Annotated in this window: 54 protein-coding genes and 4 tRNA genes; 22 read left to right on the forward strand and 36 right to left on the reverse strand. The window is 71.0% G+C overall.

The window, feature by feature from the left end:
• Positions 1-145: 145 nt before the first annotated feature.
• The 5 genes from FFT09_RS20630 to FFT09_RS20650 form a co-directional block, all read right to left on the reverse strand.
• The gene (locus tag FFT09_RS20630; protein WP_024877921.1) at positions 146-658 is read right to left on the reverse strand and encodes a LemA family protein; all 513 of its coding nucleotides are present in this window, start codon (positions 656-658) and stop codon (positions 146-148) included.
• Positions 655-1800 (reverse strand): glycosyltransferase family 4 protein, encoded by a 1146-nt coding sequence (locus FFT09_RS20635; RefSeq protein ID WP_138383726.1) that lies wholly within the window; start codon positions 1798-1800, stop codon positions 655-657. Before FFT09_RS20635 ends, FFT09_RS20630 begins: the two co-directional genes overlap by 4 nt.
• Positions 1797-2720, reverse strand: coding sequence for a phosphatidylinositol mannoside acyltransferase (locus FFT09_RS20640; protein ID WP_138383727.1), 924 nt, complete (start codon positions 2718-2720; stop codon positions 1797-1799). Before FFT09_RS20640 ends, FFT09_RS20635 begins: the two co-directional genes overlap by 4 nt.
• Positions 2717-3331, reverse strand: coding sequence for a phosphatidylinositol phosphate synthase (gene pgsA, locus FFT09_RS20645; RefSeq protein WP_024877924.1), 615 nt, complete (start codon positions 3329-3331; stop codon positions 2717-2719). The genes FFT09_RS20640 and pgsA overlap by 4 nt, the downstream gene beginning before the upstream one ends.
• A gap of 110 nt (positions 3332-3441) precedes the next feature.
• Positions 3442-3948, reverse strand: a complete 507-nt coding sequence (locus FFT09_RS20650) for a MarR family winged helix-turn-helix transcriptional regulator (protein WP_081190553.1) — start codon at positions 3946-3948, stop codon at positions 3442-3444.
• 156 nt (positions 3949-4104) lie between these two features.
• Between FFT09_RS20650 and FFT09_RS20655 the strand changes: the two genes are divergently transcribed.
• Positions 4105-4650, forward strand: a complete 546-nt coding sequence (locus FFT09_RS20655) for a YceI family protein (protein ID WP_081190349.1) — start codon at positions 4105-4107, stop codon at positions 4648-4650.
• Positions 4651-4657: 7 nt separating this feature from the next.
• On the opposite strand, the gene FFT09_RS20660 is transcribed toward FFT09_RS20655, so the two are convergent.
• The 3 genes from FFT09_RS20660 to FFT09_RS20670 all read right to left on the reverse strand — a co-directional run bounded on the left by FFT09_RS20660 (position 4658) and on the right by FFT09_RS20670 (position 7873).
• A complete protein-coding gene (locus tag FFT09_RS20660; RefSeq protein ID WP_138383728.1) occupies positions 4658-5212 on the reverse strand; it encodes an HIT family protein in 555 nt (184 codons plus the stop codon).
• The gene (thrS, locus tag FFT09_RS20665) at positions 5202-7280 is read right to left on the reverse strand and encodes a threonine--tRNA ligase (protein ID WP_138383729.1); all 2079 of its coding nucleotides are present in this window, start codon (positions 7278-7280) and stop codon (positions 5202-5204) included. The genes FFT09_RS20660 and thrS overlap by 11 nt, the downstream gene beginning before the upstream one ends.
• 518 nt (positions 7281-7798) lie before the next feature.
• Positions 7799-7873, reverse strand: a tRNA-Val gene (locus FFT09_RS20670).
• A gap of 335 nt (positions 7874-8208) precedes the next feature.
• Between FFT09_RS20670 and FFT09_RS20675 the strand changes: the two genes are divergently transcribed.
• The 4 genes from FFT09_RS20675 to FFT09_RS20690 all read left to right on the forward strand — a co-directional run bounded on the left by FFT09_RS20675 (position 8209) and on the right by FFT09_RS20690 (position 9033).
• Positions 8209-8634, forward strand: a complete 426-nt coding sequence (locus FFT09_RS20675) for an SsgA family sporulation/cell division regulator (protein ID WP_024877929.1) — start codon at positions 8209-8211, stop codon at positions 8632-8634.
• Positions 8635-8758: 124 nt separating this feature from the next.
• Positions 8759-8831 (forward strand) — tRNA-Gly (locus tag FFT09_RS20680).
• Positions 8832-8885: 54 nt separating this feature from the next.
• A tRNA-Cys gene (locus tag FFT09_RS20685) sits at positions 8886-8957 on the forward strand.
• A 1-nt stretch (position 8958) separates the two neighbouring features.
• Positions 8959-9033, forward strand: a tRNA-Val gene (locus FFT09_RS20690).
• Positions 9034-9196: 163 nt separating this feature from the next.
• Here the strand turns inward: FFT09_RS20690 and FFT09_RS20695 are convergent.
• Positions 9197-9820: a TetR/AcrR family transcriptional regulator gene (locus tag FFT09_RS20695; RefSeq protein WP_081190351.1), complete on the reverse strand. Its 624-nt coding sequence runs from the start codon at positions 9818-9820 to the stop codon at positions 9197-9199.
• A 137-nt stretch (positions 9821-9957) separates the two neighbouring features.
• On the opposite strand from FFT09_RS20695, the gene FFT09_RS20700 reads away from it, so the two are divergent.
• Positions 9958-10857, forward strand: a complete 900-nt coding sequence (locus tag FFT09_RS20700) for an NmrA/HSCARG family protein (protein WP_482822432.1) — start codon at positions 9958-9960, stop codon at positions 10855-10857.
• 62 nt (positions 10858-10919) lie between these two features.
• Here FFT09_RS20700 and FFT09_RS20705 read toward each other — a convergent pair whose 3' ends face one another.
• Complete coding sequence (locus FFT09_RS20705; protein ID WP_081190353.1) at positions 10920-11384, reverse strand: MarR family winged helix-turn-helix transcriptional regulator; 465 nt, start codon at positions 11382-11384, stop codon at positions 10920-10922.
• 294 nt (positions 11385-11678) lie between these two features.
• Here FFT09_RS20705 and FFT09_RS20710 point away from each other — a divergent pair, with 294 nt between their 5' ends.
• Positions 11679-12398, forward strand: a complete 720-nt coding sequence (locus FFT09_RS20710) for a flavodoxin family protein (RefSeq protein WP_024877933.1) — start codon at positions 11679-11681, stop codon at positions 12396-12398.
• A gap of 119 nt (positions 12399-12517) precedes the next feature.
• The gene (locus FFT09_RS20715; protein ID WP_081190354.1) at positions 12518-13477 is read left to right on the forward strand and encodes a DUF5996 family protein; all 960 of its coding nucleotides are present in this window, start codon (positions 12518-12520) and stop codon (positions 13475-13477) included.
• A 79-nt stretch (positions 13478-13556) separates the two neighbouring features.
• Here FFT09_RS20715 and FFT09_RS20720 read toward each other — a convergent pair whose 3' ends face one another.
• From FFT09_RS20720 to FFT09_RS20740, 5 genes are read right to left on the reverse strand one after another with little or no spacing between them, the layout of a single operon-like run.
• The gene (locus FFT09_RS20720; protein ID WP_081190355.1) at positions 13557-14594 is read right to left on the reverse strand and encodes an ABC transporter substrate-binding protein; all 1038 of its coding nucleotides are present in this window, start codon (positions 14592-14594) and stop codon (positions 13557-13559) included.
• Positions 14591-15427 (reverse strand): ABC transporter ATP-binding protein, encoded by an 837-nt coding sequence (locus FFT09_RS20725; protein WP_138383731.1) that lies wholly within the window; start codon positions 15425-15427, stop codon positions 14591-14593. The genes FFT09_RS20720 and FFT09_RS20725 overlap by 4 nt, the downstream gene beginning before the upstream one ends.
• Positions 15424-16533, reverse strand: coding sequence for a FecCD family ABC transporter permease (locus FFT09_RS20730; RefSeq protein ID WP_176218201.1), 1110 nt, complete (start codon positions 16531-16533; stop codon positions 15424-15426). The genes FFT09_RS20725 and FFT09_RS20730 overlap by 4 nt, the downstream gene beginning before the upstream one ends.
• Entirely contained in the window at positions 16530-18302 is a 1773-nt protein-coding gene (locus FFT09_RS20735; protein WP_138383732.1) for a prolyl oligopeptidase family serine peptidase, read from the reverse strand. The genes FFT09_RS20730 and FFT09_RS20735 overlap by 4 nt, the downstream gene beginning before the upstream one ends.
• A gap of 4 nt (positions 18303-18306) precedes the next feature.
• On the reverse strand, positions 18307-19497 hold the full coding sequence (locus FFT09_RS20740; protein WP_138383733.1) for a hypothetical protein: 1191 nt from the start codon (positions 19495-19497) through the stop codon (positions 18307-18309).
• Between the two features lie 115 nt (positions 19498-19612).
• Between FFT09_RS20740 and amiA the strand changes: the two genes are divergently transcribed.
• From amiA to FFT09_RS20770, 7 genes are all read left to right on the forward strand, one after another.
• Positions 19613-19711, forward strand: a complete 99-nt coding sequence (gene amiA / locus FFT09_RS23395) for a streptamidine family RiPP (RefSeq protein ID WP_244231444.1) — start codon at positions 19613-19615, stop codon at positions 19709-19711.
• A gap of 87 nt (positions 19712-19798) precedes the next feature.
• Positions 19799-20644 carry a hypothetical protein gene (locus FFT09_RS20745; RefSeq protein WP_138383734.1) on the forward strand — a complete coding sequence of 282 codons (846 nt, stop codon included), beginning with the start codon at positions 19799-19801 and terminating at the stop codon, positions 20642-20644.
• Positions 20641-21636 (forward strand): CocE/NonD family hydrolase, encoded by a 996-nt coding sequence (locus FFT09_RS20750; protein ID WP_138383735.1) that lies wholly within the window; start codon positions 20641-20643, stop codon positions 21634-21636. The genes FFT09_RS20745 and FFT09_RS20750 overlap by 4 nt, the downstream gene beginning before the upstream one ends.
• Positions 21633-23063 carry a YcaO-like family protein gene (locus tag FFT09_RS20755; RefSeq protein ID WP_208544482.1) on the forward strand — a complete coding sequence of 477 codons (1431 nt, stop codon included), beginning with the start codon at positions 21633-21635 and terminating at the stop codon, positions 23061-23063. The genes FFT09_RS20750 and FFT09_RS20755 overlap by 4 nt, the downstream gene beginning before the upstream one ends.
• 9 nt (positions 23064-23072) lie before the next feature.
• On the forward strand, positions 23073-24140 hold the full coding sequence (locus tag FFT09_RS20760) for a nitroreductase family protein (RefSeq protein ID WP_138383737.1): 1068 nt from the start codon (positions 23073-23075) through the stop codon (positions 24138-24140).
• Positions 24137-25783, forward strand: a complete 1647-nt coding sequence (locus tag FFT09_RS20765) for an ABC transporter ATP-binding protein/permease (protein ID WP_138383738.1) — start codon at positions 24137-24139, stop codon at positions 25781-25783. Before FFT09_RS20760 ends, FFT09_RS20765 begins: the two co-directional genes overlap by 4 nt.
• Entirely contained in the window at positions 25780-27471 is a 1692-nt protein-coding gene (locus FFT09_RS20770; RefSeq protein ID WP_208544483.1) for an ABC transporter ATP-binding protein, read from the forward strand. The genes FFT09_RS20765 and FFT09_RS20770 overlap by 4 nt, the downstream gene beginning before the upstream one ends.
• A 15-nt stretch (positions 27472-27486) precedes the next feature.
• On the opposite strand, the gene FFT09_RS20775 is transcribed toward FFT09_RS20770, so the two are convergent.
• Positions 27487-28482 (reverse strand): helix-turn-helix domain-containing protein, encoded by a 996-nt coding sequence (locus FFT09_RS20775; protein WP_138383739.1) that lies wholly within the window; start codon positions 28480-28482, stop codon positions 27487-27489.
• A 106-nt stretch (positions 28483-28588) separates the two neighbouring features.
• Here FFT09_RS20775 and FFT09_RS20780 point away from each other — a divergent pair, with 106 nt between their 5' ends.
• On the forward strand, positions 28589-29536 hold the full coding sequence (locus FFT09_RS20780; RefSeq protein ID WP_138383740.1) for an MBL fold metallo-hydrolase: 948 nt from the start codon (positions 28589-28591) through the stop codon (positions 29534-29536).
• A 9-nt stretch (positions 29537-29545) separates the two neighbouring features.
• Here the strand turns inward: FFT09_RS20780 and FFT09_RS20785 are convergent, their stop codons facing one another.
• Together FFT09_RS20785 and FFT09_RS20790 are read right to left on the reverse strand one after the other, a co-directional pair.
• Positions 29546-30412 (reverse strand): GNAT family N-acetyltransferase, encoded by an 867-nt coding sequence (locus tag FFT09_RS20785; RefSeq protein ID WP_138383741.1) that lies wholly within the window; start codon positions 30410-30412, stop codon positions 29546-29548.
• 44 nt (positions 30413-30456) lie between these two features.
• On the reverse strand, positions 30457-31377 hold the full coding sequence (locus tag FFT09_RS20790) for a proteasome assembly chaperone family protein (protein ID WP_081190366.1): 921 nt from the start codon (positions 31375-31377) through the stop codon (positions 30457-30459).
• A gap of 114 nt (positions 31378-31491) precedes the next feature.
• Between FFT09_RS20790 and FFT09_RS20795 the strand changes: the two genes are divergently transcribed.
• Complete coding sequence (locus tag FFT09_RS20795; RefSeq protein WP_138383742.1) at positions 31492-32832, forward strand: ROK family protein; 1341 nt, start codon at positions 31492-31494, stop codon at positions 32830-32832.
• 49 nt (positions 32833-32881) lie between these two features.
• Here the strand turns inward: FFT09_RS20795 and FFT09_RS20800 are convergent, their stop codons facing one another.
• Positions 32882-33451: a DUF3558 domain-containing protein gene (locus FFT09_RS20800; protein WP_138383743.1), complete on the reverse strand. Its 570-nt coding sequence runs from the start codon at positions 33449-33451 to the stop codon at positions 32882-32884.
• Between the two features lie 637 nt (positions 33452-34088).
• On the opposite strand from FFT09_RS20800, the gene FFT09_RS20805 reads away from it, so the two are divergent.
• Entirely contained in the window at positions 34089-35501 is a 1413-nt protein-coding gene (locus tag FFT09_RS20805; RefSeq protein ID WP_081190369.1) for a family 2B encapsulin nanocompartment shell protein, read from the forward strand.
• 18 nt (positions 35502-35519) lie between these two features.
• Positions 35520-37697 carry a terpene synthase family protein gene (locus tag FFT09_RS20810; protein WP_138383744.1) on the forward strand — a complete coding sequence of 726 codons (2178 nt, stop codon included), beginning with the start codon at positions 35520-35522 and terminating at the stop codon, positions 37695-37697.
• Between the two features lie 203 nt (positions 37698-37900).
• Here the strand turns inward: FFT09_RS20810 and der are convergent, their stop codons facing one another.
• The 10 genes from der to mbhE form a co-directional block, all read right to left on the reverse strand.
• On the reverse strand, positions 37901-39319 hold the full coding sequence (der, locus tag FFT09_RS20815; RefSeq protein ID WP_081190371.1) for a ribosome biogenesis GTPase Der: 1419 nt from the start codon (positions 39317-39319) through the stop codon (positions 37901-37903).
• A gap of 63 nt (positions 39320-39382) precedes the next feature.
• The gene (locus FFT09_RS20820; RefSeq protein WP_081190372.1) at positions 39383-40051 is read right to left on the reverse strand and encodes a lysophospholipid acyltransferase family protein; all 669 of its coding nucleotides are present in this window, start codon (positions 40049-40051) and stop codon (positions 39383-39385) included.
• Positions 40048-40773, reverse strand: a complete 726-nt coding sequence (gene cmk, locus FFT09_RS20825; RefSeq protein WP_138383745.1) for a (d)CMP kinase — start codon at positions 40771-40773, stop codon at positions 40048-40050. Before cmk ends, FFT09_RS20820 begins: the two co-directional genes overlap by 4 nt.
• 91 nt (positions 40774-40864) lie before the next feature.
• Positions 40865-41233 carry a monovalent cation/H(+) antiporter subunit G gene (gene mnhG, locus FFT09_RS20830; protein ID WP_081190374.1) on the reverse strand — a complete coding sequence of 123 codons (369 nt, stop codon included), beginning with the start codon at positions 41231-41233 and terminating at the stop codon, positions 40865-40867.
• Positions 41233-41499 (reverse strand): MrpF/PhaF family protein, encoded by a 267-nt coding sequence (locus FFT09_RS20835; protein ID WP_024877483.1) that lies wholly within the window; start codon positions 41497-41499, stop codon positions 41233-41235. Before FFT09_RS20835 ends, mnhG begins: the two co-directional genes overlap by 1 nt.
• Positions 41496-42068, reverse strand: coding sequence for a Na+/H+ antiporter subunit E (locus tag FFT09_RS20840; RefSeq protein ID WP_081190375.1), 573 nt, complete (start codon positions 42066-42068; stop codon positions 41496-41498). Before FFT09_RS20840 ends, FFT09_RS20835 begins: the two co-directional genes overlap by 4 nt.
• Entirely contained in the window at positions 42065-43600 is a 1536-nt protein-coding gene (locus FFT09_RS20845; protein ID WP_138383746.1) for a Na+/H+ antiporter subunit D, read from the reverse strand. Before FFT09_RS20845 ends, FFT09_RS20840 begins: the two co-directional genes overlap by 4 nt.
• Positions 43597-44064: a Na(+)/H(+) antiporter subunit C gene (locus tag FFT09_RS20850; protein ID WP_024877480.1), complete on the reverse strand. Its 468-nt coding sequence runs from the start codon at positions 44062-44064 to the stop codon at positions 43597-43599. The genes FFT09_RS20845 and FFT09_RS20850 overlap by 4 nt, the downstream gene beginning before the upstream one ends.
• The gene (locus FFT09_RS20855) at positions 44061-44627 is read right to left on the reverse strand and encodes an MnhB domain-containing protein (RefSeq protein WP_081190377.1); all 567 of its coding nucleotides are present in this window, start codon (positions 44625-44627) and stop codon (positions 44061-44063) included. Before FFT09_RS20855 ends, FFT09_RS20850 begins: the two co-directional genes overlap by 4 nt.
• Entirely contained in the window at positions 44624-47029 is a 2406-nt protein-coding gene (mbhE, locus tag FFT09_RS20860) for a hydrogen gas-evolving membrane-bound hydrogenase subunit E (protein WP_138383747.1), read from the reverse strand. Before mbhE ends, FFT09_RS20855 begins: the two co-directional genes overlap by 4 nt.
• 281 nt (positions 47030-47310) lie before the next feature.
• Here mbhE and FFT09_RS20865 point away from each other — a divergent pair, with 281 nt between their 5' ends.
• The 3 genes from FFT09_RS20865 (at position 47311) to FFT09_RS20875 (ending at position 49612) form a co-directional block, all read left to right on the forward strand.
• Positions 47311-47793, forward strand: coding sequence for a cation:proton antiporter regulatory subunit (locus tag FFT09_RS20865; RefSeq protein ID WP_024877477.1), 483 nt, complete (start codon positions 47311-47313; stop codon positions 47791-47793).
• 9 nt (positions 47794-47802) lie between these two features.
• Entirely contained in the window at positions 47803-48996 is a 1194-nt protein-coding gene (locus tag FFT09_RS20870; protein ID WP_138383749.1) for a cation:proton antiporter, read from the forward strand.
• An 85-nt stretch (positions 48997-49081) separates the two neighbouring features.
• Entirely contained in the window at positions 49082-49612 is a 531-nt protein-coding gene (locus FFT09_RS20875; RefSeq protein WP_081190380.1) for a hypothetical protein, read from the forward strand.
• 12 nt (positions 49613-49624) lie between these two features.
• On the opposite strand, the gene FFT09_RS20880 is transcribed toward FFT09_RS20875, so the two are convergent.
• The 7 genes from FFT09_RS20880 to FFT09_RS20910 form a co-directional block, all read right to left on the reverse strand.
• Entirely contained in the window at positions 49625-50086 is a 462-nt protein-coding gene (locus tag FFT09_RS20880) for a tetratricopeptide repeat protein (RefSeq protein ID WP_081190381.1), read from the reverse strand.
• Complete coding sequence (gene dapB / locus FFT09_RS20885) at positions 50083-50850, reverse strand: 4-hydroxy-tetrahydrodipicolinate reductase (protein WP_138383750.1); 768 nt, start codon at positions 50848-50850, stop codon at positions 50083-50085. Before dapB ends, FFT09_RS20880 begins: the two co-directional genes overlap by 4 nt.
• A complete protein-coding gene (locus FFT09_RS20890) occupies positions 50847-52208 on the reverse strand; it encodes a M16 family metallopeptidase (RefSeq protein ID WP_024877472.1) in 1362 nt (453 codons plus the stop codon). The genes dapB and FFT09_RS20890 overlap by 4 nt, the downstream gene beginning before the upstream one ends.
• A gap of 100 nt (positions 52209-52308) precedes the next feature.
• Complete coding sequence (locus FFT09_RS20895; RefSeq protein WP_138383751.1) at positions 52309-54750, reverse strand: polyribonucleotide nucleotidyltransferase; 2442 nt, start codon at positions 54748-54750, stop codon at positions 52309-52311.
• 225 nt (positions 54751-54975) lie between these two features.
• Positions 54976-55245, reverse strand: a complete 270-nt coding sequence (gene rpsO / locus FFT09_RS20900; protein WP_081190383.1) for a 30S ribosomal protein S15 — start codon at positions 55243-55245, stop codon at positions 54976-54978.
• Between the two features lie 119 nt (positions 55246-55364).
• Entirely contained in the window at positions 55365-55922 is a 558-nt protein-coding gene (locus FFT09_RS20905) for a 2'-5' RNA ligase family protein (RefSeq protein ID WP_081190384.1), read from the reverse strand.
• Positions 55923-55947: 25 nt separating this feature from the next.
• On the reverse strand, positions 55948-56427 hold the full coding sequence (locus FFT09_RS20910) for a helix-turn-helix domain-containing protein (RefSeq protein WP_081190385.1): 480 nt from the start codon (positions 56425-56427) through the stop codon (positions 55948-55950).
• Positions 56428-56535 lie beyond the last annotated feature (108 nt).

Consider the following 56535-nt stretch of genomic DNA (forward strand, 5'->3'; position numbering starts at 1 on the left):
CCGGGACCGCCCACCCCACGCCCGCCGCGATGAAGCGCCTCGGAATCGGCATGACCCCGGAGGACCGCAAGGACGAGCCGCACCGTGCGGTGCGGACACGACTACACAGCCCGCGGACACGGCTACGCAGGCTGCGGACACGGCGTCAGGTTCCGGACGGCGTCGCCAGATCGGGCTCGGCGATCTCGAAGTACTCCGGGCGACGCGCCGTGCCCGCCAGGCGGAAGTACCGCACCCGGCGGCGTTCGCGCAGGGCGAGCGCGTCGCGCACGGCGTCGTTGTACACGCGGCGGGCGATCACGACGCGCTGTTCGGCGTCGGACAGCTCGTCGGCCAGCGGCGGGGGCAACCGGGCGCGGTCGACCCGCGCGAGAGTGCGGGTCAGCTCGTTCTCGGCCGGTTCGCGCTCCGCCCGGGGAGCGGACTCGGCACCGTCGGCGGCGGCTCGCACCGTCGCCGACTCCTCCGGCGCCAGCACGCTCACCGCCACCGTCCTCGCGACCACCGCCCGCCGCGCCAGCGCGGCGTCGAGCGCGGCCCAGCTCGCGTCCCCGCGCACGTGCAGCCGGTCGAGGCGATTCGCCGTGGCCACCAGCCACAACGATCCCGCGACGAGCAGCGCCACGACGAGCGCCAGCAGCACAACGAGCGTAGTCATCGCACCGCGCTGGCGTCGGTACCGACCGTGCGGGGGTTCGCCGCGATCGCCGCCTCGTAGACCCGCAGCACCTGCCGGACCACGGTGCCCCAGTCGTAGCCCGCGACCCTGCGGGTGGCGGCCTCGGCGAGCCGGGCCCGCCGCGCGGGGTCGCCGAGCAGGTCCGCGAGGGCCGCCGCGAGTGCGCTGGCGTCCCCGGTGGGCACGAGCACCCCGGCCCTGCCATCGTCGAGAACGCGGCGGAACGAGTCGAGCGCGCTTGCCACCACCGGAGTACCCGCGGCCATCGCCTCGGTGAGGATCATCCCGAAGCTCTCGCCCCCCGTGTTCGGTGCGCAGTACACGTCCACGCTGCGCAACGCCCGTGCCTTGGTCTCGTCGTCGACCTGCCCGAGCAGGTCGAGGCGCGACGCGAGTGCGGGCCCGGCCTGCCGGTGCAGCAGTTCGGCCTCTCCCCTGCCGACGACCAGCAGGCGCAACGACGGCAGTGCGGGGGCCAGCTCCCGCAGCGCGTCCAGCAGCACTCCCATGCCCTTCCGTGGCTCGGTGAAGCGCCCCACGAAGCCGATCGTGCCGCCCTCACGCGGGTAACCGCCCAGCGGCTGGGCGCCCGAGAAGAACGTCGTGTCCACGCCGTTGGGAATCTCCACGGCGTCGCCGCCGAGGTGTTCGACCTGCACCCGCCGCGCGAGCGCGGACACGGCGATCCGGGCGGTCACCTTCTCCAGCAGCGGGCGCAGCACCGGCTCGAACGCGGCGAGTGTGCGGGAGCGGGGGGTGGAGGTGTGAAACGTCGCGACGATGGGGCCCTCGGCCACGATCAGCGCCAGCAGCGACAGGCTCGGCGCGGTGGGCTCGTGCAGGTGCAGCACGTCGAAGTCGTGATCACGCAGCCACCGGCGCACCCGCGCGTAGGACACCGGGCCGAACTGCAGGCGCGCCACCGAGCCGTTGTACGGAATGCCGAGTGACCGGCCCGCGGGCTGGACGAAGTCGGGCAGGTGCCCCGACTCCTCGTCGCCGGGCGCGAGCACCGACACCGTGTGCCCGAGCGAGCGAAGTGCCTTGGCGAGGTCGACCACGTGCCCCTGCACACCGCCGGGCACGTCGAAGGAGTACGGGCACACGATCCCGACCTTCACGACGCTCTCCGTTCACCCTGCTGCCCGCTCTCGCCCTCATGCTCGGCGCCGGGTTCCGCGTCGGCGCGCCAGAACGGCTGCAGCATGTGCCAGTCGGTGGGGTGGGCGGCGATGTCGCCCGCGAAGACGTCGGCGAGTGCCTGCGTGGCGGCGGGCACTTCCTCCCTGCTGCTTACCCGAACTCGCGGGTGAATGCGCACGGCCCAGCCACCGTCGGTGAACCAGCAGCCGACCGGCAACAGCGCCGCCCCCGTGGCCAGCGCCAGCCTCGCGGGCCCCGCCGGGAACCGCGCCGGTTCCCCGAAGAACGTCACCGGCAGTCCCGAGCCGGTGATGTCGCGGTCGCCGACGAGGCACACCGTCCGATTATCCCGCAGGCGGCGCAACAGGGTGCGAAACGATGCACTGCCGTCGGCGGGGATGATCTCGAACCCGAGCGACTTCCGGTACGCGACGAACCGCTCGTACAGCGACTCGGGCCGCAACCGCTCGACGACCGTGGTGAAGTTTCCCGCGTGCCCGACGAGCCACACGCCGGCGATGTCCCAGTTCCCGGTGTGCGGCAGCGCCAGGACCGCGCCGTTGCCCTCGGCCAGCGCGGCGTCGAGATACTCGGCGCCGGTGACGTCGACGCTGCGGCCCACCTGAGGCAGGTCCATCGACGGCAGGCAGAACGCCTCCTGCCAGTACCGCGCGTAGGAGCGCAGCGCACGGCGGGTGAGATCGTCCAGCTCGACGGGCCCTGCCTGGGGCACCACGCGCGCGAGATTGCGCCGGAGCTGGGCGACGCCGGTTCCGCCCCGGCGGGCGGCGAGATCGGCTCCGCCGGCGAACACGGCGCCGACCAGCCTGCGGGGCAGCTTCGGCACGATCCCCCACCCGGCGGCGTAGGCCCACTCCACCAGTCGCTGCCCGCTCACAACCGCGCCTTTCCCGCAGCCTGGGCGACCCCGGCCATGCGCTGCACCAGCGTGATGACCGACAGCACCGCCAGCAGCCACTGCGTGACCTCGACCGAATGCGGCAGGCCCAGCCCCTGAAGCCCGGTACCGACCAGGGCGATGATGAGTCGTTCCGCGCGCTCGATGAGCCCGCCGTTCGCGGCGTCGCCGAAGCCGGAAGCCTCGGCCCGCGCCTTGACGTAGGAGATCACCTGCGCCAGCACGAGGCACAGCAGCGCGGCCGCGGCCACGCGCGGGTTGTCGGCGACGGAGAAGGCCCACCAGGCGATGGCGGCGAACAGCGCACCGTCCACGAGCCGGTCGCAGGTGGCGTCGAGCACGGCTCCGAACGGCGTCGAGCCCTTCGCCCGCGCCATCGCGCCGTCGAGCAGGTCCAGCATCACGAAGCCCCACACCACGAGCGTGCCCGCGAACAGCATGCCCTGGGGCAGCAGCGCGAGAGCTCCCGCGACGGCGCCCGCCGTGCCGATGAGGGTCATCGCGTTCGGGGTCAGACCGGCGCGCACGAGCGCGGCACCGAGCGGATCGGTGACGCGGGACACGGACGCGCGGGCGAAGATGTTGAGCATCTCATCCTACGGGTGCTGGCTGGCGAGTTCGGATCAACTCGGCAAGCAAACCCTATCGAGCCGACACGACGACGGCGTGCCGTGCCCCTGGCCGCCGTCACCGGGACGGGTCAGGCGGACTCCTCGCGTTCGGACTCGGCGTCGGCCACGGCTCGGGCGCATTCCGGGGACAACCGGTCGACGATCGCGGCGCTGATGGTTCCGAGTGCCTCGACCTGCTCGGGGGTGAGCGCGTCGAACAGCCCGTCCCGGACGGCGTCGACGTGCCCCGGGGCGGCGGAGCGGATGGCGTCGAGACCGCGGTCGGTGAGGTGGGCGAAGGCCCCCCGCTTGTCGGTGGGGCACGCCTGCCTGCGAATCCAGCCCTGGGCCTCCATGCGGGCGACGGCGTGGGAGAGCCTGCTGCGCGACGACCGCGTGGCCTCGGCGAGTTCGCTCATGCGCAGGACGTGGTCCGGTGCCTCCGAGAGCGCGACCAGGACGGCGTAGTAGGTCGTGGGCATGCCCGCGTCGCGCTGGAGCTGGGATTCCAGGTGCGCACGAAGCATGTCGATGGCCGCCGAGAAGTCGCGCCACACGCGCTGCTCGGAATCGGTGAGCCATCGGGGTGTTGACATGGGACCCATACTAGCCCTGCCCGCCATCTGATTGAACGCTCAATCAGATGTTACGCACCTCTCACCGAGACTAGTTGAGCCCTCAACCATATGTCGGTAGGGTTGCTGGCGAGTAGGACGATCCACTCACTTCCACCCGTCTTTCGAGGAGAACCCATGACCGCCACCACCGAGATCCCCGGCTACCTGACCGGCACCTGGACCATCGACGCCGTCCACTCCAACGTCAGCTTCATCGTCCGCCACCTGGGCGTCACCAAGGTGCGCGGCCGGTTCACCGAGCTCGAGGGCACGCTCACCACGGCGGACAACGTGCTCGACTCCTCCGTCACCGCCACGATGACGGCGTCGAGCGTCGACACCACCAACAGCCAGCGTGACGAGCACGTGCGCAGCGCCGACTTCCTCGACGTCGACAACCACCCGACGCTGACCTTCCGGTCCACCGGCGTGCGCACCGACGGCGCGGACTACCTGATCGACGGCGAGCTGACCCTGCGGGGCGTCACCAAGGCCGTCACCCTCACCGCCGAACTGGGCGGCTTCGGCGACGGCATGACCGAGGGCAGCAAGGTCATCGGGGTGTCGGCCCGCACCGAGATCCGGCGCGCGGACTTCGGCATCGGCGCGAACATCCCGGCCGCCGTCGTCAGCGACAAGGTCGTCATCGAGCTGGACATCGAGGCCATCCGCGAGGACTGAGCAGAGTTCACCAGGCGTCGGCCAACAGCTGCCGGGTCTGCCCGAGCAGCTGCGGCAGCACCTTCGTGTGGCCGACGACGGGCATGAAGTTGGAGTCGCCGCCCCACCGCGGTACCACGTGCTGGTGCAGGTGGGCGGCGATTCCCGCCCCCGCGGCGACCCCCTGGTTCAGCCCGATGTTGAACCCGTGGGCGTCGGAGACGGTACGGATCACGCGCATCGCGTGCTGCGTGACGCGCGCCAGCTCCACCGTCTCCTCGTCCGTGAGGTCCGGGTAGTCCGCCACGTGCCGATACGGCACCACCATCAGATGGCCGGGGTTGTACGGATACAGATTCAGCACCGCGTACACCGTCTCGCCCCGGGCCAGGATCAGCGCCTGTTCGTCCGGCAGGGCCGCCAGGCGGCAGAACGGGCAGCCGCCCTCGCCGTCACCGTCCGGCTTGTTCTCGCCCTTGATGTAGGCCAGCCGGTGCGGGGTCCACAACCGCTGGAGCTGGTCGGGAACCCCGGCGCCGTCCTGTTCGACGAACTCGTCGCCCGCCTCGCCGCTAGTGGTCAACGAGCGCCCCCAGCGCGTCCGCCGTGGGCGAGGCGTTCTCCCGGCGCGCGACCCAGTCCGCGACGGCCGCCACGGCCGTGGCCACCGGAACGCCGTTGATCTGACTGCCGTCCCGGAACCGGAACGACACGGCTCCGGCCTCCACGTCCTTGGCGCCGGCCAGCAGCAGGAACGGCACCTTGTGGGTGGTGTGCGTGCGGATCTTCTTCTGCATCCGGTCGTCGCTCGTGTCCACCTCGACCCGCAGCCCCCGGTCGCGCAACGCCTTCTCCACGCCCCTGAGGTGCTCGACGTGGGCGTCGGCGATCGGGATACCCACCACCTGCACCGGGGCGAGCCACGCGGGGAAAGCGCCGGCGTAGTGCTCGGTGAGCACACCGAAGAACCGCTCGATCGAACCGAACAGTGCCCGGTGGATCATCACCGGCTCCTGCCGCGAGCCGTCACCCGCCTGGTACTCCAGGCCGAACAGCTCGGGCTCCATGAGGTCGACCTGGATCGTCGACATCTGCCAGCTGCGCCCGATGGCGTCCTTGACCTGCACGCTGATCTTCGGCGCGTAGAACGCGGCCCCACCGGGATCGAGGACGAGGTCCAGGCCACTCGACTCGGCGGCGCTGCGCAGCGCGGCGGTCGCCCGCTCCCAGCCCTCGTCACTGCCGATCGACTTCTCGGGATCGCGAGTGGACAGTTCGAGGTAGAAGTCGTCGAGCCCGTAGTCGCGCAGCAGGTCGAGCACGAACCGCAGCAGCGACTTGATCTCGTCGTGCATCTGGTCGACGGTGCAGTAGATGTGCGCGTCGTCCTGGGTGAAACCACGGGCCCGCGTCAGGCCGTGGACGACTCCCGACTTCTCGTAGCGGTAGACCGTGCCGAACTCGAACAACCGCAGCGGCAACTCACGGTAGCTGCGCCCGCGCGAGCGGTAGATGAGGTTGTGCATGGGGCAGTTCATCGGCTTCAGGAAGTAGTCCTGCCCCGGCTTGCGCACGGTGCCGTCGTCGTCGACCTCGGCGTCCAGATGCATCCCCGGATACATGCCCTCGCGGTACCAGTGCAGGTGACCCGACGTCTCGAACAGCTGCCCCTTGGTGATGTGGGGCGTGTTGACGAACTCGTAACCCGCCTCCTCGTGGCGCCGCCGGGAGTAGTCCTCCAGCTCCTTGCGCACCACACCACCCTTGGGGTGGAAGACGGGCAGGCCGGAGCCGATCTCCTCGGGGAACGAGAACAGGTCCAGCTCGGCACCCAGCCTGCGGTGGTCGCGCCGCTCGGCCTCGGCCAGCATCTCCAGGTGCTGCTCCTGCGCCTCCTGCGACTCCCACGCGGTGCCGTAGATGCGCTGGAGCTGCGGGTTCTTCTCGTCACCTCGCCAGTAAGCCGCCGCCACCCTCGTGAGCTTGAAGGCGGGGATGTACTTGGTCGTGGGCACGTGCGGGCCTCGGCAGAGGTCACCCCACACCCGCTCCTTCGTGCGCGGATCGAGGTTGTCGTAGATGGTCAGCTCCCCCGCGCCGACCTCCATCACCTCGGAGGTGTCGACAGAGTCCTCGGCGTCGGCGGATTTGAGGTCGACCAGTTCGAGTTTGAACGGCTCGTCGGCCAGCTCGTCCCGCGCCGCGGCCACCGACTCGACGGTCCGCCGGGAGAACTGCTGGGCCCCCTTGACGATCTGCTTCATGCGCTTTTCCAGCGCCTGCAGGTCCTCGGGGGTGAACGGGCGCTCGACGGCGAAGTCGTAGTAGAAGCCGTCGCGGATCGGCGGCCCGATGCCGAGCTTCGCCTCGGGGAACTGCTGCTGAACGGCCTGCGCCAGCACGTGGGCTGCGGAGTGACGGATCACACTGCGGCCGTCCTCTGAGGCGGCCAGCACGGGCTCCACCTCGACGTCGGCGTCGGGCTGCCACGAGAGGTCGCGCAGCGCACCGTCGGGATCGCGCACGACGACGACCGCTTCGGGGCCCTTGTTCGGATGGCCGGCCTCCCGCACCGCGGCACCCGCCGTAGTGCCTGCTCGCACCACCACGCGCGGGGCGGACGGGGCTGCGGCGGACGGCGACTGTGACACGGGCGCTCCCTCGGGGAACTCGGCTGGGCATGGACTCGGAATGTGCAGCCCCGATGCTAATCGCCGGGCCACTCGTGCCTGCTGCGGGGCACGGGCAGCAGTCCAGAACACCACAACCCGCCCCTCACACGCTGTGACGCCGGACACATCGTGGGCGTGGTTACAGGAACGTCACAATCCCCGGCGCGGCCACTACCGTGGAGTTCACGTGCTCAGAGCCGAGTTGTGTCCGACGGGACCACAGCGCGGCGAGACAGCCGAAACCTTGCGAACCTCGACACCGGTCGCGGCGAGTGAGCACAGCGCACCCCCGTGGTGGGAGCGGCCCCGACATCCGCAACGCTCAGACGTGGAACGGGTCCGCTTGTGCCCGGGAACCGACAGCACAGCGCATCCGACAGGGTCACCCGAGCCGGTGGCTCTGCCCCATCGTGGTTGGTTGGAACCAATGACGGCGGGAACATGAAAAAAGACCCGGCGGATGCCGGGTCCGTCAACATCGAACAACTGAACTGACGTGGTGGGCGATACTGGGATCGAACCAGTGACCTCTTCGGTGTGAACGAAGCGCTCTCCCGCTGAGCTAATCGCCCGTCGCGATGTGAGAACCACTCTAGCGGAGGCTGATCGGCAGCCGGAAATCGGGGGTCCACTTCCCCCGGGCCGGAGCCGTCTTCGCAGGTGGCGGGTTCGACGACAACCGAACGACCGAACACCGGTACCGCCGGGCCGCGTGTCTGCTGCAACATTCGCGCGACTTGGCTGTCCTTTCGCTCGTTGGGACAAGCAGGATGTACCGGGGCCGCGAGACCACGACGCACACAAACGGGTGATCTTCGGCCTCACGGCGAGCGATCCGGCGCCCGTCCGCGTCTCACAGAGAGACACGGCCGACGTCGGCCGGAAGGGAAGCAGAAGGGTAACGACCATGCGAGACGATCACGTGACGCTCCGGTCCACAGCGGTTTTCGACCTCATGGCACCGCGAACGCCTCCGGTCCCGGTGAAGGTGGAGCTGCGCTACGACACCCGCGACCCCTACGCCGTCGTGGCGGCGTTCCGCACGGGCCGCGCCGGCTGGGTCGAGTGGGTGTTCGCGCGAGACCTGCTGGCCGACGGGCTACTCGGCGAGGCGGGCGACGGTGACGTGCGCATCCGGCCCTCGCTCGAGGACCCGGACTCGGTCTTCGTCGAACTGAACTCGCCGTCGGGCCACGCCATGTTCGAGGCGTCGGCACAGGAGCTGGCCGACTTCCTCGACCAGACCTACGACGTCGTCCTGCCCGGCAACGAGCACCTGTGGGTCGACGTCGACGACGCGCTCACCAGGCTCATGCCCCACGATCGCAGCTGATCATGGGGCTGGGCCGGTTCGGAACCCCCCCCCGTGCGAGGGGTTCCGAGGCCATCCGATACAGTTCTTTCCACACGACGACGGGTGACCGGCCGCAAGGGCGAGTGACCCGGAGTCGCAGATTGCGGACGTAGCGCAGCTGGTAGCGCATCACCTTGCCAAGGTGAGGGTCGCGGGTTCGAATCCCGTCGTCCGCTCGACTGCGGCGGCATTCCGCAGTTGGATCGGGGTCACACCCGGTTCACGCACACGGCGGAGTGGCCGAGTGGTTCAGGCAAGGGCCTGCAAAGCCCTGTACACGGGTTCGATTCCCGTCTCCGCCTCGCGCGATTAGCTCAGCGGGAGAGCGCTACCTTGACACGGTAGAGGTCACTGGTTCGATCCCAGTATCGCGCACCACCTGTTCGCTCAGGTCAGACCCCCAGCGGTGAGCACACCGGTGGGGGTTTTGTCGTTGCCGGGGCGAAGAAAATCCGCCGCCGGGGCATGGACTAGCACGTCGCCCTGGGCCGGCTGTCCAACACCGGCACGCTCACGGAAACGTCGCTTGCCCACGGGGTGCTCAGCCCTGGGCAGGCGGCAACCGGACCGCCGGGGGCAGCGGCGTCCAAACCGGGTGGGCCTGGAACGATCGCAGCATCAGCGCGGCGAACCGGCGAGATGCGGCCAGCCGCATCTCGGGGGTGTCCGCGCGGATGCCCTCGTTGGCCAACAACGCGAGGTTGATGTCCTCGAGCACGAAATCCTCGCGCAGCGAACCGGCATCCTTCGCCTGCCTGACAAGCTCGAGCAATGACGCGAGCGTGCGATCCCGTTCGGCGGCGAACTCCGCGGGCTCGGACATCCGCGAGGTGAAGGCGCGGGCGAAACCCCGGTCCAGAGCGTGGACAGCCATCAACTGCTCGACGACGAGGCACAGGCCACGCCACGGATCGTCCGCGGCCAGACCTCGACGGACGATCTCTGCGCACGAGGCCATCTGATCGGCGAAGACCTCGGCCAGCAGCGCTTCCTTGGTCGTGAAGTGCCGATAGACGGTGGCTGCCCCGACCTCGGCCCGCCGGGCGATCTCACGAATCGGCACGCCCAGGCCGTCCATGGCGAACGCGGCACGGGCGACGGCGAGGATGCGTTCGCGGTTGTCGCGCGCGTCCGAACGCTGTCGTGCTCTCACTTCGGTCGTCACCGCTCTCACTTTAGCCAGGCGGACGGGGTGTTCCGTTACGGTCACCGGCCATGAGTGACACGTCGATCCACCACAGCGCGGGCCCTGCGCGGCATGCCGGCTCGCCCGGCACGGAGCACGTCGGCACCGGACGAACCATCGCCGTACTGGGGGCCACTGGACAGCAAGGAGGCTCCACCGCTGCGTCACTGCTCGCCACCGGCTGGACCGTTCGTGCCGTCGTGCGCGATCCGGCCGCCGACGGTGCCCGGTCACTAGCTGCCGCGGGTGCCGAGGTCGTGCGTGGAGACCTGACCGAGCCGGAGTCATTGCGCGCGGCCTTCACCGGTGTTCACGGCGTCTTCAGCGTGCAGCCGAGCTCGGGTCAGGCGGGCGCCGGACTGAGCCACGACGACGAGGTCCGCTACGGCACGGCCGTGGCCGAGGCCGCCCAGCTCAGTGGTGTAGCCCACCTCGTCTACAGTTCGATGATCGCCGCCGGGCCGAAGCCGACGGGCGTCAGCCATTTCGACGTCAAGAGTCGTATCGAGGACCGTGTCCGGAGCGTGGACACCGTCAGCACCATCGTCCGGCCTGCGACCTTTATGGAACTCCTGATGACGCCGGGGATGGGACTCGACCGGGGAGAGCTGACCTTTTTGATGCGCCCCGACCAGGCTATGCAGCTCATCGCGGTGCGCGATATCGGCCGGGTCGTGGCCGAGGTCTTCGGCAAGCCCGCGCGGTTCGCGAACCGCACCATCGAGATCGCCGGTGACGCCCTGACCGGCAACGCCATCGCCGAAAACCTGGCACAGGCAGCCCAGCGGCCGATCCGATACAGCCGCTTCTCGCGAGCAGTGCTGGAGCGAGACGAAGTCCTGGCCAGATCGGCGGCACTGGTCGACGACGGCAGGCTCGCAGGCGCCGCCGACCTCGGCGCGCTGCGCGCGATGTTCCCCTTCCTCCTGAGCTTCGACCGATGGTTGATGGGCCCAGGCGAGGCTCTTCTGGCGGACGCCCTCCGCCCCACACGCACGCGTTGCACCACACACTGAGCAGGTCCCATGGCGTGTCCGAGCGTCTAGCCGACCGGACACGACCTAGGGAGTAGACGGTGTCATCCCTCGTCGTCGGGGAGCTGGTGAAGGACCCGTTCGAACGCGGGTCCGATGACAGCGAGCTCCGCGTCGGTGAGCGCGTCGATGAAGTGCTGCCGGACGGCGGCGACGTGTGCGGGAGCTGCGGCGACGATGGCCGTCCGGCCCGCGTCGGTGAGCCGGACCATCGACCCGCGCGCATCCTCGCTGCACTCCTCACGAACGACGAGACCGCGCTTCTGCATCCGGGTGATCTGGTGGGAGATCCGGCTACGCTCCCAGCTGACCATCCGGCCGAGGTCGCGCGCCCGCAGCACCCCGCCCGAAGCTTCCGACAGCGGTACCAACAGGGTGTACTCGGCGGCGGACAGCCCGGCATCCTCGACCAGCTGACGCTCCAGCACCGCGGGCAGCCGCTGCAGCACGCCGATCAGTCCGCGCCATGCGCGTGCCTGCCGCTCGTCGAGCCACTGTGCCTCACCCATCGGTAGTCAGGGACGCCGGGACCGCCGTGCGGCCCGGGCTCCCATCCCCCTTTCAGCTTTGCGTGCGGTGTTTCCGCATAAGCCTAACAGTGATGTTGACACATCATTAAAACTCGGCTAGATGTAGACGTGTCAACAAAATCGCTCCGATTCACCCAGCCGTCGCTCGCAGCTTCGCGAAGATCGCCGGTTTCAACGGCATCACCGACCGGGTAGACCGCGACGTCCTGACGTTGTTGGCCGCGGCCCGGTAACCGGAACCACCCGCCGCACCCTTGGACCGGGAAGGACCCCATGACCGCGATCGAGAAGCCCGACTTCACCGGGCTGCGCGCGATGTACATCAACTGCACCCTCAACCGCTCCCCCGAGCGCAGCCACACCCAGGGTGTGATCGACCGCAGTGTGGCGATCATGGAGGCGAACGGGGTCAGCGTGGACCAGATCCGCGCCGTCGATCACGACATCGCCACCGGTGTCCGCCCGGACATGACCGAGTACGGGTGGGACACCGACGAATGGCCTGCGCTGCTCGACCGGGTGCTGGCCGCCGACATCCTGGTCATCGCCGGACCGATCTGGCTCGGCGACAACAGCTCGGTGACCCGCCGGGTGATCGAGCGGCTCTACGGCTATTCCGGCGTGCTCAACGAGAACGGCCAGTACGCCTACTACGGGCGCGCCGGTGGCTGTCTGCTCACCGGCAACGAGGACGGCCTCAAGCACTGCGCGATGAGCATCCTGTTCAGCCTGCAGCACATCGGGTTCACCGTCCCGCCCCAGGCCGACGCGGGCTGGATCGGTGAGGTCGGCCCCGGCCCCTCGTATCTCGACGAGGGCTCCGGCGGGCCGGAGAACGACTTCACGAACCGCAACATCACGTTCATGACCTACAACCTGCTCCATCTCGCGTCGATGCTTCGACACGCCGGCGGGATCCCGGCCTACGGCAACCAGCGCGCGGCGTGGGACGCGGGTTGTCACCCCGACAACGCCAATCCCGAGCACCGCTGAGCATTTCCGGCAGGCACTCAGCAGATCGACGCCGCCGGACCGGGCTCGAGGAGCCTTCCGCAGACCATGACCCCCACGACCACCACCGCCTCCCGGCGCCGCCAAGGATGTGAGCACCGATGACCGGCCCCACGACCACGAGCTGGCCGAGCCTACGGGTTTCGGACTGGACACCCACCCGCGAGACCCTGCACATGTGGACCCAGATCGTGGGCAAGATCCGCATGGCCCACGCTCCCCTGCTCAACCACTGGTGGCAGGTGACGCTGTACGTCAGCCCACGAGGGCTGACGACGTCGACGATTCCCCACCGCACGGGTGCCTTCGAGATCGAGTTCGACTTCATCGGCCACCAGCTCGAGGTCCGCAGCAGCAGCGGCGAGGTCCGGAGTCTCCCGCTCCGGCCGATGCCGGTCGCGGAGTTCTACACCCGGATCCTGGACACGCTCGACCAGCTCCAGATCGAGGCGGCCATCCGGCCGCACCCCAACGAGGTCGACCCGGCGATCCCCTTCGCCGAGGACCACACCCACGCATCCTACGACGGCGAGGCGGCCGCCCTGTTCTGGCGACAGCTGCTGCAGGCGAACCGGGTGATCGGCGAGTTCCGGTCGCACTTCGTCGGCAAGGTCAGTCCGGTGCACTTCTTCTGGGGCGGGATGGACCTCGCCTGCACCCGCTTCTCCGGGCGGTCGGCTCCTCCGCATCCGGGCGGCGTGCCCAACTGCGGGGACTGGGTCATGGTCGAGGGCTACTCCCGCGAGTTGTCCAGCTGCGGGTTCTGGCCCGGCGGTGGAGACGAAGGGGCCTTCTACTCGTACGCCTATCCCGAACCCGAGGGCTTCGCCGATCAGCCGATCGCCCCCGACGGCGCGTACTTCAGCTCCGAGTTCCAGCAGTTCCTGCTGCCCTACGAGGCCGCCCGTGCCGCACCCGAACCCGACCGCGCCGTCGCCGAGTTCCTCCACACCACCTACGAAGCCGCCGCGAACCGCGGACACTGGGACCGCGGTTCGCTGGAAGACGACCCCTCCCGGTGGCACGGAACCTCCGCGCCACAACGACACGGCAGCGCCTGAGCAGGCCGAACCGCCAGAGCCCATCCCGACTGGGCCGGAAGGACGAACGGATGCCGCCGGCACGACCCGGTTCTCGTGCTCAGAACGCCTCGGGATAGAGGCGCCCGGCGATGGTCTCGACGGCGTCGATGTTGCCGAGTGTGCCCGGATACAGATCACTCTGCGGTACGGCGATCAGCAGGTCGTCCTGGACGGCGGGAACGTCGGGGAAGGTCTCGCGGAGGTAGGCCCTGGTGCGCTCCTGCTGACCGGGGCTGGCGACGCCGAACACGATGGCATCGGGGTTCCGGCTGACGATCTCTTCGGGATTGATCTCCGCGGCGAAGAAGTCGGCGAACTCGGGCGCGTCGGGATCGAAGACGTTCTCGCCCCCGGCCTGCTCGATGATGTCCGCTTCGACGCCGGCTCCGATGGCGCCGAGCGAGTTTCCCTCAACATACACCTGCGCGACGCTGGGACGGGGGCGGTCTCGCACGGCGGCCTGGACCGCGGCCAGCCGATCCCGGCCCGCCTGCGCGAGGTCGTCGGCCGCGCCGGGAACCCGGAGGATCTCGCCCAGGTTGGCGATGTCGGTGAGCACGTCGGTGACCTCGGCGGTGTTGCGCCGGTCGGCACAGCCACCGGTGGCCACGTAGGCCCGGGCTCCGTTGGCGTCGAGCTGCTCGATGCTGGCGAATCCCTGCTCGGCGGTGAACTCGTACTCGGTGGGCGAGACCACGAGATCGGGCTCGGCGGCGAGCAGGTCCTCGCGTGCGGGCGGGGTGTCGGTGCTGAGCACGGGGACGCCCTCGGCCTGGTCCGCGATGTCCTCGGGCAGGGCCGAGGTGTCCGTCTGTGCCTGACCGACCAGCGAGTCCGCGACGCCCAGCCGGATCAGCAGCTCGGTCTGCGACGGCATCATGCCGACCACGCTCTCCGGTGCGGAGTCGAACCTCAGTTCGCGTCCGCAGTTGGTGACGGTCACGGTCCTGCCTGTGGCGGTCTCGTCGGCGGCGTCCGAGGTGACGCCGCCGCCACAAGCCGACAACGCGACCGGAGCGAACGCGAGCGCCGCGAGTGCGGTCCCGCCTCTGCGCCCGCGCGGTCGGCGAGTCGAGCGGTCCTGAGTGGGCATCATCGTGTGGTTGTTCCTTTCTGAGCGGTACCGAGGTTGTCGATGTCGTCGATGTCGTCGATGTCGTCGCGCACACGCGAATCGAAGAGGAAGTGCGACTGCCCGGAGTCGGGGTGGGCGACGGCAGTGGACTCGACGCCGAACACCGAGCGGAGGAGATCGGTGTCGAGGGTGTCCTCCGGAGTGCCCCACGCGACGAGATGTCCGTTGTCGAGCACGCCGATGGTGTCGCAGAACCGGGCCGCGAGGTTGAGATCGTGCAGCGCGATGAGGACCGTGCGGTTCGTCGTGCGCACCAGATCGAGCAGTTCGAGCTGGTGGGCGATGTCGAGATGGTTCGTGGGTTCGTCGAGCACGAGCACGGGCGTGTCCTGGGCGAGGGCTCGCGCGAACAGCACCCGCTGCCGTTCCCCGCCGGAGAGCTGTGAGAAGGCCCTACCGGCCAGGTCGCTGGCACCGACCCGGGCGAGGGCATCGGATGCCACCGCGAGATCGTGCTCGGAGTCGCGGCCGAACCCGCGCCCGTGCGGGATGCGCCCCAGCAGCACGAGTTCGAGCACCGGGATCTCGAACTCCTCGCTGTGCTCCTGCGTCATCACCGCGACCCGGTGCGCCACCTGCCTGCGGCTGAGCGCGGTGAGGGCGGTTCCGTCGTAGCTGACCGTTCCCGCCGAGGGGGCGTCGATCCCCGCCAGTGCGCGCAGCAGCGTGGACTTGCCGCTGCCGTTGGGGCCGAGGAGCCCGAGGACGCTGCGCGACGGTACGGAGATGCTCACGTCCGTGACGACTCGACGTCCACCGCGGCTGGCGGCCAGATTCTCGATGTCGACTCTCATCGGCCCACTCCCACGCTGTCGGCGCGGTCGCGTCGCAGCAGCCAGAGGAAGAACGGCGCCCCGACCAGCGCGGTGAGCACCCCGAGCGGGATTTCGGAGGGAGCGGCGGCGGTCCTGGCGAGCAGATCGCAGGCGGCGAGGAAGACCGCGCCGCCGAGCACGGCGACCGGGAGCATCCTGCGGTGATCCGAGCCGACGACGATGCGCGCGATGTGCGGAATGATGAGGCCGACGAATCCGATGCCGCCGGAGACGGCGACCACGGCGCCGGTCAGCAGGGCGGCCGCGACGAGGACGCTGCTGCGGAGCCGGTCGACGTGGATACCCAGCGACTTGGCCGCGTCGTCGCCGACGAGCAGCGCGTTGAGCGAGCGCGCGCGCAGCAGGGCGAAGAGCCCGGCGATCACCAGTGCGACGGCGGGCAGCAGCAAATGGTTCATCGTCGCCGCCGAGACCGACCCCAGCAGGAAGAACATGATGCTGTAGACGTTCTGCGCGTCCGTCGAGATGGTCAGGTAGCTGGTGATCGCACTGAACAGGGAGCCGAGGGCGACACCGGCGAGAATCAGTCGCTGCGGCGCGATACGACCACCTTTGCGCGCGAGGAAGTACACGGCCGCGGTGGCGACGACCGCTCCGGCGAACGCCGACGCTCCGATCCCCAGTGAACTGAGCCCGGCGCCGAGAACGATGAAGGAGACGGCACCGACGCCCGCGCCTGCGGAGACGCCCAGGATGTAGGGCTCGGCCAGCGAGTTGTGGACCACGGCCTGGATCAGTGCCCCAGCCAGTGCCAGCGCGGCGCCGGTGAGAGCGGCCAGCACGGTGCGCGGGAGGCGGAACTGCCACACCGCGTTGTCCTGGATGGTGCTCAGCGACCCGTCGGACATCCACGGCATTCCGGGAAGAAGGTGCCCGGCGATGAGCTTGAGCGCGTCGGCCGGAGCGACGGCGATCGTGCCGATGCTCGCCGAGAGCACGACGACGGCCAGCAGCGCCAGAGTGAGGCCCGGCAGGAGAATCCGGAACGCCAGCGTTGCGCGTCGCCGTGGTCCGGCCGGGAACGTGCCCTGTTGCCCGGCGTTGCCCGTGCGGGTTGATGTCATGGATGTCGGATGCTTTCCCAGGTCGTGGTCGGGTCGGCGTGCTCGGCGCTGGTCGTGGTGGCCGCGAAGGCGAGCACGGTGGCTCCGAGCCGGTGGAGGCTGTCGAGCCGGTTGCTGCCGTGCCCGGTGTCCTCGGCGCACCAGAGCGCGGCGTCACCACCGGCGCGCCGCAGTGCGTCGACCACGGCGTGGGTGTCGTCGGACGCGACTCGGGAATCGGCTTCGAGCACGATGCCGAGGAAGCGTGGAAGGCGCGCGCCGGACGGGAAGGTCCGGGCGCGGTGCAGTGGTGAGATGCGGCGCAAGCGGTCGCGGTCATCCGGGACGTCGGGATCGCCGAACTCGCTGATCCAGTGGTGTCCGAGCGGGTGCGCCCTGAGGTTGAGCAGATCCAGCGGCGCCGCCGTGCTCACGACGCCCGCGCAGAGGCCCGGAGCGGCGAGGGCACAGCTCACGGCGAGCACCCCGCCGTGCGAGGCACCCACGATCACGAGCTGCTCGGGCCGGGTGTATCCGGCGTCGACGAGCCCGCGGGCGACGCAGACCAGATCGTCGACACCGCGTGCCTTTCTGGGGCCACGTCCGGCGTCGCGCCAGGCGCTGCCGTGCTCTCCCCCGCCTCGCACCTGCGCGATGGCGTACCTGCCGCCGTGTTCGATCCACGCGGGCACGGTGGGCTCGAACACCGGCAGGCTCGGCACCCCGAAGCCGCCGTAACACGTCAGGATCAGGGGTGCCGGGCCGTCGAGGCGTGCCGGGGACGTGATCGTGACCGGGACCGGTGTTCCGTCATCCGCCAGGACGTTGTGCCTGCGGGTTCGGGCCACGGTCGCCGGTGTCGGGCCGGCTGAGTCAGCCGAGGTCAGCAGGTCTTCCGCGAGGACGACTCGCGGGGGCAGCGCCGGTCCCTCGACGAGGACGTGGAAGCGTCCCGCGTCCGCGCTGACGTCGGAGGCGACAGCCGGGTTCGATCGGTGGGCGACGGGCCGATCGACGACCGGCCTTCCGTCAGCGAGCCGGATGAGGACACTGCGGCCTGCCCGGACACCGGCGATGAGCACCTCGGCGCCGTTCGCGGCCAGCGCGGTCACCCGCACGGTCGGGTCGTGCCAGGACCACCGTTCGGTTCCGCTGCCAGGGTCGAGAAGGTGCAACCCGGTCCCGTCGTCGACGAGGACGTCGTCGCCGAACGGCAGGACACGCACGATCGCCGGAAACGTGGCGAGGTCGGCCCCGGTGGCGCGGTCGCGAAGGCGGGTGGGCCGTCCCGGGCGGCTTTCCGCGAGCAGCGTTCGCCCCCGGCCACCCGGGAAGATCCGCACCCGGGCATCGGCCGCCACAGCCGTGGTCGCCAACCGCCCTGTGGTGACGTCGAGGCTGTGCAGGCGGCCGGGCACGCCGGTGACGAGCTCGACGGTGCGGGAGCCGGTATCCCAGACCATGGGGTCGTAGCGGCATGGGATGTCGGGATGTCGCCGCAGCCCGCCCGAGGCGACGTCGAGGATCGCCAGCTGGGCGTTCTCGTCGGCGCGATCGGCGAGCTGGAAGGCGATGTGGCTGCCGTCGGGCGACGGTGCCATGCGCAGGATGTGCCCGTCGGGTTCGAGGACGGCCTCGCCGGTGTCCGGACGGTAGATCCCCCGGCGTTGCCGTCCCCGTGGGCGGCCGAGCGAGAAACCGCCGTCCGGCAGGCCGGGGCGGCCGTAGTGTTCCCAACGCCTCAGGGCGGCGTCGAGTGCCGGGTCGCACGGCAGGGTCGCGGGCTCCATCAGCTCACCTGCCGATCGTGTCGGCGGCGCTGCCCTGCCAGTACAGGTGCCCGCCCTCGTCCAGCGGGGTGGGCATCGTGATGGTGTCGATCCCGTCCTCGCCGATGAGGTGGAGCTGGCCGTCACCACCGCGCGTCACGGCCACCACGGCACCGGACGGATCGAGCGCGACGGCTCTGCGCTGGGCCGGGGAGTCGCCGACGGGATCCCAGGGCAGGCGTCCCGGAACGGGGGGATGCGACAGCGCCGGAAGCGACTCCGTGCGCACGGCGCGCATGCTCGGACCGGAACGGTCGATGATCGTCAGGGTGTCGCCGTCGGGATGGATGGTGGCGACGGCTGCCCGGCCACCGCCGAGCGCGAAGCGGAAGGCCAGTCCCGCCGGTAGCGGCGTGCTGCGCGTGTGGCCGGTGGAGAGGTCCACGTCGACGAGGTGATTGGTCCACGCTGTCCAGTCGCTCGGTGCGGTGGGCCCGCCGCGACAGACACCGACCGCCCGTCCCGTGCCCGGATCGAAGCGCAGGTAGAACGCCCGTCCGGGTACCGGCCAGGGGACGACGCCGATCGGGCGTGGGACCCGGTGGTCGACCACGAACCGTTCCAATCCCCTGCTGGTCGCCGTCGCGGCGATCCCGGTTTGCTGATCGACGACGTCGCCGTGCCCGTCGTCGCCGACGTCGGTCGTGGCCTCCCCGGTCAGCCGGGGCACGTGGGGGGCGGCGTCGAGGCCGCGTTGGAGTGGGATCGTCTCCAGAGCACCGGGTTCGCGGTGCCGCAGCACAATGGACGGTTCTCCGTCGAGTTGGTCGGGCACGACCATGCCGCCGGGCTCGCCGACCCGGGCGCGAAAGCGCACCGACTCGCCGGAGTCCACATCGACGACCGTGACGATGTCGCTCCATGCTCGAGAGTTCGCGCCGATCCCGGTCGTGACGACGAGATGGGTGCCCGTGGCATCGCAGGCGAGGTGCTCACCCGGGATGGCGACGGGGATGCGCCGGCAGCCGTCACCGTCGCACACGACGAGAGCGCCGCCACGGTCGTCGACGAAGGCCCAGGACCGGCCTCCCGGAAGGGCCAGCACACCGGCGTGTTCGGCGAGAACGGCGGACCCGAGCGGGCGCACGGTGCCGCCGTGGACGGTGTGGTTGCGGCCGCTCCGGTAGTCGGCGACGACGAGCTGCGGGAGGTCCATACCCGAAGACTATTGCACATGAGAATCATTCTCAACTAGCGTGAGTGGTGTTCGCATCGGCGAACCCGGGTCGGCCCTCCCGCCGATCCGGACCATCCGAGGAAAGGAGTCCGCAATGGACGAAAAGATCGTTGCCGAGATCGAGGAGCCCGAGCAGCTGGCGCACCTGTCCGCCACGCACTCCAACGCGCTCGTCGAGAACCCGTTCGACTGACCACAGCCCCCCACGACGGTCAGTGAGCAACGACACCCGGTCGGGCAGCCCCAGGGTTGCCCGACCGGGCCGTTCGAGAGGTCGACGATGGTCGGAGATTCTGCCCACGCCCGCGCCCGTGTCCCCGGTACCGGGGCGGAGGTACTCATCGACGCCGACGGCACCGGGCTGGTTCGCACCGCCGACGGACGGTTCCTGCGACTGCGGTCCGTACCGCCGGGGTTGCCGGACATCCTGCGGGGCACCCGCGACGGCGGTGACGACGTGGCCGCGTACGCGCGGCGGCTTCGCGAGGAACTACTCTCCCGGGAGGAGGCGCACGCGCGGGCGCGGTGGCCGGCTGCCCGGCGCCGAGTGGTGCTCCTCGGACGCGGCACGGCCGTCGAGGATCTCGCGGAGGCGCTGCGCGAGTGGGGCGTCACCCCCGTCCGGCACGCCGACGCGGCGGCGTTGCTCGCGGCCTGCCACGTCGAGTCCGTTCCCTGGGATGTGGTGATCGGCTACGCGGATTCCCCGGCGGAGCGGGCGGGCTGGGACCGGCTCGACGACCTCCCGGGCCGTGGCACCACGTGGGTGCGCGCGTATCGGGAGGGCGAGGTGTGCTTCGTCGATCCGGTCGCGTCGAGGGGCGAGGACCCGGGCAGCGAACAGGTTCGGCGACGGCGCCTGGCGGCGAGCCCGGTCCCCCGCGAGTTCGAAGCCTGGCAGAACGCCGCGGCCGAGAGCGGACCACTGCCCTGGACGGCGCGTTCGCTGCTGGTGAGCCGCGTTCTCGCCGTGCTGCTGGCATGGGCACACGGACCCGACACCGTGCGGTCCTACCGCACGACGCTCTGGAAGTTCGTTCCCGCCACCGCGACGATCAGCGAGCACCCGATCCTGGCCTATCCGCCGCCCGCCGTCGCCGTCCAGCCGGAGGCCGTGCGGTCATGACGGGCGGACGGGGCGAGCCGCACGTGTGCCGGTTGCGCGACGGCACCGAGTTGCACGGCAGGTTCTGGGCGTGCGCGCATCCGGCGGGTGTCGTGGTGATCCGCACGCCTTACGACGCGGACGCGCACGCGTCCACGGCACGATCCTGGAACGCGCGCGGCTATCACTGCCTGGTCCAGGACGTGCGCGGCCGGTACCGGTCCCAGGGAGCATGGGAGCCCTTCCGGCACGAGGAAAACGACGGTGGCCAGGTGCTTTTCCGGCTCGGCGCCGACCATCCGGGCCTGCCGGTCCTGTTGTTCGGTGCGTCGTATGCCGCGCACACGGCGCTGGAAGCCGCACGCGCCGCCGCGCGAACACGTCCCGCCGTCGTGGCGGGAATCATCGTGCTCGTGCCCGCGCTCGGCCTCGCCGAAACCGCGTGGGACAGCACCGGTGCCCCACGCCTGCGGCAGCGGATCGGCTGGTGGCACGAGCACGGACGCGCCCGCCGTTCCCGGCCCGCACTACCCGCCGCCGAACTCGACCGGCGCACCGCACAGGCCGCCGAAGCCGGTGTCCTCGACGCCGCGACGAGCTGGGGCTGGAGCGCGGAGACCGTAGCGTCGTGGCGACGCCTGTGGGCGGCCGACCGGATCGACCTGGCGGCGCGCTACGGCCTGCTCGATCTCCCGCTGCTGGTGATCAGCGGCGACGACGACTTCTTCGATGCCGACGCCCGGCGGCTCGCGCGCGCCTGGCCGGGAGCCAGCCACTTCGCCACCGGACCGTGGGGACACACGCTGGCGGCTGGTGTCGCCGACCCGGCGGTGCGCGCCGGTATCCGGCGAGCGGGCGGGCTGGCGCGGCTCATCGACGGCTGGCTGTCGGCGCAGGGACTGCCCGGAAATACGGAGGAACCGGTCGAGCCAGCCGGCTGGGCCGGCTCGCCGACCCGGTCGCGGCTCGATCCCGAGGCCGCGACATGGCAGCACGAAAGGGCCACACCATGACCGAGCCCGACAACGACGGGCGGGCCGAGCAGGCGGGGCCGGCGGCGTCTCCGCCACCGGAGAACGTCCTGCCCATCGAGGCGCTGGTCGATCCGGAGTGCGGCGTGATCCGCTCCGTGCGGCCGGTGCCGCACCCTCGCGGGGCACCCACCGCCTACACCGGGTTGACCGCCGCCGTCTCCGACGCGCGCCGGCTCGGCGAGTGGCCTGCCGACCGCGTCTCGCTGGGAACCTCGTTCGGCGACGTCGAGCAGGCGCGGATCGCCGCCATCGCCGAGGGTGTCGAGCGGTACTGCGGGAACTGGCTTCCGGCCGAGCTTGACCCCGACCAGCTGCGCGTCGGCAGCCGCGCGGACCTGATCAGCGCCGGACTGCACCCGATCCGGCTCAGCGAGCTGCCCACGTTCGCGTCCTGGCAGTACGACCGCCGGGGCTTTCCCTACCACCGGTTCACCGAGGACACTCCGGCGCTGTGGGCTCGATGCGCCGACGAGCACGGCAGCGACGTGTGGTTGCCCGCCTCGCTGGTCTACCTGAACTGGCGGCAGTCGCGGTTCCGGCGGCTGCCGCGCGTCCACCACCTCAACTACGCCGGAATCGCCACCGGGCAGGGCACCGCCGACGCCCGCGATCGGGGCGTCCTCGAAATCGTCGAGCGTGACGCACTGGAACTGTGGTGGCACCTCGACGGCCCGACCGTCGGCATCGATCCCGCCAGCGTGCCCGGCCTCGCGGACGACCTGGCCGGCAGCAGCCTGACCGTCTCGCTGGTCGTCATGCCCTCGGAGTTCGCCCCCGCCGTCGCGGCACTCGTCCACGATCCGGACCGTGGCCTGTACGCGGCGGGGTTCGCCGCCGCGCTCGACCCGGCCCGCGCCGCCCGGAAGGCGGTGCTGGAAGCCGTGCACACCTGGGTCTACACCCAGGGTTGCACGAGTGCCGACGGCTGGGTCTTCCGTGCCGTCGAGCAGGGGCTCATGGCGCGCGGGCTGTACCTCGACTTCCGTGCGGACGCCTCCTACCTCGACGCCGCGGGGGCGCACTGCGAGCACATCATCGATCTCGGTGCCCATGTCCAGGTCTGGCTCGACCCGCGCGTGCACCGCGAGGCCCGCCGGTTCACCGATCCGGCAGGCGGGACCCGCGCGGTCACCGAGATCCCGGCGGTGTCCATGGAAGAGATCTACCGGCGCCTGGCCGTCCGGGGGCACCGCGTCCTCACCCGCGATCTGACGACCTCGGACATCCGGCGAACGCCGCTGCGCGTGGTCCGCACGATCGTCACCGGGCTCGTGCCCAACGCCCCGGCCGCCTTCGCCTACCTCGGCATGCCGCGCTTCGAGCGAGCCGCCCTCGAACGCGGGTGGCGCACCTCCTGGGACGGCGGCCCCCACAGCTTCACCCTCGTTCCTCCCCCGCACATGTGAAGGCCGCTGATGACCCCTCCGTTCGCAGACGCCGCACCGCCGGGGCGCACTCCTCCGGCGCTCGACCTCCCCGCCGCGCTCACGCGCACGACCACGGTCGAGACTCCCGGGCCACCCGTTCCCCCCGGTCCACGGGTGAACCCGTGGCACGTCGCGGGGGCCGTCCCGGTGCGCCTGCCCGACCGGGAGCGGCGGCTGCTCGAGGGACTGTGGCGCGGCACCGGCACCCATCGTCTCCTGGACGGGACGGCCAGCGACATCCGGCAGCGGCCCGTGCCGTCGGCGGGCGCCGCCTATCCCGTGCAGACCCACCTGGTCGTCGGCAGGTCCGGGGGCGGGGAGCTGGAAGCGGGACGGTACGTCTACGACCACGAGCGGGCCACGCTGCTGCGCCGCGACGAAGCACGGGAACAGGATGCGGGCTGGACCGGCCCGGCCGCGAGTACGCCGGGCACCCGGCTGATTTTGACCGTCCAGCCGGGTCGCAGTTTCGGGCGGTACCGCCACCGCTGCTGGCCGCTCTGGATCGCCGACGTCGCCTACGCACTGGCCGCCGTCGAGTTCCTGCTCGCCACCCGCGCCATGCCGGTCACGCTCGGCCCCAGCGGGCGGATCAGGGAGCTGCTCGGCGTCGCGCCGGGTGCGGACCACGAGCGGTGGCTCGCGCGCGGGCTCGTTCCCGAGATCCCGCTGGCGGCCCTCGACCTGCCCGCCGCCTGGACGGTCGCGGCCGACCGGTCGGAGGCGCTGGGCGCGCGGCGTTCACCCGCGCTTCGCGAGTTCGAGGACCGGGTCCCGCGCGTGCGCGACCGGCGCACCGAGGACGTCGCCCGTGCGTCGGGTCAGGGGTGGGTGCGCGGCGCGGCCCGGGTGCGAGCGTGGTCGGTCGCGTCCGGGGCGTCGGCTCCCGACGTCGCCACCGCACTCTGGAGTGCCCACCGCGGCGCGGCGTCGGAATGCTACGAGGCAGCGCGCTCGGGTCGCTGGCGGTGCAGGCCCGTCTCCGGGTTCGCGGCCCGCGACGGGCGGTGGATCGTGCATGCCCTGGCCATGCTGCCGGGCAGGGATCGCCCATGATGATCGTGCGCGAGCTGTGGCGCGAAGCGGCTCGGTTCCCTGCCCCGTTGGCGTCGAGTATCGGACTGTTGGTCCTGGTGTCCGCCACGCACGTCGCGCAGGCCGTGGCGATCGCATTGGCGATGTCGGCGGTGCTGAGCGGGCGGGGCGGGGACGTGCTCGTGGCGCTGGCGTCGATCGCCGGGATCGCGCTGGCCCGGCTGGTGCTCTCGCTGGCGCAGACCGCGGCGGCGGCGCGCCTCGGCGGGCACGTGCGGCAGGCGCTGCGCCGCAGAGCGATGCGGGCCGCCCTGGTGCCCGCCCGGCTGCACGACACGGATACCCGGGACGGGTCGGTACGCGCCGCCCTGAGCGACGGCATCGACGGCACCGACGCGTACGTGTCGAAGTACCTGCCCGCCGTCGCCCAGGTCGCTCTCACCTGCCCGCTCGTGGTCGTCGCCCTGCTCTTGCTCTCCCCGTGGGCCGGCGTGTGCGTGGGCCTCGGTGTGGTGCTCGCGCTGGCGGGCCCGGTGGCCTGGAACCGGGTGAGCGCCCGGCGCGGCGTCCAGCACTGGGACAGCTACGAGTCCCTCAGCGCCGACCTGCTCGAATCCCTGCGGGGCATGGCCACACTGCGCGCCCTCGGCGACGTCCCCGGTACCCGGCAGCGCCTCCACGCCCGGTCCGAAGCACTCCGCCGCGCCACCGAGCGGGTCATGCGTGCCTCCCTGGCCGGGACGGGCATCACGGACTTCGGTGTCCAGGCCGGTGTCGTCGCGGCCACCCTCACCGCCCTCGCCCACGCGGCCACCGGAGTCTCCCCGACGCTGGAGGTGTACGCGATCCTGTTGCTCGCCTCCGAGGCGTTCCGGCCCGTCCGCGACCTCTCCCGGCACTGGCACGCCGGCTTTCTCGGGCTGACCGCGATCCCCGGGCTCGCCGCCCTCGCAGCGTTCACCGACCCCACGCCCACCACGGAGGACAGGCGGACAGAGCGGCCCGCCGCGGCACCGGACGCGACCGAGCTGCGCGTGAGCGGGCTGACCTTTCGCTACCCCGGCATGGGCCGTCCGGTACTCGACCGGCTCGACCTCACGGCGCGCCGCGGTGCCCTCAGCGCGGTCGTCGGCCCTTCCGGAGCGGGCAAGTCGACGCTGTTCGATCTCCTCCTCGGGTTCCTCTCGCCCGAAGCCGGGCGGATCGAGCTCGACGGACGCCCGGTGCGCGACGGCGACATCGCGGTGGTCTCGCAACGGCCCGTGCTCTTCGCGGGCACCATCCGCGACAACCTCGCCGTCACCGGCACCCCGGCGGAGTCCGAACTCGAGGACGCCTGCCGCGCCGCCGGGATCATGGCCGAGATCGAGACGTTCCCCCACGGGCTCGACACCGAGGTCGCCGAAGCCGGATCGAGCCTGTCGGGCGGGCAGCGGCAGCGCCTCGCCCTGGCGCGCGCGCTGCTCGCGCGGCGGCCGGTCCTGCTCGTCGACGAGCCGACCAGCGCCCTGGATACCGACCGGGCCGCGGACGTGACCCGGACCCTGCACCGGGTCGCCCGCGACCGCATCGTGATCATGATCAGCCACCGGCCCGAGACGCTCGCCGACGTGGCCGAGCTGGTGTCACTCGCCGCACCTCCGCTCGACAGGAGCACCCCGTGAACTCCTCTCCCGCGCGCGCCTTCGGTGCCCTGCTGCCCGCACTGCGGCCGGAACGGCGCGGCATGGTCCGGAGCTACCTGGTCGGCACGGCCAGTGCCCTCGCGCTGACCGGGCTCTCGGTGGTGAGCGCATGGGCGGTCGGGCACGCCGTGATCGACCGCACGCTGCCCGGTCCCGCGCTGTGGATCGTCCTGATCGGACTGACTGTGGTGCGTACCGTGCTCACGTGGCACGAGATGGACGTCTCCCACGCCCTCGCCTACCGGGTCCTGGCACGCCTGCGCATGGCGCTGTTCGACGCCTACGCTCGCAGCGTGCCCGGCAGGCGCCGCGAGCACTCCGGACGCGCCGCGAGCGTGGCGATGGGCGACATCGAGCGGCTCGAGTTCTTCTACGCCCACACCGTCGCGCAGCTCGGCACGTCCGCCACCGTCCTGCTCACCTCGGTGATCACCGCGCTGGTGCTCCTGCCCGAGGCCGGACTGGTCCTGCTCGTCGGCAGCCTTCTCGTGGCCGGCAGCGCGTGGTACCGGGCACGCGCCATCCGGCACCTCGGTGCGGACGAACAACACGAACGCTCGGCCCTGTCCGCGCGGATCGTCGACGCGCTCGGCGCCCTGCGCGAGGTTCTCGCCTACAACCTCGCCTCCCGCGTCATCGACGACGCCGGCCACACCACCGCCCGGGCCACCACGATCACGCGGCGCCGTGAACTGCTGACCCAACAGGCCAACGCCGTCCGCGAGTTCCTCGTCACCGCGGTCGTCATCGGCGTGATCGCCACCAGCGGCATCGCCGCGGGGATGCTCTCCGACACCGAGCAGGCGCGACTGTCGCCCGCCGTGCTGCCCGCGCTGGTCGCGATCGCCCTCGCCGGTGTCTCGGCGGCCACCGACGCCACGACCACCCTCACGCAGCTGCACCCGCTGATCGCCAGCGCACAGCGCGTCGCGACCGGCCTGCACCGAGCCCCGGTCGTCACGGCACCCACAGCACCGCGACCGCTGCCCGACGGGCCGCTCGGGCTGCGCTTCGCCGACGTGTCGTTCTCCTATGAGGATCGACCTCCGACGCTGAACGGCTGGTCGGCCGAGATCGCCGCGGGCGAGCACGTCGGTGTGGCCGGTCCGTCCGGCTCGGGCAAGAGCACGATCATCGCCTTGGCCGCCCGGCTGCGGGATCCCGACTCAGGCGGCATCGAACTCGTCGGCGACGACGGCACGGGCATCCCGCTCACCGAACTCGACGACGTGTCCCTGCGCGCCGCCGTCGCCCTGGTCGACCAGGAAGCCACCCTGTTCCACGGGACCGTGCGCGACAACCTCGTCCGCGGCAGCGGCCCACGACGCGACGACGAGCTGACCGCGCTCCTCGATCGGGTCGGTGCCCGGTCCTGGGCCGGCCTCGACGACGAACTCGGGCAGGGCGGGCTCCGCCTGTCCGGCGGACAGCAAGCCCGCCTCTGCCTCGCCCGGGCGCTCGCCCGCGAACCCCGAATCCTGCTGGTCGACGAGATCACCGCGAGCCTCGACCCCGAGACCGAATACGCGATCTCCGACGTCATCGCCGACTACGACGGCACTGTGCTCGTCGCGTCACACCGCGCCGACACACTCGCCCGGCTCCACCGGGTGATCACGATCAGCTCCGGCGGTATCCGCCCGGCCACCCCCGCTGCCACGCCCTGATCAGGCCGGGTCGGCTCACTGCCCGTCCCACTCCATGGCCGCGAGCAGCGCCCGCGCCCGATCGTTCGGCGCGTAGACGACGCTGTGCCCGTCCCTGCGGGCGGTCACGAGATCGTCCGTGCGCAACCGCCGCAGGTGGTAGGACACCGTGGCGGGGCTGAGGCCGTGCCGGGCGGCGAGTTCGGAGGTTGACCGGGGCGTGGCCAGGTCGGCCAGCAACGCGATGCGCCGTGCGCCCAGTACCGGTGGCCCCAGCACCGGACCCGGTGGCGCCCACACCCGACCGCGCCCCCGGGCGGGATAGCCCAGCAGCACCCGTCCCGGGCTGCCGTGCCACCACGCGGGCCACGGCAGGAAGACCGACGGCGCCAAGACGACACCGGGCTCGGGCGCGAGCACCGCCTCGGCGGGGGTGTCCCTGGTCAGCCGCTGCCCGTCCCAGCACAGCGACGGGTGCAGCCCGCCGAGGATGCCGCCGAAACCCTCCCGGGCCGCCACAGCGGCACGGGCGCGCACGTCTTCGTCGAGGACCCGCTCGAGGGCGGGCCAGTCGTCGGCGAGCACGACGTCCCAGCTGTAGCGCAGTTGAGCCGCCGAGGTCTCCGCGACGGCCCGCTCGCCGCCGCTGTCGAGGACGGCGGTGACCGCGTGTGGCAGCACGGCGCCGAACGCCGCCCGCAGTTCCGTCCGGACGGTGTCGGCCGGGGTCCGGGCGACGCGGGCCAGCTCGGCCGCCACGGGCGAGTCGTACGTCTCCGGCCAGGGCACGAGGAAGTCCGGCACGTACGTCGGCCCGCCGTCCGGAGTGCCGGGCGCGCCGCCCAGCAGCGCGGACAGCAGCTCCATCCGGCGCGGATCGAGGCGGGAGCGCGTGCGGTCCACCCATGCCCGCGCGAACGGTGCCCTGGCCGGGTGGGTCAGCACTTCCAGCGCGCACGACAGCTCGGCCAGCCGCGACAGCGCAAACCGGGAACGCGCGAGCCGCCCCGGGCCGACGTGGAGCGTCAGCACGCGCACCCCCGGTGGGGATTCGACGCACGTCGAATCAGTCGCACCGAGACCACCCCGCCTGCTCCACTGCTGTTCACCTATCGCGACCGGGAACGGAGTGATCATCATGGCGCACCACGTGCGACGGCGCACCGTCGTGCTCGGAGGAATGGCGGCCGGGCTGGCCGCGGCCGGGGCGGCCAGCCCGGCGATCGCCGCGACGGCCGGGCACGGTGGCCCGGCGCCGACCGTAACGCGGCGACTCGGCGGCTTCGAGGTCGTCGCCCTGCTGGATGCCCACGGCCCGTTCTTCCTCACCATGGACGAGGCGTTCGACGGAGCCACCGAGCACGACTGGGACCGCGCGCGCCGGGTCGATCCCGGCGCCTTCGGTCCGGAGCGCACGTGGAACCTGGACTTCCGGTGTTTCGCCGTCCGCCTTCCGTCGGGCGGGTACGCGCTCGTGGACGCCGGGGTGGGACCGGAGGGCAGCCCCGCGTCGGCGTGGGCACCCGTGCCGGGCGAGCTGCCCCTGCGGCTGGCCGAGGCGGGGATCAGGTCGGGCGACGTCCGCATCGTCGTCCTCACCCACTTGCACGCCGACCACGCGGGCTGGTCGGTGTCCCCGGAGGGGATGCCGTACTTCCCGAATGCCCGCTACGTCGTGCAGCGGACGGAGATCAGCGCGCTCGAACGCAACGGCGACGAGACGATCCTGCCCTTCGTGGTGGAGCCTCTGCGGGACAGCGGGCAGCTCGACCCCGTCGGCGGCGGCGTGTGCCTGGCACGCACGGCACGGGGAGGACTGATGACGGTGCCGACCCCGGGTCACACGCCGGGCCACCAATCCGTGCTGGTGCGCGACCACGGCGAGCAAATCCTGATCACCGGTGACGTCCTCGTCCACGCCGTGCAGCTGGTCGCCCCGAACGTCGCCTACCGATTCGAGGCCGACCCCGCGCTCGCGCGGCGCACCCGCCGCGCGCTGCTCGACGCGGCGGGCGAGTGGCCGACGTGGCTGGCGACGGCACATCTCACCCGGCCGTTCCTGCGCGCCGAGTCCGGCGACCGCTGATGGAGAACCTCACTGATCCCGGTAGCGGTCCCGGATTTCGGGGAGCCGCCGAAAGCCTGCCGACCTGTAGGTGGTGACGGCACCGACGTTGGAACTCGGGGTGTACACGATCGCGCTCGACGCACCCAGCTCCCGCAGCGCGGCCGCCGCGGCGAGCGTGATCGCCCTGCCGTGGCCCCGGCCGCGGTGTTCCCGGTGCACGCCCATCGGCTCCAGCAACCCGGGCCTGCCCGGACCGGCCGACCACACGGTCACCACCGCCACCGCGACGTCCTGATCGTCGTACGCGACCAGGCACCGGGCGTCGGCGTACGGTGCTCCGGCCGCCATCGCATGCCAGCGTTCGTCCGTGAACGTCGAGCCGTCGAACGAGGCTCGCAGTACCGCGGCCCACACCGGCGCACACTCCGGCCCGGCCACCTCCATTCGCACGCCCGGGTCCGGCACGGGCTCCGTGAGGTCGCGGCGCAGCGGTGTCCACGGCTCGGCGTCGTCCCAGCCGTGCTGGGACAGCAGGTCGTGGAACAGCGTGCCCGTCGGCGCTTCGACGGCCACCTTCCCGGCGGGCAGGACTCCGCGCCGCGGCTCGGTCACATCCGCGACGAGCTGCCGCGCCAGCGCCTCCTCCCGCATCGCATCCGGCGCGATCGTCAGCCGCAACAGTGTGGGGCCGTCCAGCAGCCCGACGGCCAGAGTCCGGCCGTCTCGGCTCCACGTCCGGATCGCCGCGGCCGTCGCCTCGGCACCGAAGCGCCAGAACCACCCCAGATCACCCGGATGCAACTGCCACGGTGCCCCGTCGTCCTGCCACTCCCGCAGCACGGCCACGGTCTCGCTGAGCCCGGCCACTCCCGGTGTGGTCAATACGGTCGCCATGAACCGGATCCCACACCACCGCGCCCGCGGTGTGCATCCGGTTTTCAGTCCCCCGGTTCCGCCGGGCCCTGCCTGCGCTCGGCCAGGAACCGCTCGAAGTGCTCCGCCAGCTCGTCACCGCTGGGCATCTCGTCGGTGTCGGCGAGGAGATTGCTCTCCGGTCTCGCCTCCGCGTAGGCGTCGTACTGCCGCTCCAGCGCGCCGACCACGTCGGCGACCTCGTCACTGTCGTTGACCTGCCGGTCGATCTCCGCGTTGGTCTCGTCGGCGGCGTCGCGGAGGGTGGCCAGCGGCACCCGCAGGCCGGTGGCCTCGGTGACCACGTCGAACAACCGCAGCGCCGCCGCGGGGTAGCGCGACTGGGCCAGGTAGTGCGGGACGTGGGCGGCGAATCCCACCACGTCGTGTCCCGCCTGTCCCAGCCGGTACTCGAGCAGGGCCGCCGCGTTACCGGGCACTTCCACCTGGTTGAAGACGGCGCGGTCGCCGCGCACCAGTTCCGGACGGGTGCCGTGCGCGGTGATCCCGAGTGGCCGGGTGTGGGGCACCCCCATGGGAATGCCGTGGGCGTTGACCGACAACCGCACACCCCAGCGCTGGACGAGCCCGCGGACGGCGGCGACGAACGTCTCCCACTCGCGGTCCGGCTCGGGCCCGGTGAACAGCAGAAACGGCGTCCCGTCCGCGTCGTGGAGCAGGCGGACGACCAGCTCGGGCTCGTCGTAGTCGGCCCAGTGGTCGGCCACGAACGTCATAGCGGGGCGCCGCGAGCGGTAGTCGAGCAGCCGGTCCACGTCGAACCGGGCCACCACGGGGCCGTCGAACTCCGACAGCAGGTGCCCGCTGAGCGTGCCGCCCGCCGAACCCGCGTCGACGAAGCCCTCGAAGTGGTAGAGCAGCACCAGGTCCTCCGGCACACCTACCCCGGAGTCCAGGTCGTAGAGCTGCTCCGGATTGCGATCCACCGTGACCCTCCTGACTTCACCGCCACTGCCTGCACAGGGCGTAACGCTTGCTGACGCCAGTTCAATCCCATCACATCGCTCGTGGCCGCACCGCCGGGTGGCACATGGTGGAAGATGGGTCGGGTGCAGGTGCCTCATTCCGGACGAACGAACACGACAGCGCCGGTCGGGCTGGTCGGCGAGCACGTCGACAGCCTTGCCACCGTACTCGACCTCGTGCGTTCACAGACCGCGCGAACCAGGCCGGAGATCGGAAGGTTATCCGGGCTCGGGCGCACCGTCGTGACCCAGCGGGTGAACGAACTCACCGAATGCGGACTGCTGGAGGAAGGCTCGCTGGGGCCGTCGAGCGGTGGCCGCGCGCCGCGTGAACTGCGGTTCCGCGCGAGAGCGGGCGTGATCCTCGCGGCCGAGCTCGGCGCCACCAGCATCGGCGTCGGCGTCACCGACCTCGCGGGCACGGTACTGGCCGAGCACTCCGAGGCCACGGACATCGCGCGCGGACCCGACGCGGTGCTGGAGCGGGTGGAGGAGATCGCCGACGACCTGCTGGACCGGGTCCGCGCCGAGGCCGGCGACGCCGAACTCGCCGTGTGGGGTGCGGGGGTCGGCCTCCCGGGACCGGTGGAGTTCGCCACCGGGCGGCCCAGCGCACCGCCGATCATGCCGGGCTGGGACGGCTACCCGGTGCGTGACCGGCTCGCCCACCGCTACGACACGCCGGTGTGGGTCGACAACGAGGTCAACACGATGGCGCTCGGAGAACTCCGCGCGGGCTCGGCGCGGGGGCAGCGCGACCTGCTCTACGTCAAGATCGGCACCGGGATCGGCGCCGGGCTCGTCTCGGGAGGAACGCTGCACCGGGGCAGCCAGGGCTGCGCGGGCGACATCGGGCACGCCGCCGTCGCCGACGACACCGATGTCGTGTGCCGCTGTGGCAACACCGGCTGCCTGGAGGCGTACGCGGGCGGGGCGGCCCTGGCCCGGGACGGGCTGGCGGCGGCGCGGGAGGGCCGCAGCCACTTCCTCGCCGACGTACTCGCGAGCACCGGCACCGTCACGGCGGCCGACCTCTCCCGCGCCGCACAGAGCGGGGACCGGGTGGCCGTGGAGCTGCTGACCCGGGCGGGCCGCCTCATCGGCAACCTGCTGGCCACCCTGGTGAGCTTCTACAATCCCGCGCTGGTCATCATCGGCGGCGGCGTCGCGAACGCGGGTGATCTGCTGCTGGCCGCCGTGCGCGAGACCGTGTACCGGCGCTCGCTGCCGCTCGCGACCCGCGAACTGCGCATCACGCGCTCCACCCTCAGCGACCGGGCCGGACTCGTCGGGGCGGCGTTCATGGCCATCGACGAGCTGTTCACCCCGGAGCGGCTGGCGCGGTGGGTGGGCGGCGGCTCCCCCGCTGGCTCACCCGGGCTCGTGGAGGTCCCGCTGCGGGCGCCACTGCTGTGACCTCGCACAACAGCCAACCGACCGCGCCCGCCGCGTCACGCTCCGCAGTTCACGGGATACCAGGTAAACGAGGTTCGATCATGCCGGCGATTGTTTCGGCGACCTCACATGCCTCGTCCGTTTCGTCTTCACCTGGAATCGCTACATCCACCCGTGATTGCTCATCGAGTTTCAACGCCAAAGTACAGTCACCGAACTTCGGCTTCTTGGATATCACTGCGGGACGCTCGTTCACTTCAAGATTGACAAGTCCTGCACCAAGGTCTTTCACCGTGTCGACACTTTGAGCGTCCCGCACATTGACGGCGAATGTGAAACCATCGCCACCGTCAGCACCGCTCCTCTGCCAGTAGCACGATCTCGCACCACCGCCTTCGTCGTACTTTGGCTCAAAATTCCCAGCTTCAGCGAGATCTTCGGACGAAAGCAAGTCACACGGATCAATCGACGCGCTCACTGGCGCAGCCGAGGACAAGCCAGTCGTCGTTGTACCGCTCGAAGAAGTCGCCATGGGAGTTTTCGGTTGCGCGAATCCCTGCTCTCCACTCGCACAACCAGAGCAAATCAGTAGAGGAAGCACGCCAACCATGAAGAGTTGAGGTTGAAGTTTCCGAAGCATAAGCCCTCAATCACCCAGCCCGCAGAAGGATTCAAGTGGTGGAGCGTGATCGAATGAGACCATCTACGCCTTGAGAATTCCAATCTCGGTAATACTAGCGCCGCCCACAGTCGCACCGGCGCCCTGGCTCAGCTCATCAGGATCGGCCGTCATATACCCCGACAGGCCATCGTCGCGGAACCGTTCAGTTTCAAAGGGTACCGCCTCCAGGAGGAGCCCGGATGGGTGAGAACCCAACCCGGCCTCGGCCGCCCAACGGCCTGGGGTCGTGTCGGAGGAGTTGTGGGCTCGGATCGAACCGTTGGTGCGACATCGCCCAGTTCGTAGAGCTGGGCGACGCCACCCCACCAGTGTGGGGTTTGGCGAGGCACACCCGGCCACACATCCGAAAACCCGTCCATTCATCAGTCGCCGTGGCACCCGCGACACCAGCCTCATTTGCTGCGCCGACTCCCAAACCAATCCGGCAGGGACTCTCAGCCGGGTGAGGCTCGGCGGCGTGATCTCGCCGGTGGGCTTGCGGAAGACTTCCGAGAAAGCGACCTATTTGATCGTTCAATTGCATGGTGTGGTCGTGCTTCATTAATCTCACGTGACGACAAATGGGTTGTCTGGATACCCCACGGAGGACACACGCATGACCACGCCGTCGCAGTCCACGGCCGAAGAGACCGAAGAGCCCTCGCGGTCTCTCAGCACGGCCGCCGCACGGAATCTCGCGACCACCACCAAATCCGCCCCGCAGATGCAGGGCATCACCTCGCGCTGGCTCCTGAAGGTCCTCCCATGGGTGCAGACCGAAGGCGGCGTCTACCGCGTCAACCGCCGACTGACTTACACGGTCGGTGACGGCCGGATCGACTTCGAGCAGACCGGCGCGACCGTCCGCGTGCTCCCCCCGGAACTCGGGGAGCTGCCCATTCTGCGCGGCTTCGAGGACACGGAGGCCCTGTCGGCGCTGGCCGACGCCTTCACGCAGCACGACTTCGAGGCCGGTCAGGTGCTGGCCCGCGAGGGCGACGACATCCAGTACGTGCGCCTCATCGCCCACGGCAGGGTCCGCCGCACCCGCGCAGGCAAGTACGGAGAAGACCTGGTGCTGGAGACCGTCGCCGAGGGCGACCGGTTCGGCGAGGAGGCGCTGCTCGGTGAGCCCGCCACCTGGGACGCCACCGCCACCGCGGTGACCTCCGGAACCCTCCTGCAATTGCAGCGCGAAGACTTCGAGCGGCTGCTGGAGAACACGCCGTCGCTCCGCGCGCACGTCGCCGCCTTCCGGGCCCTGCCCGCGCAGGAGCAGAACAAGCAAGGAGAGGCCGACATCGCGCTGGCATCCGGCCACGTCGGCGAACCGACCCTGTCCGGCACCTTCGTCGACTACGAACTCAAGCCACGCGAGTACGAACTCTCAGTCGCGCAGACCGTGCTGCGGGTCCACACCCGTGTCGCCGACCTGTACAACAAGCCGATGAACCAGACCGAAGAGCAGCTGCGGCTCGCGGTCGAGGCACTGCGCGAGCGACAGGAGCACGAGCTCGTCAACAACCGCGAGTTCGGTCTGCTGCACAACGCCGAGTACAAACAGCGCATCCGTACCCACGCGGGCCCACCAACTCCGGACGATTTGGACGAGCTGCTGTCCCGGCGCCGCAACACCCGCGTGATGCTGGCCCACCCGAAGGCCATCGCCGCCATCGGCCGTGAGCTGAACCACCGCGGACTGTACCCGGCGAACGCCGACTTCAACGGCGAGTCGGTACCGGCATGGCGCGGTGTGCCGATCCTCCCGTGCAACAAAATCCCGGTGACCCCGCAGGGCACTTCCTCAGTCATCGCGATGCGACTGGGAGAAGACAACCAGGGGGTCATCGGTCTGCACCAGACCGGCATCCCGGACGAGATCGAGCCCGGCCTCAACGCCCGCTTCATGGGCATCGACGACAAGGCCGTCATCTCCTACCTGGTGTCCACCTACTACTCGGCCGCCGTACTGGTCCCGGACGCGCTCGGCATCCTTGAGGATGTCGAGGTCTACCACCGCCGCAACTGACCGGAGGGCGACGAGAGAATGGCCAAGCCCTTCGAGCTGCCCACGTTCTACGAGCCGTACCCGGCCCGCCTGAGCCCCCATCTGGAGACGGCCCGCACGCACGCGCGGGCCTGGGCCTCAAGCATGGGCATGCTCGAGGGCTCGGGCATCTGGGACACCGCCGCCTTCGACGCACACGACTACGCCCTGCTGTGCGCCTACACCCACCCGGACACCTCCGCCGAGCGGCTGGCGACCGTGACCGATTGGTACGTGTGGGTGTTCTTCTTCGACGACCACTTCCTGGAGAAGTACAAGTACACCCGCGACACCGCCGCTGCGCAGGAACACCTGCAGCGGCTGCGGGCCTTCATGCCGGCCGCCCCCTCCGCTCCCACGCCGGAGCCGCGCGATCCGGTGGAAACGGGTCTCGCGGATCTGTGGCGACGCACCGTGCCCGTCATGACGGACGACTGGAGGCAGAGGTTCACCGAGGCCACGCTCGCCCTGCTGGACGAGTCGATGTGGGAACTGTCCAACATCGAGAGCGGCCGGATCTCCAACCCGCTGGAGTACATCGAGATGCGCCGCAAGGTCGGCGGCGCCCCCTGGTCAGCCGGACTCGTGGAGTACGCGGCGCACGCCGAAGTGCCCGCACGGGTGGCGTCGTCCCGGCCACTGCTGGTGCTGCGCGACACGTTCTCCGACGCCGTCCACCTGCGCAACGACCTCTTCTCCTACCAACGAGAAGTGGAGGAAGAGGGCGAACTGTCAAACGGCGTACTCGTGTTCGAGACGTTCCTCGAGTGCACCACGCAGGAGGCCGCGGACAGAGTCAACGACCTGCTCACCGCCCGCCTCCACCAGTTCGAACACACGGCGCTCACCGAGGTACCGCCGCTGTGCGCCGAGCACGGACTCACACTCGACGAGCAAACGCGGATCGCCGCCTACGCCAAGGGGCTGCAGGACTGGCAGTCCGGCGGTCACGAATGGCACCGCCGGTCCAGTCGCTACATGCGCGAGTCCGGTCCCGCCCCGGACACCGATTCCCGGCTGCCGAGCCGCCCCACCGGCCTCGGCACCAGCGCGGCCCGCCTGGCGGGATCGTACGCGCACACCATGCCGCAACGGCTGCGCAGCTTCACTCACGTGCAGCAGCCCGCGGGCGGCCTGCCGGAGCCGGACCCACGCATGCCGTACACGGCACGCTGCTCCCCGCACCTGGACGCCTCCCGGGAGACACTCGTCACCTGGTGCCACAAGTTCGGGGTCACCGCGGAAGGTGTGTGGGACGAGAGGAAGCTGCGGGCGGCGGACCTTCCGCTGTGCGCGGCCGGCATCCGCCCGGACGCCACGCCGGATGGTCTCGACCTGACCTCGGGCTGGCTGGCGTGGGGCACGTACGGCGACGACTACTACCCGCTCGTCTTCGGGCGCACCGGCAACCTGGCCGCGGCGAAGCGCTACACCGACGGTCTGGCGGACTTCATGCCGGTGGACATGGGACCACCGCCGCGGCAGGCGGACACGGCGATGGAACGATCGCTTTTCGACCTGTGGGTGCGCACGGCGTCGCCGATGACGCGGGGGGCCCGGGTCACGTTCCGGCAGACCATCGTCGACATGACGCACTCCTGGGTGTGGGAACTGGGCAACGCGCTGCAGCGCCGGATTCCCGAGCCTGTGGACTACATCGAGATGCGCCGCAAGACCTTCGGCGCCGACCTCACGATGAGCCTGTCACGCATCGGACACGGCGGGGTCGTTCCCGAGGAGGTGTACCGCTCCCGTCCGGTGCAGGCACTGGAACACTCGGCAGCGGACTGGGCCGGCCTGATCAACGACGTGTTCTCGTTCCGCAAAGAGATCGAGTTTGAGGGCGAGATCCACAATGCGGTGCTGGTCGTGCAACGGTTCCTGGACTGTACGCAGGCCCAGGCCCGCCGTATTGTCGATGACCTGATCGACGGCCGCATGCGGGAGTTCCAGCACGTCCTCGCCGTGCAGGTCCCGGCCCTGTGCGACGACCTGGACCTGCCGCAGCAGGTCCGCGCGGCCCTCGACGGGTACGCAAGGGACCTGCAGAACTGGATGTCCGGCATCCTCGTGTGGCACCGCGGCTGTGGCCGCTACGACGAGAACGAACTGCGCCGCGACATGGGCGGCCTGGGCACCGCGGTGACGCGGGCGCGGGTGGGCGCGCTGGGCGTCTGACAGGACACGGGCCGGGAGCCTGCCAGGCACACCGTGGAGCAGGCCCCCGGCCCCTTTCGGAGAGGGTGGCAGCGAGACAAGTACCCGCGCTCGCCACCTCTGCCCACGACCGGCACTGGGTTCCCGGAGGCTGTTGACCCGCTGGTAACGCCGCACCGACATCCACCACGGCCTGATCACCCACGGCGCCAGTCTGGGGGCCTCTAACGCTTCTTCGGCGGCCGCTTCTCCCTGACCCGGACGTTGATCCGGACCGGGGTGCCCGTGAAGCCGAACCGCTCGCGGAACTTGCGCTCGACGAACCGGCGGTACCCCGCTTCGAGAAAGCCCGTGCTGAACAGCACGAGCGTCGGCGGCCGGACACCGGCCTGGGTCGCGAACAGCACCTTCGGCTGCTTGCCGCCGCGCACCGGCGGCGGAGTGGCGGCGATGAGCTCGGAGAGCCAGCTGTTGAGCTGTCCCGTGGGAACCCGCTGGTCCCACGAAGCCAGCGCCGTGCGCAACGCGGGGGCGAGCTTGCGCACCGCCCGGCCGGTCAGCGCCGAGACGTTGACCCGCTCGGCCCACGGCACCCGCACCAGGCCCCGGTCGATCTCGCGGTCGAGCTGGTGCCTGCGGTCCTCGTCGACCAGGTCCCATTTGTTGAACGCCAGCACGAGTGCCCGGCCCGACTCCGCGACCGACGTGACGACTCGCAGGTCCTGCTCCGAGAGCGGTTCGCTGGCGTCGAGCAGCACGATGGCCACCTCCGCCGCGTCGATGGCGGTCCGGGTGCGCAGGGAGGCGTAGTACTCGGCGCCGCTGGCGGTCTGCACACGCTTGCGCAGCCCCGCCGTGTCGACGAAGCGCCACAGCTGTTCGTCGAGTTCCACCATCGAGTCCACCGGGTCGACCGTGGTGCCCGCGACGGAGTCCACGACGGCACGCTGCTCGCCGGTGAGCTTGTTCAGCAGGCTCGACTTGCCGACGTTCGGCTTCCCGACGAGCGCGACACGCCGGGGGCCCGCCGCGACGTGGTCGCGCTCCCTCGGCGCCTCCGGCAGCGCGTCGACCATGGCGTCGAGCAGGTCACCGGAGCTGCGCCCGTGCAGTGCGCTCACGGGCCTCGGCTCGCCGAGCCCCAGCGACCACAGCGAAGCCGTCTCCGCGAGCAACCGCTCGTCGTCGACCTTGTTGGCCGCCAGCAGCACCGGTCGCTTCGAGCGACGCAGCACCTTCGCGACCGCCTCTTCGGTGGCGGTCGCTCCGACGGTGGCGTCCACCACCAGGAGGACGACGTCGGCGGCCGACATGGCCAGCTCCGCCTGAGCCGCGACCGAGCCCTGCAGGCCCGAGGCGTTCGGTTCCCACCCGCCGGTGTCGACGAGGGTGAAGCGGCGTCCGCGCCAGGTGGCGTCGTAGGCGATGCGGTCCCGGGTCACCCCCGGTGTGTCCTGCACGACCGCTTCGCGGCGGCCCAGGATGCGGTTCACCAGCGTGGACTTGCCGACGTTCGGCCTGCCCACGACCGCGACGACCGGCTGGGGCGGCTCGCCCTGCTCGGTGGTCGACTCCTCGGCCGCGGCAGCGTCGAGCCGGAGGAACTCCGCCTCGTCGGACCAGGTGCCGTCCAGTTCGGTCATGCGTGTCTCTTCCCTAGTTCTGTCCAGTACGCCGAGGATCGTCCCTCGGTGCGGTCTCGGTCATCACCCGTGCGGTGGTGTGCTCCGCCGGGATCGCCGGTCGTCGTCGACGGCGCGGACCAGCGTCGCCAGCGAGTCGCGGACCCGTTCGGTGGCCAGCGCCAGACCGGTGCGACCCGGCCCGACGTCGAGCGCGAACGGCTCGCCGACCACGATGTCCACCACGGGCCGCAGCCGCCGCCGCGACCCGGGCGGGCGCAGCGTGCCGCGCACCGCCACGGGCAGCACCACCGCGCCGCCGGCCCGCACCAGCCAGGCCGCGCCGCGTTGCGCGTCGGTCACCTCGCCCGTTCCGCGGGTTCCCTCGGGAAACACCGCGACGAGGCCGCCGTCGCGCAGGACGCGGGTGGCGGCGGCCAGCGCCGTCCGGTCGGGTGCCCCGCGCCGCACCGGGATCTGGCCGATCCGGCGCAGTCCCCAGCCCGCCGCGCCGGTGTACATCTCCTCCTTCACGAGGAACACCGCCCGCCTCGGCAACATTCCGAAGATCAGTTGCGGTTCGATCATCGTGCTGTGGTTGGCCACGAGCACCACCGGCCCGGTGCGCGGCACCCGGTCCAGGCCCCGGACGCGAAGGCGGTACGCGGGCCGGTAGAGCACCCTCCCGATCACCCGGCCCACCTCGTGCAGCCACGGCACCGCCCCGGGCGGCAGCCCGGTGGAACCGGTCATCGCCGGGTCTCCGCGACCTCGCCACCGAGCAGGCCGCGCCCCTCCGCCAGTTCGGTGAGCTTCGCCGTGACCTCCTCGACGGTCAGCTCCGAGGTGTCGAGCAGGACCGCGTCGTCGGCCGCCCGCAGCGGCGAGACGGCCCTGGTCGAGTCGAGCCGGTCGCGCCGCTCCACGGACTCCCTGGCCGTGCCGGGCGAGGACTGCCTGCCCTCCGCCGCGTCCTGTGCGCTGCGCCGCCGTGCCCGGACGTCGGCCGAGGCGGTGAGGAAGACCTTGAGCGGTGCGTCGGGAGCCACCACCGTCCCGATGTCCCGGCCGTCCACCACGACGCCGCCCGCCGACTCCACGGCCTCGCGGATGAGCTTGCGCTGTTCGGCGACGAGCAGCTCCCGGACCTGCGGCACCGCCGACACCGCGGACACCGCGCGGTTGACCTCCTCGGTCCGGATCTGCGCGCTGACGTCGGCGCCGTCGAGGCGCGCCGTCGGCGCCGCCGGGTCGGTGCCCACGCCGATGCCCGCACGCCGTACCAGGGCCGCCACGGCCGTCTCGTCGTCCTCGGCGACTCCGGCCCGCAGCACCGCGAGGGTCGCCACCCGGTACATCGCGCCGGTGTCGAGATACCCGGCGCCCAATCCGCTCGCCAGCCGCCGCGCCGCGGTCGTCTTGCCCGTCCCGGACGGTCCGTCCAACGCCACCACGCCACACAGGGCTCGAACCACCGGGCCAACTCCTTGCCGTTCCATGATCGTTTCCAGCACACTCCGGATGTGTGCGCGTCTCATTGTGCCCGGTGGGGTGAACGGCCCCCGCTCACCGGTCCTGGGACTGGCTCCGGGGCGAGCGATAGCCCTCCCGGCGCAACCGCTCCCCCAGCTGGTCGCGCAGCAGTGTGGTGGGCTCCACCGCCCCGATCCGGTAGCCCGCCCTGCCGACGAGCTGGGACAATACGGGGGCGGTGACCACCTGCACCAGGGCGACCAGCACCAGCCCCATCGCGTCGATGAGGTTCAGCTGCAGGGCCGCGCCGCACAGCACCATGATGAGCCCGACGGTCTGCGGCTTGGTCGCGGCCTGGAGGCGGCTGAGCAGGTCGGGAAAGCGCAGCAGGCCGAACGCTCCGACGGCGCAGAACAGCGCCCCGCCGAGCAGCAGCACGCTGGAGACGATGTCACGCAGCATCAGCGGTGCTCCTTCCTGCCCTCGGTGAGCCGGACGACACTGAGCGTGCCGACGAAGCCCAGCAGTGCCGTGCTCACGAGGATCGGCACGGTGAGCACGGAGTCGGTCATCGCCATGTTGACGGCGAACCCCGCGACGATGAGCACGACCAGTACGTCGAGTGCCATCGCCCGGTCGAGCACCCACGGTCCTTTCACCAGCCGCACCAGCGTGAGCAGCCCCGCGAGTGCGAGCACGGCCAGCGTGACGATGTAGACGACGGTCATCGGCGTCCCTCCCCCGCACTCACGCCGTCGCGGACGCGCAGCGCGGAACCGATCTCGTCGGCCGTTCCGAATGCCTTGACGACCCGGACCTGCATGTCCATGGCAGCACGCAGGTGCGTCTCCACCTCCGCGCCGTCCGGGCCCAGGACGTAGACGTAGAAGCAGCGCTGCGGGCGGTCGATGTGCAGCACGAACTTCCCGGGGCCCAGCGAGAGCATGTTGGCGGCCGAGGCCACGAGGAAGTCGCGGTCCACCAGGATCGGGACCTCCACGATGACGGCCTTGGTCCTCGGCCCCGACCGGGCGGCGTCCCACCCGACGCGCAGCCCCGAGCTGACCAGGTCCCAACCCAGGTAGGCCCACAGTGCCAGCAGCCGGTGCGGGCGCACGAACAGCGGCGAGCGCACCGGCCGGAACGGGAACAGCAGGAGCACCACCGCCGTGACCAGCACGCCCGAGACCAGCACGAGCGGCTCGACCGACCGCCACAGCAGCAGCCAGACCGCGAACAGCCAGGCCGCCAGCAGCGGGGAGTAACGCCGCAGGGCGTCCGGGACTCCGGTGTTCATCGGGACACCCCTTCCGGCAGCACCACGGTGCGGTACTGGTCACCGTCGAGCAGGTCCTCGGCGGCCCGCTCGCTCATGGTGGCCAGCGGCCCCGCGATGAGGCTGATCACCACACCGGCCACCACGAGCAGGCTGGACGCGACCACCATCGGCATGCTGCTGTGCCCGGTGCCCACGGTGACCTCGTCGGTCGGATCGGCGTCCGGGAACGGCTCGCGTTCGGCGCCCCAGAACGCACCGACCCACACCCTCGTCATGGCGTAGAGGGTCAGGAAGCTGGTCAGCACGGCCGCGCCGGTGGCGGCGTAGGCCCACACCGTGGCGCTCTCGGCACCGGCACGGAACAGCGTGATCTTGGCGATGAACCCGGAGAACGGCGGAATGCCCGCGAGGTTCAGCGCCGGGACCGCGAACAGCACCGCCACCAGCGGGGCACTGCGGGCGACACCCGACATCTCGCGCATCGAGACCGTCCCGGTCCGCCGCGTCAGCAGACCGCTCACCAGAAAGAGCGCGGCCTGCACGGTGATGTGGTGGACCACGTAGAGGATGGCTCCCGTCACGCCGACCACCGTGGCCATGCCGAGCCCGAAGAGCATGAAGCCGATGTGGCTGACCAGCAGGAAGGACAGCAGCCGGTTGACGTCCTCCTGCGCGATGGCCCCGAGCGCCCCGACGATCATGGTGAGGATCGAGACCACGAGCAGGACGTTCCACACCGTGTCGTTCTGGAAGATCAGCGTGTGGGTGCGGATCAGCACGTACACGCCGACCTTCGTCAGCAGACCCGCGAACACCGCCGTGATCGGCGCGGGGGCCGTGGGGTAGCTGTCGGGTAGCCAGAAGTGCAGCGGGACGAGCGCGGCCTTGATGCCGAACACGACCGTGGCCAGCAGGGCGATGCTGGTCTGTATCCCCGGAGCCAGGTCGCGGAAGGCCAGCGAGAGCTCGGCCAGGTTGATCGTGCCCGTCGCGGCGTAGACCAGTGCGATGAGCGTGATGAACAGCAGCGACGAGGTGAGGCTGACGATCACGTACGTCATGGCCGCCCTGACCCGGCGCGCGGAGGTCCGGCGCGTGATCAGCACGTACGACGCCGACAGCATGATCTCGAACGCGACGAACAGGTTGAACAGGTCGCCGGTGATGTAGGCCAGCGACACTCCCGCGCAGAGCACCAGGTACGCGGGCTGGAAGGTGGTCGACACCGTCTCGCGGCCGTAGTCGGTGACGCGCTGGCCGATCGAGAACACCAGCACCGCGAGGGTGACCACGGCCGACACGAGCAGCAGCAGCGCCGCGAGCCGGTCGGCGACCAGTGTGATCCCGAAGGGCGCGGCGTAGCCCCCGAGTTGCAGCACGATCGGGCCCTCGGTGTCGGTGTGGTGGACCAGCACCGAGGCGATGACGACGACCACGCTGAGGACGGTGAGAGCGAGGACCCGCTGGAGGTCGGGCCTGCGGCCGAGGATCAGGGACAGCGCGGCCCCCAGCAGGGGCAGTAGGACGGGCAGCGCGATCAGGACGGTCACCGGGCGACCTCCCGGGGCGTCGCGGGCGCGTCCTCGGCGGCTTCGGCGGCCTCTCCCGGCGACGCCACCTCGACGGTGTCCGGCGCCGAGGTCTCCTCCACGGCGCGGGCCTCCCTGACGGCGACTCTGCGGTCCTCGACGTCGTCCTGGACCTCGTCGTGGCCGATCAGCACCCAGGACCGGAACGACAGCGCCAGCAGGAAGGTGGTGAGCGCGAAGGTGATGACGATCGCGGTCAGCGCCAGTGCCTGGGGAAGCGGATCCACCATCAGCTCGGCGACCGCGGTGCCCACGAAGGTCGGCTGGCCCGGCGGCCCTCCCGCGACCTGGAGGAACAGGTTCGCCCCGTGCCCCAGGATGGTGATTCCGATGATCACTCGCATCAGCGAGCGCTGCATGAGCAGGTAGAACCCCACCGTGTACAGCCCGGCGATCGCGACCGCCATCGTCAGGTTGATCGTCACGAGGCGTCCCCCGGCTGGTCGTTCAGTTCACTCTCCAGTTCGCCGAGCTGGATGCCCTCGCCCAGCGTGCGCAGCAGGTTGAGCACCACACCGACGATGAGCAGGAAGACGCCGACGTCGAAGGCCAGGCTCGACGCGATCTTCACGCTCCCCAGCAGCGGCACCTCGACCGTCCACACCGCACTGGACAGCACGGGCAGGCCGAAGAAGGTCGGCACGAGAGCGCTGGCCACCACCACGACGAGTCCACTGCCGATCACGACGGGCGGCTGCACCCAGGAATCGCGCGAGCCCGTCACGGACCCGCCCGCGACGTAGCGCAGGACGAAGGCCAGCCCGGCCACCAGTCCCGCGCTGAACCCCCCGCCCGCCCTCGTGTGACCGGCGAACAACAGGTAGATCGCCAGCAGCAGGACCGTGGGAAAGACGATGCGCAGGCACACCTCCAGCAGCAGCGAGCGCGGCCACCGTGTCTGCGCGCTCTCGCGCATCAACCAGTGCTCGTGCGGCCGGTCGCAGGTGTCCCACCAGCGCTGGGCGGGCTCGACGCCGCGAGTGGTCATGACGTCGCACCCTCCTGCCGCGTTCCGGTCGTGGCGATACCGGGGTCCTCCGGTTCCGCTCCGTCCGGCACCGTGGCGAGTTCGTCGTCGCCCCGGCGGGGTTGCCGGGAGGCCGCGAGGATCAGGCTCGCCGCCCCGATGGCCGCGACCGCCAGGACCACGACCTCCCCGAGCGTGTCGAACGCCCTGAAGTCGACGATGATGGCGTTGACGACGTTGGTGGCCCCCGCCTCGGACTCCGCCCTGGCGATGTACTCGTGACTGGTCTGCGGCAGCCCGTCCCGCGAACCCGACACCAGCACCGCCAGCGTCGCGACGACGATGCCACCCATCGCGGCGATCCCCGCCTTGATCCAGCGCACCGCGGGCAGCCGGGGACGGCCGTGACTGAACCGCGACGGGAACCGGCGGAGCACGAACACGAAGACCACGAGCGTGAGCGACTCGACGAGGAACTGCGCCAGTGCGAGGTCCACTCCACCCTCGACGACGAACAGCGCGCCGATCGAGTAACCGACGAGCCCGGTGAGCAACACGGCGGTGAGCCTGCGGCGGGCGAGCACCGCCGTCACCGCCCCGGCCAGCATGAGCGACACCAGCACGGGCTGGGTCCACGAGTCGGCGAACCGCAGGTTCGACGGCCAGTGCAGGCCCGGCAGCAGTCCCAGCGCGGGTACCACGGCGGTCGTGACGACGATGACACCGAGGTACACGGGCAGGGAACCGACCTGCAACCGACCGGTCAACCACCGCGCCGTGCGGTCCAGCCCGCCGATGGCCGCGTGGTAGGTCGGCTCGGCCTGCAGCGCCGTGGGCACCCGGCCCGCGAGTGTGCGGAACACCCAGCCAGCCCGGTACGCCGCGTACCCGCCCAGCAGCACCAGCGCCGACAGGCCCAGCGTCGGCGTCAGACCGTGCCACAGCGCGAGGTGGTACCGCACGCCCTCGCTCGGATAGGCAGCCGCGTAGCGGCCGGCCAGTACCTCGACCGCTCCCGGGACGACGCCGAGGACCAGGCTCGCGAGCGCGGGAACCAGCGCGGGAGCGACGAACCGCGCACCGGGCCGCTCGACTTCCAGCGGGGGCAGGTCCGCCCGCGTGCCGAACGCGCCCACGAGGAACCGGAGGCTGTACGCCACGGTGAGCCCCGAACCCACCACCAGCCCGATCAGCACCACCACATCGACGGTGCCGCCGAGAACCCCGCCGCGCAGGTACGCCTCCAGCGCCGCTTCCTTGCCGACGAATCCCAGCAGCGGTGGCACACCGGCCATCGAGGCCAGCGCGAGCGCGGCCACCCCGGCCAGTACCGGCCAGCGGCGTCCCAGCCCGGACAGTTCCCGCACGTCGCGCGTGCCCGCGCGCTTGTCGATGATGCCGGTGACGAGGAACAGCGTGGACTTGAACAGACCGTGGGCGAGAATGAGCGTGGCACCGGCCAGTGCCGAGACGAAACCGCCCGAACCGACCAGCACGGTCAGAAAGCCCAGCTGGCTCACCGTGCCGAACGCGAGCAGCGTCTTGAGGTCGTTCTGCCGCAGGGCCCGCAACGCGCCCAGGATCATCGTCCAGAGCCCGAACCCGACGACCGGAATCCACCACGCCGGAAACGACGAGAATCCCGGCGCGAATCGCGCGACCAGGTACACCCCGGCCTTCACCATCGCCGCCGCGTGCAGGTAGGCGCTCACCGGAGTGGGGGCGACCATCGCGGCGGGCAGCCAGAAGTGGAACGGGAACTGGGCCGACTTCGTGAACGCCCCCGCGAGCAGCAGGATCACGGCCACGCTCACCAGCGCCCCGCCGGGCGGCGGGTCGGCCACGATCTCGGAGATCCGCACGGTGCCCGCGGCGGTGGCGAGCAGGATCAGCCCCAGCAGCATCGCCAGCCCGCCCCCGGCCGTCACCAGCAACGCCTCGGTGGCCGACCGCCTGGCCTTCCTCGTCCTGCCGTCCCCGCCCACGAGCAGGAAGGAGCACACGGTGGTCAGTTCCCAGAACAGGTAGAACGAGAAGACGTCGTCGACCAGAACGAGCCCCAGCATCGCCCCGGCGAACGCGACGAGCAGCGCGGCGTTGCGCCCGATATTCGGGTCGTCCGGCTTGGCATAGCACCCGTAGTAGAAAAGCACGAGCGCGCCGATTCCGGAGACCAGCAATGCCAGCAGAACCGAGAGCGCGTCGATTCGCAGGCTGATTCCGAGATCGATGGCGGGCGCCCAGGCGACGTATTCCTGGGTCAGTTCACCGCCGAAGGCTCCTCCGGAGAAGAAGACCAGCAGGACGACCAGCGCCACGGCGGACAGCACACCGCCGACCACGAAGGCGACGCGCCCCCATCTCTGCGCCACCGAGGGCAACACCAGCGCGAGGGCGAAATGGGCCAGAATCGCCGCGAGCATAGGTGTCACCGCCGTGTCAGGTCCAAGCATCGTTGTCGGGCTCGACCGGGGAGTTCACCGCATCCAGCGAATCAACATCATGTAACCCCGTGCGTGGTTCCATCCTACAGAGCGGCCTTTCGGCATCGCAGGGCAAATGATCGATGTGGCGCGTGATGATCTTCTCAGTCTCCCGGCGCCGATTCCGTAGTAAAGTCGATAATTCGCTCTCGCGCCCGGCGGGGCCGCCGCACGGTCCCTCGGCGGTCACCCGCCCGCCCGCGTGGGTTACCGTTGACCCCGTGAACGTCGACGTAACCCCCCTGCCGGGAATCGGCGTCCGGAAGGACTTCGGCCTGGCCAACGGCCGGCGGGTGGGCGTGGTCACCCACCGCGACGGCACGATCGAGCTGATCGTGTCCAAGTCCGAGGACCCCGACGCCTGCCTGGCCTCGCTGCCGCTGCGCGCCGAGGAGGCCGCCACCCTGGCCAACCTGCTGGGCGCCCCGCAACTGGTGGCGCAGCTGATCGAGGAGCACCGCGACGTGCCCGGCATCAGCACCAGACCGCTGGGGATCAAGGCACCGTCGCCGTTCGACGGCCGCACCCTCGGCGAGACCGCTCTGCGCAGCCGCACCGGCGTGTCGGTGGTCGCGGTCATGCGCGCGGGCCAGGTGCATCCCTCGCCCGCACCCGACTTCCTGCTCACCGGCGGGGACGTTCTCGTCGCCGTCGGCACCTCCGAAGGGCTCGACGAGGCCGCCAAGATCCTGCACCACGGCTGAGGCACCCGCGTGGACCACACCGCACTGTCGCTGCTCGAACTCGGCGCTGTGTTCTTCGGCCTTGGCGTGCTGGGCAGGCTCGCGGGGCGCATCGGGCTCTCCCCGATCCCGCTGTATCTGCTGGGCGGGCTCGCTTTCGGCCACGGCGGGGTGTTCCCGCTGGGCGACATCAGTGGCTTCACGACGCTGGCGAGCGAGATCGGTGTCGTGCTGCTCCTGCTCACGCTCGGCCTGGAGTACACGGCGGACGAGCTGTTCACGGGCCTGCGACGGTCGTGGATGGCCGGGCTGCTCGACATCGTCCTCAACGCGGCGCCCGGTGCGGCCGTCGCGCTGATCCTGGGCTGGGGCCCGCTCGGAGCGCTGGCGCTGGGCGGCATCACCTACATCTCGTCGTCGGGGATCATCGCGAAGGTGCTCGGGGACCTGGGCAGGCTCGGCAACCGGGAGACCCCGGTGGTGCTGTCGATCCTCGTGTTCGAGGACCTCGTCATGGCCGTGTACCTGCCGATCCTCACGGCGGTGCTGGCCGGAGTGAGTTTCGTGGGCGGCCTGACCGCGGTGGGCATCTCGCTGTCGGTGGTCTCGGTGGTGATGCTCGTCGCCCTGCGCTACGGCCGCTACGTCTCCGCCGTCGTCGACAGCGACGACCGCGAGGTCTTCCTGCTGAAGGTGCTCGGCGCGGCCCTGCTCGTGGCGGGGCTGGCCTCGGCCATGCAGGTCTCGGCCGCGGTGGGCGCCTTCCTGCTCGGGATCGCCATCTCGGGTTCGACGGCCGAGAACGCCACGAAGTTGCTGGAGCCGTTGCGCGACCTGTTCGCGGCCGTGTTCTTCGTGGTCTTCGGCCTCAACACCGATCCGCGCGCGATCCCACCCGTGCTGTTGTGGGCGCTGGTGCTGGCCGTGGTGACCACGGTGACGAAGGTCGTGACCGGCTGGTGGGCGGCCCGGCGAGCGGGGATCGGACCGATGGGCCGTGCCCGCGCGGGGGCGGCGCTGGTCGCGCGCGGCGAGTTCTCCATCGTCATCGCCGGGTTCGCCGTGGCCGCAGGCGCGGTCGAGGGGCAGCTCGCCGCGCTCGCGGCCACGTACGTGTTGCTGATGGCGATACTCGGCCCGATCGCGGCCCGGGTGGTCGAACCGGTGGCTCGGCGCGTGTCGCGGTCCCGGCCCCCCGCCGCGCCCGATCCCGCATCGCCATGATCAACTAAGCCGGACTTCACCCGGACGAGTACACATACTCGCTAAGGTGGGCGAGACCTGACCCCGTCGGAAAGGTGTTCGTCCGGTGCTCGCCTGGCTGTGCGTCTCACTCGGTGTCGCGTTCGGCACCTCGGTGTTGCCGGTCATGAGCGCCGAGTTGTTCGTCATCGGCCTGCTCACCAGCGATCCGACTCTGCCGTGGCTGGGGATCGGCGCGACCGTCGCGGTGGGTCAGGTCGCGGGCAAGCTGCTCTACTACCTGGCGGCCCGCGGCAGTATCCGCCTGCCGTCCGCGATGCATCGCGCCCAGCGCCGTGGCCGCGAGCCGAAGCCACCGTCACCGCGCCGGGAACGCTGGCGGCTGCGGACCAAGCGGCTGCGGATGCTGATCGAGGCGGTGCGCGAACGGTGCCACCGGCACCCGCACTGGATGACCACCACCTACGGCGTCAGCGCGGTGTTCGGCCTGCCGCCCTACATGGCGACGACCGTGCTCGCGGGGCTGGCCCGGATGCGGCTGTCGCTGTTTCTCACGGTCGGCCTGCTCGGCCGGTTCGTCCGGTTCAGCACGCTCGCGGCGGCACCGGCCGTGTTCGCCACCCTGTTCCGGGCCTGAAAGCGTGAACACTCACCGCGGCGGGTCGTCGGCCTCCAGGTCCACCGCGCGGCGCATGGTCGCGCGGGCCCGCTTGCGGTCACCGGCCACGTCGTAGGCGTACGCCAGCCGGTACCAGCGCCGCCAGTCGCCCGGTTCGGCCTCCACCTCGGCGCGGTACCGGTCGAACCACGCGTCGGCCGCGGCCCGGTCCACCCGGCCGGAAGGGCGACGCGGCAGGCCGGAGGTGTCGGGCAGCCCACCCTCCGCGTCGAGCCTGCGGGCCAGTCGCTGCACCGCGAGTCCCGACCGCCAGGTCGCCACCAGCAGCCACACACCCAGCAGCGGCAGGACCAGCACCGCGATCCCCAGTCCGACGGCGACCGGCTCGCCCACCCGCAACAGCTCGACCGCGCGGCCTCCCAGCAGCACGAGATAGACCGCCACCGCGGCGGTGGCCACGACGGCCAGCACGGGCGTGGCGACGGCTCTCACAGGTCGAGGACGTGTTCGAGCCCGACCGTCAGGCCGGGGCGGGACCGCACCGAGCGCACCCCGAGCAGCACTCCCGGCATGAACGACGTCCGGTGCAGCGAGTCGTGCCGGATGGTCAGCGTCTCCCCCTCGGAGCCGAACAGGATCTCCTCGTGGGCCACGAGCCCGGGCAGCCGCACCGAGTGAACCCGCACGCCGTCGACGTCGGCGCCACGCACTCCGTCGAGTTCGGACGTGGTGGCGTCCTCACCGGGTCCGCGGCCCGCCTCCGCCCGGGCCTCGGAGATCAGCCGCGCGGTGTGCGCCGCCGTGCCGGAGGGGGCGTCCGCCTTGCGGTTGTGGTGCAGCTCGACGACCTCGGCCGCGTCATAGTACCGGGCCGCCTGCTGCGCGAACCGCATGGCGAGCACGGCCCCGAGCGCGAAGTTGGGCGCCACGAGCACCCCGAGCCACGGTGCTTCGGCCAGCCAGTCGGTGAGGGTGCGGACACGCTCGTCGGTGAACCCGCTGGTCCCCACCACGGCGTGCAGGCCGTGGTCGACGGCGAAGCGCAGGTTGTCCATCACCGCGCCGGGGTGGGTGAAGTCGACCAGCACGTCGGCCGAGGACAGCGGTGTGCGGTCGTCACCGGCGTCCACCTCCGCGACCACCGTCATGTCCGGCGCGGCCGAGACGGCTCGCACGACCTCGGTGCCCATGCGGCCACGGGCGCCCAGCACCCCGACCTTGATCACAGTGTCGTCGTCCGCGGCGGCCCGCGTCATGCCATCACCTCGTGCAACTCGTCGGGGAGATCCTCGGTGTGAGCGTACGGCCCCACCACCGCGACCGCGGAGCGGCCACCGGGCCTGCGCAGCAGCGACCGGGCGAGTTCGGCCACGTCGTCGCCCGTCACGGCGTCGATGCGCGCGACCGTCTCGCCGACACTCTGGTACCGGCCGTAGTTCAGTTCGTTCTTCCCGAGGCGCACCATGCGCGAGGCGGTGTCCTCCAGCCCCAGCACCAGTCCGCCGCGCAGCTGGCCCTTCGCCCGCACGACCTCGGCGTCGGTCAACCCGTGCCGCGCGAGTTCGGTGAGCACCTCCCCCACCACGCCGGCCACCTCGCCGAGCCGGTCGGGCTGGCAGCCCACGTAGACGTCGACGTGCCCCGCGTCGGCATAGCCGGCCATCGACGAGTACACCTGGTAGGCCAGTCCCCGGCGTTCGCGGATCTCCTGGAACAGCCGGGAACTCAACCCGCCGCCCAGCGCGGCGTTGAGGACCGACAGCGTGTAGCGGCGTTCGTCGTGCCTGCCCGGGGCACGCACACCGAGCATGAGGTGGGCCTGCTCGGTGTCGTCCCGGTGCAGCGCGAGACGGGCCGCGCGGCCGAAGCGGGCCCTGCCCTTCCTGGGGGGACGCGGGGAACCCGAACCGGACAACCGGTCGCGCAACGCCGCGCGAACCAGCCTTACCACGGTCCGGTGCTCGACATTGCCGGACACCGCCAGCACCATCCGCTCGGGCCGGTACCGCCTGCGGTAGAAGCCCCGCAGCGCCGACGACGTCAGATCCGTCACGGACTGTTCCGTGCCCAGCACCGACCTGCCGAGCGGATGCCCCGGCATGATCGTTTCGACGAACATCTCCTGCAGCAGGTCCTCGGGGTCGTCGTCCCGCATGGCGATCTCCTCGAGCACCACGCGGCGTTCGGTGTCCACGTCGGCGTCCGCGCACGTGGCGTCGAAGACCACGTCGGTGATGAGATCCACCGCCAGGTCCAGGTTCTCGTCGAGCACCTGGGCGTAGAAGCAGGTGTGCTCCTTGGAGGTGAAGGCGTTCAGCTCACCGCCGACCGCGTCGACCTCCTCGGCGATCCGCGTCGCGTCCCGGCGAGCGGTCCCCTTGAACAGCAGGTGTTCGAGGTAGTGGGCCGCGCCCGCGACTGCGGGCTGCTCGTCCCGCGAGCCGATCCCGACCCACAGCCCCACGGCGGCGGACCGGACGCCGGGAACCGCCTCGGTGATCACCCGGAGCCCGCCGGGCAGCACCGTGCGCCGCACGAGCGCGCCGTCCGATCCGGAATCCAGGGTCCGCGTGGACCCGATGGGCTGCTCGTGTCCCGCAATCTGTCGCGCCATGACCTCGTCGACTCACCTCGCCCGAACGGCCCGTCTCCCCCGGTGCGGGCGGCGACGGGCCGTTCGGTGTCGTTCGTTGTGGTTGTGCGGTTGCCGGGTGTTACTCGATGTCGGCGGGGCCCGACGACGTGCCCTCGCCCGAGTCGGCCTGGTCGCCGCCCTTGTCGGCACCGCCCTTGTCGCCGCCCCGGTTGCGCCCGCCACGACGGGTGCGCTGACGCGGGCGGTCGGACCTGGCCGCCGCCTCGGACTCCTGCTCCGCGTCCGCGGCGGGCTGGTCACCGCTCGCCTGCTCCGGCTCGGGCGTGGCGGCCGGAGCCGCTTCGCCCTCACTTTCGTCCTTGACGACCACGAGGCTGATCTTGCCGCGGCTGTCGATGTCGGCGATCTCCACCCGCAGCTTGTCGCCGACGTTCACGACGTCCTCGACCTTCGACACGCGCTTGCCCTCGCCCAGCTTGGAGATGTGGACCAGGCCGTCCTTGCCGGGCAGCAGGGACACGAAGGCGCCGAACGCCGCCGTCTTGACCACCGTGCCGAGGAACCGCTCCCCGACCTTCGGCAGCTGCGGGTTGGCGATCGCGTTGATCTTGTCGATCGCGGCCTCGGCCGAGGGACCGTCGGCGGCTCCGACGTAGATCGTGCCGTCGTCCTCGATGGAGATGTCGGCGCCGGTCTCCTCGGTGATCGAGTTGATCATCTTGCCCTTCGGGCCGATGACCTCACCGATCTTGTCAACCGGCACCTTCACGCTGGTCACCCGCGGCGCGAACGGGCTCATGTCGTCCGGGTCGGCGATGGCCTCGGCCATCACGTCCAGGATGGTGAGCCGGGCGTCCCGCGCCTGGTTCAGCGCGGCGGCGAGGACGTCGGAAGGAATGCCGTCGAGCTTCGTGTCGAGCTGCAGCGCCGTGATGACGTCCTTGGTGCCCGCGACCTTGAAGTCCATGTCACCGAAGGCGTCCTCCGCGCCGAGGATGTCGGTGAGCGCGACGTAGCGCTTCTCGCCGTCGACCTCGTCGGACACCAGGCCCATCGCGATGCCCGCCACCGGGCCGCGCAGCGGCACACCGGCGTTGTAGAGGCTCATCGTGGACGCGCACACCGAGCCCATCGACGTCGAGCCGTTCGAGCCCAGCGCCTCGGAGACCTGCCGGATGGCGTACGGGAAGTCGTCGCGCTTCGGCACCACCGGCACCAGCGCGCGCTCGGCGAGCATGCCGTGGCCGATCTCGCGCCGCTTCGGCGTGCCGACCCGGCCGGTCTCCCCCGTCGAGAACGGCGGGAAGTTGTAGTGGTGCAGGTAGCGCTTGCGGGTCTCCGGGGCCAGCGTGTCGAGCTGCTGCTCCATGCGGAGCATGTTCAGCGTGGTGACGCCGAGGATCTGGGTCTCGCCGCGCTCGAACAGCGCCGATCCGTGGGCCCTCGGGATCACCGAGACCTCGGCGGCGAGCTGCCGGATGTCGGTGATCCCACGGCCGTCGATGCGCACCTTGTCCCGCAGGATGCGCTGCCGGATGAGCTGTTTGGTCAGCGAACGGAACGCGGCGCCGACCTCCTTGTCCCTGCCCTCGAAGGCCTCGCCCTCGCCGAGGCCGACGCGCTCCAGCACGGTGGCCTTGACCTCGTCGGTGGCGGTGTCGCGGTCCTGCTTGCCCGCGATGGTCAGCGCCTTCGTGAGGTCGTCGGTCGCGAGCGCCGCGACGGCGTCGTAGGCGTCCTGCTGGTACGCCGGGAACACCGGGAAGTCGCCGACGGGCTTCGCAGCCACGTCCATGAGCCGCTGCTGCGCCTCGCACAGCGCGCGGATGAACGGCTTGGCGGCGTCGAGACCCTCGGCGACGGTGGTCTCCGTGGGAGCCGTGGCACCCTCCGCCACCAGGTCCAGGGTGTTCTCGGTGCCCTCGGCCTCGACCATCATGATCGCGACGTCCTCGGGGCGCTCACCCACGATGCGGCCCGCGACGACCATGTTGAACGTGGCGCGCTCCAGCTGCGACCAGGTCGGGAACGCCACCCACTGGTCCTCGATGAGCGCGACCCGCACGCCACCGATGGGGCCGGAGAACGGCAGGCCGCCGATCTGGGTCGACGCCGACGCGGCGTTGATCGCCAGCACGTCGTACGGGTCGTCCGGGTGCAGGCTCTGCACGGTGATGACGACCTGGATCTCGTTGCGCAGTCCGTCGGCGAACGACGGGCGCAGCGGCCGGTCGATGAGCCGGCAGGTCAGCACGGCGTCCGTGGACGGACGGCCCTCGCGGCGGAAGAACGCGCCGGGGATGCGCCCCGCCGCGTACATGCGCTCCTCGACGTCCACCGTCAGCGGGAAGAAGTCGAAGTGTTCCTTGGGCTGCTTCGACGCCGTCGTCGCCGACAGCAGCATGGTCTCGTCGTCCAGGTAGGCGACCACGGAACCGGCCGCCTGCTTGGCGAGCCTGCCCGTCTCGAAGCGGACCGTACGGCTGCCGAAGCGCCCGTTGTCCAGGACGGCTTCCGTCTCGTGTACGGCCGGTGCGGCTGTGCCGCTGATGTCAGTCATTGCTGTTGTTACTCCTCGTACGTCCTGGGCGGACGCCTCCCCGCTCGTCGGGGCACGCGCGAGGCACGAGGCCGGTCATCGATCGAAGCCGACGGGTCTTGACCCGGCGGCCACTACCGAGGACCGGCTGCGGCGTCCTCGTGCGCAGGTGCGCTCGCCCATCATCTTGCTCTCTTTGTGCCGAGGGGGCGCGACCCTCGCCGGGTCACGCCCCCTCGGAGTCTGTCATCGACGCAGACCGAGTCGCTGGATCAGCGAACGGTACCGGGCGATGTCCACGCGCGTCAGGTAGTTGAGCAACCGGCGGCGGCGGCCGACCAGCAGCAACAGGCCACGACGCGAGTGGTGGTCCCCCTTGTGCATCTTCAGGTGCTCGGTGAGACCGGTGATCCGCTTCGTCAGCATGGCCACCTGGGCCTCGGGCGATCCCGTGTCGGACTCGTGCAGCCCGTACTCCGCGAGGATCGACTTCTTCTGGTCGGTGGTCAGCGCCACGCGTTCACTCCTTGTGATTGTGCCGTGTCGGGTCGAACGAGTACCGGCCACCACGGACCGCAGCCGGACTCCACCGTCCGAGCCTATCAGCCGCCCGAGGCCACCGCGCTCGCGCACAGTCAGCGCGGCACGTCGAGCCCTACCCGGTCCACCACGCCGTACCGCGGCCCGACCCCTGGCTCACCTGCGGGATCGCTGCGCAGCAGCACCACCTCCCGCGCCGTCCACGCCGGGCCCGCGAACGCGGTGAGTGAGCGCCGCCACCGCTCGATGGCCGCCTGCGCCGCCCGGTCCTCGCGGTGGGTCCCGCGCCGGGCGAGCGCCAGCGTGAGGTGGCCGACGTAGGGCCGGTCCCTGCACTCGGGCCGCGCCGCCTCGGCGAGCGCGGCCAGTCCCTCGCCACGAACCCCCAGCCAGAGCACTCCCCGAAACGATCCCGCGCCGGCCAGTCTCACCTCGGTGGCCGCCTGTCCCGACAGCCGCTCGCGCAGCCAGCGGCTACGGGGCTCCGGCGGTTCGTGACCGTAGAAACCGAGCGTGACGTGCCACTGCGCCGCCGCCGTCCACCGGAGCGCGGAGTCACCCTCGACCCGGTGCGACCGCAGCTCCCGGCGCAGCGCGGTCACCACCTCGGGCGGCGGGACGACGGCGCTGAACAGCTTCACCCGGTCCGGCACGCGGTCCAGTGTCCTCTCCCGGGCACTACTCGGTCTTGCCAGCCCTGCGCAACAGGTCGGCGATGGCCGGGAAGTCGGTGTCGAGCCGCTCGGCGGCCTCGAGCAGGTTCTCCTCCTCGGCGATCTCGCGCAGTGTTCCGAGCACCGTGGTCTCGTCGGGCCCGAGCCCGACGGGGAAGCTGTCCCGGTTCACCGTCGGACGGGACGCCTTCACGTCCTCCAACGCCGTACGGAGTGCCTCCTTGGTCCCCGCGGCCACGTCCGGGGTGAGCACCTTCCGTTCGAGCATGATCAACCGCGCCAGCACGACCGGATTGCCGATCTTCGCCCGGCGTCCGCTCATGACCTGACTCAACATGGGAGCGCTGATGCCCAGCACCTCAGCCAGATACGCCTGGGAGACGTCGAAGGCGACCACGAGTCTGCGTACCCGGTCCCCGAGTGGCTCGCCGTACCACTCGCGCTGCAGCGCGATGTTCCGCTGGACGATCTTGTGGTCATCCACGGTCGAGTTCCGCTCCCCTCCACGGCACCGACCGGCGGGGCACCGGCCCGTGTCCAGCATCTTGTCAGGCCCCGCGACGGACCGGGGCCGAATGGCCGAGACATTCGC

Source organism: Saccharomonospora piscinae, assembly GCF_005862235.1.
GTDB classification, from domain to species: domain Bacteria; phylum Actinomycetota; class Actinomycetes; order Mycobacteriales; family Pseudonocardiaceae; genus Saccharomonospora; species Saccharomonospora piscinae.

Excerpts from the sequence above, each read along its gene's own strand:
- FFT09_RS20805 (WP_081190369.1), top strand. The coding sequence starts at position 34,089 with ATGACCACGCCGTCGCAGTCCACGGCCGAAGAGACCGAAGAGCCCTCG.
- FFT09_RS20650 (WP_081190553.1), bottom strand. The coding sequence starts at position 3,948 with ATGTCAACACCCCGATGGCTCACCGATTCCGAGCAGCGCGTGTGGCGC.
- pgsA (WP_024877924.1), bottom strand. The coding sequence starts at position 3,331 with ATGCTCAACATCTTCGCCCGCGCGTCCGTGTCCCGCGTCACCGATCCG.
- FFT09_RS20800 (WP_138383743.1), bottom strand. The coding sequence starts at position 33,451 with ATGCTTCGGAAACTTCAACCTCAACTCTTCATGGTTGGCGTGCTTCCT.
- FFT09_RS20760 (WP_138383737.1), top strand. The coding sequence starts at position 23,073 with ATGACCCCTCCGTTCGCAGACGCCGCACCGCCGGGGCGCACTCCTCCG.
- mnhG (WP_081190374.1), bottom strand. The coding sequence starts at position 41,233 with ATGCTGCGTGACATCGTCTCCAGCGTGCTGCTGCTCGGCGGGGCGCTG.
- FFT09_RS20730 (WP_176218201.1), bottom strand. The coding sequence starts at position 16,533 with ATGACATCAACCCGCACGGGCAACGCCGGGCAACAGGGCACGTTCCCG.
- FFT09_RS20755 (WP_208544482.1), top strand. The coding sequence starts at position 21,633 with ATGACCGAGCCCGACAACGACGGGCGGGCCGAGCAGGCGGGGCCGGCG.
- FFT09_RS20720 (WP_081190355.1), bottom strand. The coding sequence starts at position 14,594 with ATGATGCCCACTCAGGACCGCTCGACTCGCCGACCGCGCGGGCGCAGA.
- mbhE (WP_138383747.1), bottom strand. The coding sequence starts at position 47,029 with ATGCTCGCGGCGATTCTGGCCCATTTCGCCCTCGCGCTGGTGTTGCCC.
- FFT09_RS20715 (WP_081190354.1), top strand. The coding sequence starts at position 12,518 with ATGACCGGCCCCACGACCACGAGCTGGCCGAGCCTACGGGTTTCGGAC.
- FFT09_RS20675 (WP_024877929.1), top strand. The coding sequence starts at position 8,209 with ATGCGAGACGATCACGTGACGCTCCGGTCCACAGCGGTTTTCGACCTC.
- der (WP_081190371.1), bottom strand. The coding sequence starts at position 39,319 with ATGACCGAACTGGACGGCACCTGGTCCGACGAGGCGGAGTTCCTCCGG.
- FFT09_RS20655 (WP_081190349.1), top strand. The coding sequence starts at position 4,105 with ATGACCGCCACCACCGAGATCCCCGGCTACCTGACCGGCACCTGGACC.
- FFT09_RS20725 (WP_138383731.1), bottom strand. The coding sequence starts at position 15,427 with ATGAGAGTCGACATCGAGAATCTGGCCGCCAGCCGCGGTGGACGTCGA.
- FFT09_RS20890 (WP_024877472.1), bottom strand. The coding sequence starts at position 52,208 with ATGGCGCGACAGATTGCGGGACACGAGCAGCCCATCGGGTCCACGCGG.
- FFT09_RS20835 (WP_024877483.1), bottom strand. The coding sequence starts at position 41,499 with ATGACCGTCGTCTACATCGTCACGCTGGCCGTGCTCGCACTCGCGGGG.
- FFT09_RS20750 (WP_138383735.1), top strand. The coding sequence starts at position 20,641 with ATGACGGGCGGACGGGGCGAGCCGCACGTGTGCCGGTTGCGCGACGGC.
- amiA (WP_244231444.1), top strand. The coding sequence starts at position 19,613 with ATGGACGAAAAGATCGTTGCCGAGATCGAGGAGCCCGAGCAGCTGGCG.
- FFT09_RS20710 (WP_024877933.1), top strand. The coding sequence starts at position 11,679 with ATGACCGCGATCGAGAAGCCCGACTTCACCGGGCTGCGCGCGATGTAC.
- FFT09_RS20820 (WP_081190372.1), bottom strand. The coding sequence starts at position 40,051 with ATGACCGGTTCCACCGGGCTGCCGCCCGGGGCGGTGCCGTGGCTGCAC.
- FFT09_RS20785 (WP_138383741.1), bottom strand. The coding sequence starts at position 30,412 with ATGGCGACCGTATTGACCACACCGGGAGTGGCCGGGCTCAGCGAGACC.
- FFT09_RS20780 (WP_138383740.1), top strand. The coding sequence starts at position 28,589 with ATGGCGCACCACGTGCGACGGCGCACCGTCGTGCTCGGAGGAATGGCG.
- FFT09_RS20745 (WP_138383734.1), top strand. The coding sequence starts at position 19,799 with ATGGTCGGAGATTCTGCCCACGCCCGCGCCCGTGTCCCCGGTACCGGG.
- FFT09_RS20735 (WP_138383732.1), bottom strand. The coding sequence starts at position 18,302 with ATGGAGCCCGCGACCCTGCCGTGCGACCCGGCACTCGACGCCGCCCTG.
- FFT09_RS20740 (WP_138383733.1), bottom strand. The coding sequence starts at position 19,497 with ATGGACCTCCCGCAGCTCGTCGTCGCCGACTACCGGAGCGGCCGCAAC.
- dapB (WP_138383750.1), bottom strand. The coding sequence starts at position 50,850 with ATGACGCGGGCCGCCGCGGACGACGACACTGTGATCAAGGTCGGGGTG.
- FFT09_RS20855 (WP_081190377.1), bottom strand. The coding sequence starts at position 44,627 with ATGACCACTCGCGGCGTCGAGCCCGCCCAGCGCTGGTGGGACACCTGC.
- FFT09_RS20795 (WP_138383742.1), top strand. The coding sequence starts at position 31,492 with ATGGGTCGGGTGCAGGTGCCTCATTCCGGACGAACGAACACGACAGCG.
- FFT09_RS20895 (WP_138383751.1), bottom strand. The coding sequence starts at position 54,750 with ATGACTGACATCAGCGGCACAGCCGCACCGGCCGTACACGAGACGGAA.
- FFT09_RS20705 (WP_081190353.1), bottom strand. The coding sequence starts at position 11,384 with ATGGGTGAGGCACAGTGGCTCGACGAGCGGCAGGCACGCGCATGGCGC.
- FFT09_RS20630 (WP_024877921.1), bottom strand. The coding sequence starts at position 658 with ATGACTACGCTCGTTGTGCTGCTGGCGCTCGTCGTGGCGCTGCTCGTC.
- FFT09_RS20810 (WP_138383744.1), top strand. The coding sequence starts at position 35,520 with ATGGCCAAGCCCTTCGAGCTGCCCACGTTCTACGAGCCGTACCCGGCC.
- FFT09_RS20840 (WP_081190375.1), bottom strand. The coding sequence starts at position 42,068 with ATGAACACCGGAGTCCCGGACGCCCTGCGGCGTTACTCCCCGCTGCTG.
- FFT09_RS20765 (WP_138383738.1), top strand. The coding sequence starts at position 24,137 with ATGATGATCGTGCGCGAGCTGTGGCGCGAAGCGGCTCGGTTCCCTGCC.